This is a genomic window from Pseudomonas sp. LBUM1648 (assembly GCF_059716145.1).
Genome location: NZ_CP166808.1, coordinates 934692 through 992362, shown reverse-complemented (window position 1 = coordinate 992362; position 57671 = coordinate 934692). Strand labels below are relative to the sequence as shown.

The following is a 57671-nucleotide window of genomic DNA, read 5'->3' as shown; positions in this document are numbered from 1 at the left end:
CTTGAAGTTTTCCTGGAAGGTCTGCATCTGCGCAGGCGTTGCCTTGCGCGAATATTTGACCGTCATGATGCTTTTGGAGATGCCTTCGGCATCGACCACCGGACCAACGATAGTGTTCAGTGCAGCATAAAAGTCGTTCGGATCCTGCTTGTATTTCTCTTTATTGGCAGACAGATCAGCAAGCATCCGGGTGGTGGTGTCCTGAATCAGATCATGCGCTGACTGTGCCGCCACAGCGGTACCCATCAGTGGCAATGTCGCGAGCAACACCAACAGGCCACGTCGCAAGGTAGAGATCATTCAAAAGCTCCTCATTTGGCGTCTTTGCTAACGGTATTGAGCAGGAATTTACCGATCAGGTCTTCCAGTACCAGTGACGACTGTGTGTCGTGAATGGTTCCACCATCCTTCAGAGGGGTATCTTCCCCGCCTACGCTGATACCGATGTATTTCTCGCCCAGCAGACCAGCGGTCAGGATAGACGCTGTGGAGTCGGTCGGCAGGTTGTCGACCTTTTTATCCACTTGCAGGGTCACCCGACCGGTGAAGCTGTCGCGATCCAGATCGATTGCGGTGACCTTGCCGATGGTTACACCGGCCATGGTCACTTTGGCTCTGACCGTCAGACCAGCGATATTGTCGAAGTAGGCATAAAGTTTATAAGTTTCGGTGGTCGAAGTCGGAGACAGGCCACTGACCCGCAAAGCAAGCAGCAGCAAAGCCAGGATCCCTGCCAGCAGGAACAGGCCGACACCGATTTCCAGGGTGCGGTTTTGCATCAGAAATCTCCAAACATCAAAGCGGTCAGAATAAAGTCCAGGCCCAGTACTGCCAGCGAGGCAAATACTACGGTCTTGGTGGTGGCACGACTGATCCCCTCGGAAGTGGGCTCACAGTCATAGCCTTGGAATACGGCGATCCAGGTCACGACGAAGGCGAAAACGATACTTTTGACGACGCCGTTGAGCACGTCACTGGTGAAGTTCACGCTGTTCTGCATGTTTGCCCAATAAGACCCTTCATACACACCCAGCCAGTCGACAGCCACCCAAGAACCGCCCCAGATACCCACCACGCTGAAAATCATCGCCAGCACCGGCAGGGAAATGAATCCGGCCCACAGACGCGGGGCAATAATGTATTTGAGCGGGTCGACACCGATCATTTCCAGACTGGAAAGCTGCTCGGTGGACTTCATGTTGCCGATTTCCGCGGTCAGCGCCGAACCGGCACGTCCGGCGAACAGCAGCGCGGTCACCACAGGGCCGAGCTCACGCAGCAGCGTCAGCGCAACCATCTGCCCCACCGCCTGCTCCGAACCGTAGCTCGACAGAATGCTGAAACCCTGAAGTGCCAGCACCATGCCGATGAAAATCCCGGAGACCACAATGATCACCAGCGACATGACGCCGACCGAATGCAGCTGCTTGACCAGCAAGCCAAAACCGCCGCTGATACCGCCACGCCCTATCAAGGCGTGAAACAGGAACAGCGTTGCACGACCAAACACCGCAATGGCATCGATCGCCGCTTCGCCGAACCGACGCACGCGTTCTATTAATGAAATTCTGCGCATCAGCGCTTCCCCAGAAGATCTGCGCGGTAATCCGTCGCGGGAAAATGGTACGGCACCGGGCCATCGGGATTGCCGGTCATGAACTGGCGGATACGCGGTTCGTCCGAGTTCATCAGCTCATCGGGCGTGCCCTGCCCCAGTACCTGACCATCACCCACTACATAGATGTAGTCGGCGATGCTCGCGGTTTCGGCCAGATCGTGCGAAACCACGATACTGGTGATCCCCAACGCATCGTTGAGCAGACGAATCAGGCGTACCAGCACGCCCATGGCGATCGGGTCCTGTCCAACGAACGGTTCGTCGTACATGAGAATCTGCGGATCAAGCGCAATGGCCCGCGCCAGCGCTACGCGCCGCTTCATGCCACCGGACAGCTCATCGGGCATCAAGTCGATGGCACCGCGCAGCCCCACCGCCTGCAATTTGAGCAGGACGATGTCGCGGATCATTTCTTCCGGCAACTCGGTATGAACGCGCAGGGGAAAAGCGACGTTCTCGAAGACATCGAGATCGGTGAACAGAGCGCCGCTCTGAAACAGCACACCCATGTGCTTGCGTGCATCGAACAGATCACTGCGCGACAGCGCCGGCAGGTTCTGACCGTTGACCCAGACTTCGCCGCTGGCAGGACGCAACTGTGCGCCCATCAAACGCAGCAGCGTGGTCTTGCCACACCCGGAAGGTCCCATGATGCCGGTGACCTTGCCGCGCGGTATGCGAATATCGACGTTATTGAAAATGCTGCGCGCACCGCGCTTGAAGGAGACTCCCTTCAGCTCGACCGCGTAGGCGTTATCGGCACTCATCTAAACTCCTTGCGATGCAGCCTCTCACTCGGACGCCTGGCTTTATTTAAAAAGCACGTACATCCCGGGCAGGCCGAACTGGCGGCGAACTATATCACTGCAAAGGCCATGCGCCCAAGGCTTGTGCCAGCCTGTGTTCGGCGATATGGCAGGGCTGGCGGCTCTTTTCCCGGGTTTTGGTAACGAGGAATGACAAAGCACGACGAACTTGCGTGAGGCTTTGCAACATAACCGCTATAATCGCCGCCTTTTCATCGGGCTATACGATTTCTGACATGAGCCAATCCAGCGACCTGATTCAATCGGCACAACGCACCATCCGCCTCGAAGTGGAAGCCGTTCAAGGCTTGTTGCCCCATATCGACGCCGATTTCGTACGCGCTTGCGAGATGATTCTGGCCAGCAAAGGCCGTGTGGTGGTGGTCGGCATGGGCAAATCCGGGCACGTCGGCAACAAGATTGCCGCAACTCTGGCGAGCACCGGCACCCCGGCATTCTTTGTACACCCGGCTGAAGCCAGCCATGGCGACATGGGCATGATTACCCGTGATGACGTGATCCTGGCCCTGTCGAACTCCGGCTCGACCAACGAAATCGTCACCCTGCTGCCCTTGATCAAACGCCTGGGCATCCAGTTGATCAGCGTGACCGGCAACCCGGCCTCGCCGCTGGCGAAAGCCGCCGAAGTGAACCTCAATGTTCACGTCGAGCACGAAGCCTGCCCGCTGAACCTGGCCCCCACCTCTTCGACCACCGCCGCGCTGGTCATGGGCGATGCCCTGGCCGTAGCGTTGCTGGAAGCTCGCGGTTTTACCGCTGAAGACTTCGCCTTTTCCCACCCGGGTGGCGCCCTGGGCCGTCGCTTGTTGCTGAAAGTGGAAAACGTCATGCACGCCGGGCAGGAATTGCCGCAGGTGCAGCGGGGCACACTGCTCAAGGATGCGCTGATGGAAATGACCCGCAAGGGTCTGGGCATGACTGTCATCCTTGAAGCCGACGGCAAGCTCGCCGGGATTTTTACCGACGGCGATTTGCGCCGCACCCTGGATCGCAGCATCGACATCCGCAGCGCCACCATCGATCAGGTGATGACGGCCCACGGCAAAACCGCACGGCCCGAAATGCTCGCCGCCGAAGCCCTGAAAATCATGGAAGACCACCGAATCAACGCACTGGTCGTTGTCGATGAGGAAGATCGCCCGGTCGGCGCTTTCAACCTCTCCGATCTGTTGCGCGCAGGAGTGATGTAAATGAGCACCGATCTGTTACAACGCGGCAAAGCGATCAAACTGGCGGTTTTCGACGTCGACGGCGTCCTCACTGACGGTCGCCTGTACTTCCTTGAAGACGGCAGCGAATTCAAGACTTTCAACACCCTCGACGGCCAAGGCATCAAAATGCTCATGAACGCGGGTGTGCAGACCGCCATCATCAGTGGCCGCAAAACCCCCGTAGTCGAGCGCCGAGCGAAAAACCTCGGCATCCCGCACCTGTTTCAGGGGCGCGAAGACAAATTGGTGGTTCTGGACGGTCTACTTGAACAACTGGGCCTAAGCTATGAACAGGTCGCCTACCTCGGTGACGACCTGCCCGACCTGCCGGTGATCCGTCGCGTGGGACTGGGCATGGCCGTAGCCAACGCTGCCGACTTCGTCCGCGAACATGCCCACGGCGTAACCCGGGCACGTGGCGGCGAAGGTGCAGCCCGCGAATTCTGCGAATTGATCCTGCGCGCCCAGGGCCGCCTCGATGCGGCCAATGCCGCGTACTTGTGAGCCAAACCATGTTCAGCAAAAAATTTCGTAACTTCCTGCTGTTCGGTTGCATCGCCGCGATATTCGCTGCGGTCGGCTACTGGAACATCAGCCCGGAACGCTTCCTCGACAAGCCTGCGGTTTCCTCCGTAGAAACGCCTATCGACTGGTATGCGACCAACACCCACACCGTGCAATATCTTCCGGACGGCAAAGTGCAGTATGAAATGACCTCCGAGAAGGCCGAGCACGTCAAGGCGACCGACATCACGCTGGTCACCAAGCCTGACCTGAACATGTACCGCGGCACAGATTTCCCGTGGCACGTGACCAGCGAACGCGGCGAAGTGAACTCGGGCGGCACCGAAGTCGAGCTGATCGACTCAGTACGCATCAAGCGCACCGATGAAAAGAACCGCGCCACCCTGATCACGTCCACTCGCATGACGGTGTTCCCGCAGCAGGAATATGCGCAGACCGCGCAACCCGTTAGAATCGACGGCGCTGGCGGTGTATCGACTGGCGTAGGAATGAAAGCGTATCTGAAGGAAAGCAGGATACACCTGCAATCGAACGTAAGAGGACAGTATGAGGCTCGTTAAAACCCTCCCTATTTTGCTCAGTCTGGGCGCAGCACTGGGAAGCGTGAGCGCCTGGGCTCTGCCGAACGATCAAGAGCAGCCAATCCGCATTCAGGCCGACGATGCCCAGCTGGACGACAAGAATGGCGTTGCCACTTATAAAGGCGACGTGATCATCACCCAGGGTTCGATGAAGGTTACCGGCAACACCGTAACCATCACCCGTACCCCGACCGGTGACATCGACGTGGTGACATCGGTGGGCAACCTGGCCTACTTCGAGCAACTGCAAACCGCTGGCGATACCAAACCTGTTCAGGGCTGGGGCGTGACGATCCAGTACCACGCTGCGCAAAATCGCGTCGTGCTGATCGATAAAGCCAAGGTTGTCGACAAGGACAACAACACCACCCAGGGCGAGAAAATCGTCTACGACACCGTGAAGAAACTGGCCAGCGCCGGCCGCGCTACCGGCAGCAAAGTCACCGAAGCGCGTCCGCGCATCGACATGGTGATCCAGCCGAAGAAGAAAACCGAAGAGAAAACCCAGTAATGGCAACTCTGAAAGCTCAGCACCTGGCCAAGGCCTATAAAAGCCGACAGGTCGTGCGTGACGTCAGCCTGTCGATCGACAGTGGCCAGATCGTCGGCCTGCTCGGCCCCAACGGTGCCGGCAAGACCACGTGCTTCTACATGATCGTCGGCTTGGTACAGGCCGATCAAGGCCGTGTGCTGATCGATGATCTGGACGTCAGCCACCAGCCGATGCACGGTCGCGCCAAGGCGGGTATCGGCTATCTGCCGCAAGAAGCGTCGATCTTCCGCAAACTGTCGGTGGCCGACAACATCATGGCCATCCTCGAGACCCGTCAGGAACTCGACAAGGCCGGCCGTCGCAAGGAGCTGGAAAGCCTGCTGCAGGAATTCCACATCAGCCACATTCGCGACAACCTCGGCATGAGCCTGTCCGGTGGTGAACGCCGACGGGTGGAAATCGCCCGCGCCCTGGCGACAGCACCGAAATTCATCCTGCTCGACGAACCGTTCGCCGGTGTCGACCCGATCTCGGTCGGCGACATCAAGCAGATCATCCATCATCTCAAGGCCAAGGGCATCGGTGTTCTGATCACCGACCACAACGTCCGTGAGACGCTGGACATCTGCGAAACCGCCTATATCGTCAACGACGGTCAGTTGATTGCCGAAGGCGATGCAGAAACCATCCTGGCCAACGATCTGGTCAAGGAAGTGTATCTGGGCCATGAATTCCGCCTGTAAGCCTGTTAGTGCCGAGTGAGCCGCCCGGGCGCTGTATCGATTCAAGCAGAATTTAATACGCTTTAATTGTTACAGCGCTCTAGGCAAACACTTCAGTTTCAGGCATATAATTTGCTTAAGTTTGGCGCTCCGGCGCCCTGTAGTGGATGGCGCATAGCGCCGGCGAATAAGGTGTTAAGCCCCTGCCATGAAACCATCGCTAGTCTTGAGAATGGGCCAGCAGCTGACGATGACACCGCAGCTGCAACAGGCTATCCGCCTGCTCCAATTGTCGACCCTGGATCTGCAACAGGAAATCCAGGAGGCCCTGGAATCCAATCCGATGCTCGAACGCCAGGAAGAAGGCGACGACTTCGACAACTCCGATCCTCTGGCCGACAACGCTGAACAGAAGCCCAACACCGAGATCCAGGAACCCTCCTATCAGGAAACCGCCCCGACGGTGGATAACCTAGAGGAAGGCGACTGGAGCGAACGCATCCCCAACGAGCTTCCGGTCGATACGGCCTGGGAAGACGTCTACCAGACTAGCGCCAGCAGCCTGCCCAGCAGCGACGATGACGAGTGGGACTTCACCACCCGTACCTCCGCCGGCGAAAGCCTGCAAAGCCACCTTCTGTGGCAACTTAACCTCGCGCCGATGTCCGACACCGATCGACTGATCGCCGTCACCCTGATCGATTGCATCAACAATCAGGGCTATCTGGACGAAACCCTCGAAGAGATCCTCGAAGCGTTCGATCCGGAACTGGACATCGAGCTGGACGAAATCGAAGCCGTTCTGCACCGCATCCAGCAATTCGAGCCTGCCGGCATCGGCGCCCGCAATCTTGGCGAATGCCTGCTGCTGCAACTACGCCAGTTGCCGGCCAAGACGCCTTGGCTGGCCGAAGCGAAACGTCTGGTCACCGATTATATCGACCTGCTGGGCAGCCGCGATTACAGCCAGTTGATGCGGCGCATGAAGCTCAAGGAAGACGAGTTGCGTCAGGTCATCGAGCTGGTGCAGAGCCTCAACCCGCGCCCGGGCTCGCAGATCGAATCGACTGAAGCCGAGTACGTCGTACCGGACGTCATCGTGCGCAAGGACAACGAGCGCTGGCTGGTCGAGCTGAATCAGGAGTCGGTGCCTCGCCTACGGGTCAACGCCCAGTACGCCGGCTTCGTGCGACGCGCCGATACCAGCGCCGACAACACCTTCATGCGCAATCAGTTGCAGGAAGCGCGCTGGTTCATCAAGAGCCTGCAAAGCCGCAACGAAACCCTGATGAAAGTTGCCACCCAGATCGTTGAGCATCAGCGCGGGTTTCTGGAATACGGCGATGAAGCCATGAAGCCGCTGGTCCTGCATGACATCGCTGAAGCGGTCGGCATGCACGAGTCGACGATTTCCCGGGTGACCACGCAAAAATTCATGCATACACCGCGCGGTATCTATGAATTGAAATACTTTTTTTCCAGCCACGTCAGCACCTCCGAAGGCGGTGAATGCTCGTCCACGGCGATCCGCGCGATCATCAAAAAACTGGTTGCCGCGGAAAATCAGAAAAAGCCGTTGAGTGACAGCAAGATCGCTGGTTTACTGGAGGCACAAGGCATTCAGGTGGCTCGCCGCACCGTCGCCAAGTACCGCGAGTCCCTAGGGATCGCGCCTTCCAGCGAACGCAAGCGGTTGATGTAAGCCACGTTACAGCGTTCCAGTGGCAGGCTTTTCGGCCTGCCGCTTTATGCACTGGCAACGAAGGAGAAGCTGTATGCAAGTCAACATCAGTGGACACCAACTGGAAGTGACCGAACCTCTGCGCACCTACATCAACGAGAAACTCGAACGATTGGAGCGCCATTTCGACAAGATTACCAACGTGCAAGTCACGATGTGTGTCGAAAAGCTGAAGCAGAAAATCGAAGCCACCTTGCATATTCCCGGCAGTGAAGTGGTCGCCAACGCGGAACATACCGATATGTACGCCGCGATCGACGCCCTGACCGACAAGCTGGATAAACAACTCAAAAAGCATAAGGAAAAGACCCAGAGCCTGCTCCAGGGCGCGACCGGTCGATAACCCCCCACTCCATGATCCGACTTGAAAGTATCCTGACCCCCGGCCGTTCCCTCGTGAACGTGCCGGGCGGCAGTAAAAAGAAAGCCCTCGAACAGATTGCCAATCTGATCGCCCGCGAAGTGCCGGCTCTGGAGATGCAAGATGTCTTCGAGGCCCTGATCGCTCGTGAGAAACTCGGTTCCACCGGTTTCGGCAACGGCATCGCCATTCCTCACTGCCGCCTCAAGGGATGCCAATCGCCTATCAGCGCCTTGATGCACCTTGAAGCCCCAATCGATTTCGACGCCATCGACGGTGCTCCGGTTGACCTGCTGTTCGTATTGCTGGTGCCTGAAGCTGCGACCGATGCGCATCTGGAATTGCTGCGTCAGATCGCCAGCATGCTTGATCGCAAGGACGTTCGCGAAAAATTGCGTAGTGCTTCGAGCAACGAAGCCTTGTATCAGGTCGTCGTGGACGAACAAAGCGGGCTCTAATCATGCGCTTGATCATCGTCAGTGGCCGTTCCGGCTCGGGCAAAAGTACGGCGTTGAATGTCCTTGAGGACAACGGCTACTACTGCATCGACAATTTGCCGGCGGGCCTGCTGCCGGAACTCGCAGAGCGCGCACTCATTCATACTGAACTGGCACAACCGCTGGTGGCAGTGTCGATCGATGCGCGTAATCTGCCGAGTCATCTGTCACGCTTCCCCGAGTTGCTGGAAGAAGTCCGCAGCCGCCACATCCAGTGCGATGTGTTGTATCTGGACGCTGACGAAGAAACTCTGCTCAAACGTTTCTCGGAAACCCGTCGTCGGCACCCGCTGAGCACCGCCAATCGGTCACTGGCTGAAGCCATCAACGATGAGACCGCCCTGCTCGGCCCGATTGCCGATCTTGCCGACCTCAAGGTCAACACCACCAATCTGAACCTGTACCAGCTGCGCGATACCATCAAGCTTCGTTTGCTGAACCAGCCGGAGCCCGGTACGGCGTTTCTGGTCGAGTCATTCGGTTTCAAGCGCGGCATGCCAGTCGACGCCGATCTGGTGTTTGACGTGCGATGCCTGCCCAATCCGTACTGGAAGCCAGAGTTACGCGCGCAATCCGGTCTTGATGAGCCAGTGGCCGAGTACCTGGCGGCACAGCCGGAAGTCGAGGAAATGTTTCAGGACATTTTCGGCTACCTGCACAAATGGCTGCCGCGCTTCGCCGCGAGCAACCGCGCCTACGTCACCATTGCCATTGGCTGCACCGGCGGACATCACCGCTCCGTCTACCTGACCGAACGTCTGGGTCAGGCCCTGCAGAAAACCCTGAAGAACGTCCAGGTTCGCCACCGCGACCTCACTTAAAGGATTCACACCGCGATGCCTGCTCTGGAAATCGAAATCATCAATAAACTGGGTTTGCATGCCCGTGCGTCAGCCAAGTTTGTCGGGGTCGCCGGTCAGTATCCGGATTGCACGATCAGAGTGGGCCGGACACCAGAGTCCACCGTGGATGGCAAAAGCATCATGGCGATGATGATGCTGGCTGCGGGCAAAGGCACCAAAATCTATTTGAGTACCAAAGGACATCAGGAACGGGAAGCTCTGGATGCGCTGGTAGCGTTGATCAACAACTACTTCGATGAAGGCGGTTAATAGCCAAAGTCAAAAGATCGCAGCCTTCGGCAGCTCCTACATTGGAATGCTTTTCCTGTAGGAGCTGCCGAAGGCTGCGATCTTTTGATCTGCTTCAACCCAACGCCGTGTCCATCACCATCATCAGACAAAATCCGATCAAAAGCCCAAGGCTGGCCAGTTTGTCGTGACCATTGCGTCGCGACTCGGGGATCACTTCGTGGGTCACCACCAGCAACATCGCTCCCGCCGCCAGCGCCAGGCCCAAGGGCAACAGCACCTGCGCCAAGCTGACCAGCCACGCACAGAGCAGCGCAAACACCGGCTCGACCAGCCCTGACGCCGCACCGATCAAAAACGCTTTGACCCGCGACATCCCTGCACCGGCCAGCACCAGCGCGATCACCAGACCTTCCGGCACATCCTGCAACGCGATGCCCATGGCCAGACTGTCAGCATCGGGCATACCACCACCGGCCGACACGCCGACCGCCATGCCCTCCGGAATGTTATGGGCAATGATGGCGAACACAAACAGCCAGATCCGCGGTGGAATCACCGGGTGCTCGACTGTGCCGATGAGCATTTCGGGTGAGGCGCCAGAGACCCTGCGATCAACCAGGTACAGGCCGAATGCGCCGAGCATGATGCCGAAGCAGATCAGGCCGCTGGCTGCCCAAGGTGCCAAACCAAGGCTTTCGGCAGCGGCAATGCCCGGGACGATCAACGAAAAAGCCGTCGCTGCCAGCATCACCCCGGCACCGAAACCGAGCAACGTATCGCCTAGTGCCTGCGGCATGTTGCGAATCACCAGCACTGGCACAGCACCAAGTGCCGTTCCCAGGGCGCAGATCGCACCGCCCTGCAACGCCCTTGACAGCCGCGGCTCCAGGTTCAGCCATTCCAGTCCGTGGGCGACCAGCAAAGTCATACCCGCTAACAGCAACAGCGATCCCACTGCGTAACGAAACATACGCCCACTTCCGATCGCCAGTGTTTCAGTGCCCATAGTCAGCCTTGGATTGTTTTTATAGAAGACTTAAACCAGTGCGGCGTGATAACGCGCAGCAACTTGAGGCCAATTGATCACGTTGTAGAACGCATTGATGTATTCCGGGCGGCGGTTCTGGTAGCGCAGATAGTAGGCGTGTTCCCAGACATCCAGACCGAGAATCGGCGTGTTGCCACTCATCAGCGGGCTGTCTTGGTTGCCGCTGCTTTCCACAACCAGGGTCTTCTCCGGGGTAACGCTGAGCCACGCCCAACCGCTGCCGAAACGGGTCAGTGCAGCTTTGGTGAATGCCTCTTTGAAACTGTCGAGACCACCCAATTGTTCATCGATGGCCTTGGCCAGTGCACCGTCCGGCTTACCGCCGCCATTTGGCACCATGACTTCCCAGAACAGCGAATGGTTGGCGTGACCGCCGCCCTGATTGATTACCGCCGCACGGAGTTTTTCCGGCAATTGCTGGACGCTGGCCACCAGTTTTTCTATCGGCCACTCGGCATATTCGGTGCCTTCGACTGCCGCGTTCAGGTTGTTGATGTACGTCTGGTGATGCTTGGTGTAGTGGATTTCCATGGTCTGCGCATCAATGTGCGGTTCCAGGGCGTTGTAGGCGTAGGGCAAGGCAGGCAAGGTAAAAGCCATTTCAGTGGACTCCATGATGATGTGGGGCAGGCGCGCGGCGCGCATTGCCGGTATCCGGGTGCAGCAGGCGCTGAGTGCGCGGGTATTCGCCGTGCTCGCTGATGAAATTCAATAACTCGACGTAGGTCTTGCTGCTTTGGCGCAACGCCGCCTCACGCAAGGCCGGGCGCAAACGTTCGTCCTGCATGGTCTGCAACAGCCGCTGATGGATCGCGCAAAGATATTCGGCGCTCTCCTCCGGCTGATTCAGGCACAGGTGCAGATCCGCCAGGTTGTGATGGGAGATGACACAGGCCGCCACCGCTTCGTCGGCATCTGCCCAGCGTTCGAACAAGACTTGCGCCAGGGCCAGGGCTTGCAGGTAAGCCTCACGGGCGTCAATCAGCTCTCCCAGCATGAAGCAGCGATTGGCCCGTTCGATCGTGCGTTTCCAGTGCTCCATGGTGAACCTCCAAAGCGGTTGCGGTGATTACACGCCGCCGGCGGTGAGTTTCTCGGGGTTGAGCAACTCTTCCAGTTGGCTGCGCGACAGGTCGGTGTGTTCCAAGGCGACGTCGATCACCGGGCGACCCTGCTTGTAGGCCTGCTTGGCAATTTCGGCGGCTTTTTGATACCCGATGATCGGATTGAGCGCGGTGACCAGAATCGGGTTACGCGACAGCGCTTCCTTGAGCCGCGACTCATTGACCTTGAAGCTGGCGATAGCCTTGTCGCCCAGCAGGCGGCTGGAGTTGGCCAGCAGTTCGATGCTGCTCAGCAGGTTCTGAGCGATGATCGGCAGCATCACGTTGAGTTCGAAGTTGCCCGACTGGCCGGCGATGGTGATCACCGAATCGTTGCCGATCACTTGGGCTGCGACCATGGCGGTGGCTTCCGGGATCACCGGATTCACCTTGCCCGGCATGATCGAGGAGCCCGGTTGCAGAGCTTCAAGTTCGATTTCACCGAGGCCGGCGAGCGGGCCAGAGTTCATCCAGCGCAGATCGTTGGCAATTTTCATCAGCGACACAGCGGTCGCCTTGAGTTGCCCGGAGACGGCGACGGCGGTGTCCTGCGAGCCGATCAGCGCGAACAGGTCTTTGCCTTGGGTGAACTGCACGTTGGTGAGTTGGCTCAACTGGCGGCTGAAACGCGCGGCGAATTCAGGATGCGCATTGATGCCAGTGCCCACCGCCGTGCCGCCCTGCGCCAGGGATTGCAGGCTTGGCAACAGGTCTTGCAGATGGCCGATGTTGGCCTTGAGTTGTTGCGCCCAACCGTTGAGTACCTGGCTCATGCGCACAGGCATCGCGTCCATCAAATGCGTGCGCCCGGTTTTGACGTGGTGATGCACTTGCCCGGCTTTGTGCTCGATGACTTGCACCAGGTGCAGCAGCGCCGGCAGCAGTTGTTCGTGCAACGCTAGCGAGGCGCTGACGTGGATGGTGGTCGGGATGATGTCGTTGCTGCTCTGCCCGCAGTTGACGTGATCGTTCGGATTGACTCGCTCATCGAGAAGACGGCTGGCCAACGTGGCGATCACTTCGTTGGCGTTCATGTTGGAGCTGGTGCCGGACCCGGTCTGGAAGATATCCACAGGGAAATGCTTCATGAAGTCGCCTTCGAGCAGGCCTTGGGCGGCGTCGCTGATGGCTTTGCCCTGGGCGGCACTGATCTGGTTGAGTTCGACGTTGGCCCGGGCGGCGGCGGCTTTGGCCAAAATCAGCGCGCGGATGAATTGCGCCGGCATCGGCTTGCCGCTGATCGGGAAGTTATCCACTGCACGCTGGGTTTGCGCGCCGTAGAGAGCGTCCACCGGCACCTGCAGTTCGCCCATGCTGTCGCGCTCAATACGAGTCTTGGTCATCAGTAAATCCTTGCACCAGTTCAATGAGAGGAATCGAGGGTTGCAACTCGCAGGTCGCCAGTTGCCAGGTGTAACGCTGCCAGCGTTTGAGCCGGCAATTGCACAGCGACAGGCGCTCCATTTCACGCAACGGGCGCCAGGCTTGATCGAGGCAGAGGCTGCGCCAGTGCCACGGCAAGGCGATGTCGGTGGCCGTGTCGAGCAGCAGACGGAACGAGGTTTCAGCGATAGTCCACGGGGAACTTGCGGTACAGCAGGCCAGATACCGGCCTTCGGCCAGATAGTGTTCGATCAGGCGCGGTTCGTCGGGATCCATCGCGCAACGGATCTGGCGACTCATCCAGCGCCAGCTTTCGAGGTACGGCTGCTCATGCAAGGCAGAACTCATGATCCGGGACTCGTTCGGAGATGAGATTCATTATTAGATGATAATGAGAACCAAAACAAGAGTGCCTTTTTTAGGAGCCGTCGTTGTGGCAGGCATAAAAAAGGCGCGCCACCCGATCGGATGGCGCGCCTTTTGGAGTTACGGGACTGGGTTTAGCTGCCCGCAACCGTCATCCGTTCGATCAACACCGAACCGGTGCGGATATTGCTGCGCAACTCCAGATCATTGCCCACGGCGACAATCTGCTTGAACATGTCGCGCATATTGCCGGCGATGGTCACTTCCTGCACCGCGAACTGGATCTCGCCGTTCTCGACCCAGAAACCCGCCGCCCCGCGAGAATAGTCACCAGTGACCATGTTCAAACCATGGCCCATCAACTCAGTGACCAACAGCCCACGACCCATGCGACGCAGCAATGCAGCCTGGTCTTCATCGCCATGGGTGACAAACAGGTTGTGCACGCCGCCGGCGTTGGCGGTGCTAGGCATGCCGAGTTTGCGCCCGGAATAAGTGCCGAGGATGTACGACACCAGCTCACCTTTTTCGACGAACGGTTTGGCGTAAGTTGCCAGGCCATCACCGTCATAAGAAGCACTGCCCATGGCGCGCATCAGGTGCGGACGCTCGTCGATGGTCAGCCATTCCGGGAACAGTTTCTGCCCTAGCGTGCCTTCCAGGAAAGACGATTTGCGATAAAGACTTCCGCCGGAAACCGCCGACAGGAAGCTACCGAACAACCCACCCGCCAGTTCTGCAGAAAACAGCACCGGGACTTCGCAAGTCGGCACCGGACGTGCGCCCAGACGGCTCGCCGCCCGTTGCGCGGCACGTTGGCCAATGCTCACCGGGTCAGCGAGCAAAGTGCCCTGACGGTTCACGTCGTACCAGTAATCACGCTGCATCTGGCCATTAGCCTCGGCGATCATCACGCAGCTCAGGCTGTGCCGGGTCGACGCATAGCCACCAATAAAACCGTGGCTGTTGCCGTAAACGCGGCAACCCTGATGGGTGCTGAGCGTAGTGCCGTCGGCGTTCTTGATTCGTGCATCGGCATCAAACGCCGCTGCTTCGCAGAGCAATGCCTTCTCGATGGCCTGCTCCGGGGTGATATCCCATTCGTGGAACAGATCGAAATCCTGCTGATCCTTGGCCATCAGGGCGGCATCGGCCAGACCTGACGCTTCGTCTTCGGACGTGTGCTTGGCGATGGCCAGTGCAGCGGCGACCGTTTCGCGAATCGCATCAGGCCCGGTGGCGGACGTGCTGGCCGAGCCTTTGCGCTGGCCGACATACAGCGTGATGCCAAAGCCCTGATCGCGGTTGAACTCGACGGTTTCGACCTCGCGCTGACGTACCGATGTGGACAGCCCCTGCTCCAGCGACACCGCGACTTCGCAGGCACTGGCGCCCTGACGCTTGGCTTCGGCGATGATCTGCTCGACTTGTTCCTGCAGTGCCGGCAATGCCTGCGGGCCGACGCTTTGAACTGCACTCATGCTCATCTCCACTCAAATTCTGCTTTCGGCTGGGGTCATCGAGCGACCGGGCCGGACAAGCGGCCCCCGACTGGTTATCATGGCGGCGTTTCTTTGCGGACTGCCACCATGGTTGATTCTTACGACGACTCCCTCGATACGGGAGAAAAAAGCAAATCTCAGGTCAAACGCGAGCTGCATGCTCTGGTTGACCTCGGCGAGCGCCTTACAACACTCAAGCCTGACTTGATCGCAAAACTGCCGCTGACCGACGCGATGCGCCGTGCCTTGGCCGATGCGCCCAAGCACACCGCGAACATCGCGCGTAAACGGCACTTGCAGTTCATCGGCAAGCTGATGCGCGATCAGGACACTGACGCGATTCTGACGCTGCTCGATCAACTGGATGCCTCGACTCGCCAGTACAACGAGCGTTTCCACAATCTCGAACGCTGGCGTGATCGCCTGATCGCGGGCGACGATGCCGTGCTGGAGAAATTCGTCGTCGAGTACCCGGACGCCGATCGCCAGCAATTGCGTTCCCTGATCCGTCAGGCCCAGCATGAGGTTGCGCAAAACAAACCTCCTGCATCGAGCCGCAAGATCTTCAAGTACATCCGTGAGCTGGACGAGACTCAACGCGGTCTGCGTTGATATTCGTCATCGGGTGGTCGCCCTGTGCGCCACCCGCAGCTCCACCTCATCTTATGCGCCCGTGCCACCCACGGTGATCGCATCGATTTTCAGCGTCGGCTGGCCAACACCCACCGGCACCGACTGCCCATCCTTGCCACACGTCCCCACACCGCTGTCCAGCGCCAGATCGTTACCGACCATCGACACCCGGCTCATCGCCTCGGGACCGTTGCCGATCAACGTCGCGCCTTTGACCGGTGCGGTGATCTTGCCGTCCTCGATCAAATAAGCCTCACTGGTGGAGAACACGAACTTGCCGCTGGTGATGTCGACCTGACCGCCGCCAAGGTTGGCGCAGTAGATGCCTTTCTTCACCGAAGCGATGATTTCCGCCGGATCGCTTTCGCCGCCGAGCATGTAGGTGTTGGTCATCCGTGGCATCGGCAGATGCGCATAGGATTCACGACGACCGTTGCCGGTACGGGCGACGCCCATCAGGCGCGCGTTGAGCTTGTCCTGCATGTAGCCCTTGAGTACGCCGTTTTCGATCAGCGTGGTGCATTCGGTCGGGGTGCCTTCGTCGTCGACACTCAGCGATCCACGACGCCCGCTCAGGGTGCCGTCATCGACGATGGTGCAGAGTTTCGAGGCGACCATCTCGCCCATGCGCCCGCTGTAGGCCGAACTGCCCTTGCGGTTGAAGTCGCCTTCCAGACCGTGGCCGACTGCTTCGTGCAGCAGTACGCCAGACCAGCCCGAACCCAACACCACCGGCAAAGTACCGGCCGGTGCCGGAATGGCTTCCAGATTCACCAGCGCCTGACGCAGCGCTTCACGGGCATAGCCCATGGCACGGTCTTCAGCAAGGAAATAACGGTAGTCGGTACGCCCGCCGCCGCCATGGCCGCCGCGCTCGCGACGACCATTCTGCTCAACGATGACGCTGACGTTGAAGCGCACCAGTGGCCTGACATCCGCCGCCAGTCCGCCGTCGGTGGACGCCACCAGAATCCGCTCCCAGACCCCGGCCATGCTCACGCTGACTTGCTGGATGCGCGGATCGAGGGCGCGAGTGGCGACGTCGATGCGCTTGAGCAGTTCGACTTTCTCGGCGCGGGTCAGCACTTCCAGCGGATTGTCCGGCGCATACAGCTGGGCGACGTCTTGTGTGGAGAACGCCTGCACCGTGCCGTTTTGCCCGGCACGGGAAATCGAGCGTGCTGCACGCGCCGCAGCGCCGAGGGCTTCGAGAGTGATCGCGTTGCTGTAGGCGAAACCGGTTTTCTCACCGGACTGCGCACGCACGCCGACACCCTGATCGAGGTTGAAGCTGCCTTCCTTGACGATGCCGTCTTCCAGCGCCCAGGACTCGGAGATCTGGCCCTGGAAATACAGGTCGGCAGCATCGATGCCCGGGCCGGCCAGATCGCCGAGCACGCCTTGCAGGCTCTCGATCGTCACGCCGCCGGGCGCCAAAAGGTGATCACTGACTGAGGACAACAACTCGCTCATGGTTTAGGCCTTAAATTCATGTTCTGAAGCAGGTCGCTGTGCGCCCTGAGAGAAAAACCGCCGATGACGCGTCACCGGCATTCGCGCCCTGATGGACGCCTGTTCGTCGCTATCGCGTTCGGCCAACAGCACCGCTTCGCCTTGAGCCTGATGCGCCAGCACACGCCCCCACGGGTCGACGATCGCCGCATGCCCGAAGGTTTCCCGCGGTCCCGGATGGGTCCCGCCCTGTGCTGCCGCCAACACGTAACACTGAGTCTCGATGGCCCGCGCGCGAATCAGCACATCCCAATGCGCCGCGCCGGTCACCGCGGTAAAGGCTGAAGGTGCCGTAATCAACTCGGCACCGGCGGCACGCAATTCGCTGTACAGCTCCGGAAAGCGCAGGTCATAACACACGGTCAGACCGACTTTGCCGACCGGTGTATCCGCAACCACCACACCACCGCCATAAGCATAGTCATCGGATTCGCGGTAACGCCCGCGATTGTCTGCCACATCCACATCAAACAGGTGCAGCTTGTCATACCGCGCAACGGTTTCGCCCTGATCGTTGATCAGCAGCGAACATGCATGCGACTTGGCCGTCGGTTGATCGATGGGTGGTAGCGGCAACGTGCCGGCGACTATCCATAACCTGAGGTCGCGGGCCGTCTGTTTCAACCATGGCAGGATCGGACCTTCGCCCAATGCTTCAGCGCGACCGATGTCAGCGATGTCGCGACGGCCCATGGCAGCGAAGTTTTCCGGCAACACGGCCAGCTTCGCGCCACCGGCCGCAGCCTGTTCGAGCAAGCGCCGAGCCTGAGCCAGATTGGCCAGCACGTCACTCTGGCTGACCATTTGAATGACCGCTAAAGACATGGCGAACTCCGCAAGACATATGCGGCCATGCTACTCCATCGTCTCAAGGCCTGGCTGTTCAAAAAGGCTTGTCGAACGTGATTTTCGGTTCTTTCCACGGGCCTTTGACGGTGTATTTCACACTGGCAAAACGTGCCACACGGTCACCGATCAACTTGTCGATGAGGAACAGCGCACCGCCGACAGCCGGGGCACCGACGATCAGCGCGGCAATCGGCAGGTTATTGGTCACCGGCAAGGTCACCAGCAATTTGGCATCGACCTGATCACCGACCAGATCCAGCGTACCGTTCAGTTCGAGGTTGCTCGACGGCCCGGTCAGGCGAATCGGTTCCCGCGTGACATACACACCGTTGCTGGCAACCAGCAGTCCCTTGACCCGGTCGTAGCTCAAGCCTTTGCCGAACAGGTCGGAGAAATCCAGACGCAAGCGGCGGCCGATGGAGTTGAAGTTCAGCAGCCCAAACACCCGCAGTGCCTGCGCACCGCCCTCGACTTCGACAAACTGGCCCTTGTTCAGCGACGCATCGAGGGTGCCGGAGAAGCGTTTGGTCGCCAGCCATGCCGGCGAACCCGGCCAGCGGCCATCGACGTCCATATGGAACTCTTCACTGGTCACGCTCGGCGCAAAGCCCCAGCCCTTGAGCACGTCGGCCAGATTCTTGCCGCCAATCCGGCCCTTGAACCAACTGCTGGTCGACCCTGGCGCGCCTTCCCAGCCACCGTTGCCCTGCAACAGAATGCCTTTGAGGCCCATGTCGAGGTTGTTCAGGGCGATGCCTTTGGCGGTCGGGCGCACTTTGAGCGACCAGCCACCGACCAGATCCTGGCCGAGGAACAGTTGATTGATGGTGATATCCAGCGCCGGAATTTTCGATGGATCCACCGACGCCAACGGGTCTGGTGAATTTTCGTCGGCCTGTACCGTCGGATCCGGCGCCGGCAGTCGCACGTATTGCAGATTCACCGCAAGCGGTGTGCTTTTCGCGTCCGGAAGGCTGGCAGTGCCTTTGGCCTGTTGACTGTCGAGCGCCAGATTCCACGCCCCCGGTTTGCGATTGACCTGAACCGAGGCCTGATCCAGCGTGGTGCCGAACGCCGTGAGCTTGCCGATCTTGAAGTCAGCACTGCTCAACAGTTGCTTGGCACTGCCGCCCGGGTCCTGTCCGGCATATTTGTTGACCAGGTCCTGCCACGGCGCAACGTCCAGTTCCGACAGCACGCCGCGAATACGCAAGCCCTTGGCGCCCGGCAGCACAGCTTCGCCTGCACCGAGAAACAACTCGCCGCGCCCGTCAGCGAAATTCGTCGGTGGTGCGGCAAAGGTGAAATTGGCCAGTTGATCGTAATTGACCCAGTAACGCCGCTCCTGCCCTTGCAGAGTCATGCGGAAGACCGTGTCGCGACCGACATCGGCTGCCATACCGAACGGTGCGGGCAGGTCGACGGTCACCCCTTTGAGGTTGGAGCTGACCATCAACTGGCTGTCGGCGCCGTCGAGGTTCAGTTGCAGCTGATAGGGAATCGTCCCGGTCACCGGTAACGGCTGAGTCACGCCGAGCCAGTCAGTGAGTTTCTTGACCTCTACCTGTCCCGAAGCGGCCACTCGGGTTCTGAGCTTACCGGGGCTGCCATCGGCAAAGATTTGCGCGGTGACCGGTTTGTCGAACGCCCGAGCTGCGATGTTCTGCCCGCTGAGCCCCTTGGCGCTGTCGAAACGGAAGTCGCCCTTGAGTTGCGTCAGCTCCAGTTTCGGTTCGGCCAGTTTCAGCCGCGCATTGGCGGTTTTAAAGTCGACGAGAATTTTCGGCTGGTCTCCCTTGGCCAGCGGAATATCCAGTTTCAGCTTGCCTTGCAGATCGCCCGAGCCTTCCCAGCCGGCGAAGGTGTCGGCGGTGCCGATCGGTGCTTCCTGCAGGATCTTCAGCCCGTCACCCAGACCACCGGCAAATGCGCCGTCGAGAAACATATGGGTGTTCTGACCCGACGGAACATGGGGAATATTGACGAAAACATCACTGACCTGCGTATCGAGCAACTGGCCCTTGCTGGCCCAGATCCGCACGCCGCTGTCTTCGATGAACACGTCACCACTGACCTTGCTCACATGCGGCCAGCCCGGCTGGAAGGCCAGTTCGGCGTCATGCACCTTGAAGAACAGGCTGATGCTGCGGTCGGCCTCGCCGGCATTTTTGCTCAGCGAACCTTGGTACTGGAAGAAGCCCTGATCCACCGCGCCTTTGAGAATCGCGGTGCGCAGCCATTCGTCGAGCGCCGGGCTCAGCACTTCGGGCAAATACTTGGCGGTGTAGCGGCCGTCGCCATCGACAAGACCGACCCGCAAGTCCATGTAGTCTTCCTGGCTGTGATCGAAATGCAGGCGAATGAGGAAGTCGCCGGCAATCTTGCCCTCCTCGCCCAGTACCTTCAGGTAAGGCGCGATCAGGGTGAAGCCGTCTTTATCCAGTTTCCAGGTGAGCCGTGCGTTGGCCTGAATGTATTGCCAGGGCTTGGCGAAGATCGGATCGAGGTGCAGGACAAAATCCTTGCTGTCCATGCGCAACTCGCCACCATCGAGATTACCGCTGAGGCTGCCGCTGACATTTCGCGCCGCAGGGGCGCCGTGATAGGCATCAAAACCGACACGATCGAGGTTGGCGGCAAAGCCGAATTTCGTACCGTCAGTGGCGTTCGGGCGGAAATCCAGCAACACGTTGCGCAGCCCACCGGTCACTTTCAGGCGCTCGACCACCGTGGCGAAGCCTTGCGGCAACGGCCCCAACGCATTGAGTAACGGGGTGATCGGGGTGAGATCGAGACGATCTGCCTGCAAATGCCAGAGTTCGTCGACCTTGTCAGTGGCGCGCGTCTGCTGCACTTGCACGCGCGTCTCCCAACGGGTTTCGCCGAAGTTCATCGCCAGCGAATCTAGGGTGACGGTCGCGCCGTTGGCACTGTTTTTGTAGTAGGCGTTGAGCGCCAGATTGTTGATCTGGATCGGCTTGCGCTCGGCGTAGGCGCCAGTCACTTGCGGTGCGTTCAAACGCAGCGCCGCACTTTGCAGCGCGCCCTCGGCCCAGTTCACCCAGAGCTCGCCGCCGGCCTTGATCTCGGAGAAATTCCATTGTTGAGTGAGGCGCTCTGGCAGCCACTTCGACCAATCACTTTGCGGCAGGCTGGCATAGCCTTCTATCGCGCTGTCTTGCCATTGGCCGGGGCGGATTCGAGTTCGCAGGTTCAGTGCAACGGGTTGGCCATCAGGCAGGGTCAAACGTGCATCGATACGCTGACGACTGGCACCGGTTTTCAGGTTGAGGCCGACGTAGGTGAGGGTCATCGGCGCGTGATCCAGTGGCTGCAAGGTCACCTGACTGTCGAGCACCGACAGTTGCTGAATCATTTGCGAGCGCTTGAACAGTTGCTCGGGATCGAACGGTTGATCCTTCTGCACCGGCAAGCCTTCCAGCGCCCAGGTGCCGTCCTCGGATTCCTTGAGGCTGATTTTCAGGCCATTGAGTTCCAGATGAGCGATGCGCACTTCGCGGGCCAACAGACTGGCCCACAGATCGGGTACTGCACGCACTCGATCAAGACGCAGGGCATTGGCACCGTCGCCGACCATCACATCATGGGCCAGCAGGATCGGCGCGAACCCGCTCCAATTACCCTCCAGCTCGCCAATCTGCAACGACATGCCGAGGGCTGCACTGGCCTTGTCTTCGATGTCTGTGCGGTACTCGGCCACCAACGGGGTCAGCTCGCGACCAAGACTGACGTACAACGCCATCAACACCAGAACCAACGCGCACAGGCCCAGCCCCCAGCGGGTGAGTGCGGCCAAAATGCGTGTCAGACGGTCCATGTCAGTTGGCTCCCATGGCAAAAATACTGCGAAAAGCTGAGGCCAGCCGCTGTGGAAAAAAGATAACGCAGGGGTTCAGAGCAGCACCACGTCATATTGTTCCTGGGAATACATGGTTTCCACCTGGAAGCGAATGGTGCGCCCGATAAACCCTTCAAGCTCGGCAACGTTGCCGGACTCTTCGTCGAGCAGTCGGTCGACCACTTTCTGGTTCGCCAGCACGCGATAACCCTCGGCCTGATAGGCTCGGGCTTCACGAAGTATCTCGCGGAAAATCTCGTAACAGATGGTTTCCGCAGTCTTCAGCTTGCCGCGACCCTGACAACTGCTGCACGGTTCGCACAGCACTTGCTCCAAGCTTTCGCGGGTACGCTTGCGGGTCATCTGCACCAGGCCCAACTCGGTAATCCCGATGATGTTGGTCTTGGCGTGATCGCGCTCCAGCTGTTTCTCCAACGTACGCAACACCTGGCGCTGATGCTCTTCATCTTCCATGTCGATGAAGTCGATGATGATGATCCCGCCCAGATTGCGCAGACGCATCTGCCGGGCAATCGCAGTGGCCGCTTCGAGATTGGTCTTGAAGATGGTTTCTTCCAGATTGCGATGACCGACGAATGCCCCGGTATTGACGTCGATGGTGGTCATGGCTTCCGCCGGATCGACCACAAGATAGCCACCGGATTTCAGCGGTACCTTGCGCTCAAGCGCTTTCTGGATTTCGTCTTCGACGCCGTACAAATCGAAAATCGGCCGCTCGCCCGGGTAATGTTCCAGACGATCGGCGATTTCAGGCATCAGTTCGGCGACGAACTGCGTGGTTTTCTGGAAGGTTTCCCGGGAATCGATGCGGATTTTCTCGATCTTCGGATTGACCAAGTCACGTAGCGTGCGCAGGGCCAGACCGAGGTCTTCGTAGATCACACTCGGCGCAGATATGGTTTTGATCTGTTCGTTGATCTGATCCCACAGGCGCCGAAGATAGCGGATGTCCATAAGGATCTCATCGGCCCCGGCGCCTTCAGCGGCGGTACGCAGAATAAAGCCGCCAGCCTCCTTGATGCCTTCTTTGGCCACACAATCGGTGACCACCTGCTTAAGGCGATCGCGCTCGGCTTCGTCTTCGATTTTCAGCGAAATACCGACGTGGGCGGTACGCGGCATGTACACCAGGTAGCGCGACGGAATCGACAATTGCGTGGTCAACCGCGCGCCTTTGGAGCCTATCGGGTCTTTGGTGACCTGCACCACCAGGCTCTGACCTTCGTGCACCAGCGCGCTGATGCTTTCCACCGCTGGGCCTTCGCGCAGAGAAATCTCCGCAGCATGAATGAACGCCGCACGATCCAGACCGATGTCGACGAACGCTGCCTGCATACCCGGCAGCACCCGGACAATCTTGCCTTTATAGATGTTGCCGACGATCCCGCGTTTTTGCGTGCGCTCGACGTGGACTTCTTGCAGCACACCGTTTTCGACCACCGCCACGCGCGACTCCATCGGCGTGATGTTGATCAGAATCTCTTCACTCATGGCAGGATCTCGTTCAGGCATGTTCACGATAATGGCCGCATCTTGTTCGTACGACGCTTATTGCGCGTTCAGGTTTTGCCAACAGGGTATGCCGAAATGGCCCAACAGTTCTGCGGTTTCGCAAACAGGCAACCCGACCACCGCCGAATAACTGCCATTGAGCCCCGCGACAAATACCGCGCCGAGCCCCTGAATGCCGTATCCACCGGCCTTGTCCCGGGGCTCGCCGCTGGCCCAGTAGGCAGCGGCCTCTTCGCGGCTGATCGGCCGGAACCGCACCAGACTGCGTACCACCCGCGAGTCGCAGCGCTCACCTTCGAGCACGGCAATCGCCGTCAGCACTTCATGCTCCTTGCCGGACAACATCATCAGCATGGCGCATGCATCGGCTTCGTCCACCGGTTTGCCAAGAATTTTGCCGTCCAGCACCACCGCGGTGTCGGCACCCAACACGCAGAATGCCTGGCCGGACACGACCGTGCGCCGGCCGGCCTCAGCCTTGCCGCGCGCAAGGCGCTCGACATAGGCCGATGGCGATTCTTCGGGCAACGGGGTTTCATCGATATCCGCGCTGATGGCGGAGAACGGAACGCCGATCTGCGTGAGCAACTCACGCCGACGCGGCGATCCAGAGGCGAGGTAAAGCGGCTTCATCAAAACGTCTCCCTGTTCAGTGCCCTGCTTCACCGGATCAATTGATTTTGTAGCGGCGGCGCAATCCACGCAGGGCGAAACTGATCCAGGGCCAGAGCAAGGCGCTGACCAGTGCCGGCAAGACCAGCGCCAGAGTCGGCTGACGGTTGCCGGTCAATGCACTGAGCCACAACTGCACCAGTTGTGCGAGGCCGAAGATCACCAGGATCACCAGGCACTGTTGCCACATCGGGAACATTCGCAAGCGTTGTTGCAGTGACAGCACCAGGAAAGTGATCAGCGAGAGGACGAGCGCGTTCTGCCCGAACAGATCACCCTGCAGCACGTCTTCGGCCAGACCCAGGCAGAACGCCGTGACCATGCCGACCGTCTGCGGCATGTACAGCGCCCAGAACGTCAGGAGCAACGCCAGCCACAGCGGACGCAGTATTTCCATGAAGATCGGCAACGGCGAGACACTGAGCAACAAGCCGATAACAAACGTCAGCCAGACCATCCAGCCATTTCGAGAGGCTTTTACACCGACCATTATTCTCGTCCCCCAGCGGTGACTGGCGCCGTCGCCGGCGGTTTGGCGGGCGGTTTGCTGGCTGCTGGCGCAGAAGCCGGTGGCTTTGTCGCCGTCGGAGCAGTCGCCGGCGGCTTGCTCGCGCCAGGCTTGACCGGCGTCGCGGCGGGCACTGTGGCGGCGGGTGCCTGTTCGGCGGTTGGCGTTGCGGCAGGCGCCGGCATGACCAGCGGTCGCGAAACGTTGGCCGGCTGCATAGGACCGCCGCCATGGGCATCCAGAGCTTCCTGAGCCTGCGCGGCGTCGTTGGCGCGCTCCTCGGCGGTACGCGAGTCACTGAACACCAGCAGCAGGTAGCGACTACGGTTCAACGCAGCAGTCGGCACGGCGCGAACGATTGCGAACGGTTGACCGGAATCGTGGATCACTTCCTTGACCGTCGCCACCGGGTAACCCGCCGGAAAACGCTGACCGAGGCCAGAGCTGACCAGCAAATCGCCTTCCTTGATATCCGCCGTGTCGGCGACGTGGCGTAGTTCCAGACGTTCCGGGTTGCCGGTACCGCTGGCGATCGCCCGCAAACCGTTACGGTTCACTTGCACAGGAATGCTGTGAGTTGAGTCGGTCAGCAGCAATACACGGGAGGTGTACGGCATCAACTCGACCACCTGCCCCATCAGACCGCGTGCATCGAGCACCGGCTGACCGAGGACCACGCCGTCGCGCTCACCTTTGTTGATGATGATGCGGTGGGTGAAGGGGTTGGGGTCCATGCCGATCAACTCGGCTACTTCAACCTTTTCGTTGACCAGCGCTGAAGAGTTGAGCAACTCGCGCAGCCGAACATTCTGCTCGGTCAGTGCGGCAAGCTTCTGCATGCGGCCCTGATACAGCAGGTTTTCGGTCTTGAGTTTTTCGTTTTCGGCGATGAGTTCGGTGCGACTGCCGAACTGGCTGGCGATACCGTCCCACAGCCGTCCGGGCAGGTCGGTGATCCAGTAGGCATCCATCAGCACGAGCGACGCTTGTTTGCGCGCAGGCTTGAGCAGATCAAAGCGGGCATCGACCACCATCAGCGCAACCGACAACACGGCCAGCACCAACAGGCGGACGCCCAGTGAAGGGCCCTTGGCGAAAAGCGGTTTAATAAGCCGCTCCTCCCAGGCAAATGTTCTGTTTATTCATACGGCATCAAACCGGCCTGGATGAAGACTGACAGAAGATAAACGCCAACAGGCAGCACTGCAAAGTGCTGCCTGCGCGCTCACCCACGTATTGCACTCGGCGACTTATTCGCTCGAGAGCAGATCCATGGTGTGCTTATCCATCATTTCCAATGCACGGCCACCGCCGCGAGCAACGCAAGTCAGCGGATCTTCGGCAACGATCACCGGCAGACCGGTTTCCTGAGCCAGCAACTTGTCGAGGTCACGCAGCAGCGCGCCACCACCGGTCAGCACCAGGCCACGCTCGGCGATGTCGGAAGCCAGTTCCGGCGGCGACTGCTCCAGGGCGCTTTTCACGGCCTGAACGATGGTGGCCAGGGACTCTTGCAGAGCTTCCAGCACTTCGTTGGAGTTCAGGGTGAATGCGCGTGGAACGCCTTCAGCCAGATTGCGACCGCGAACGTCGACTTCGCGAACTTCGCCACCCGGGTAGGCCGTACCGATTTCCTGCTTGATGCGCTCGGCGGTGGATTCGCCGATCAGGCTGCCGTAGTTGCGGCGCACATAAGTGATGATCGCTTCATCGAAACGGTCGCCGCCAACGCGGACGGATTCGGCGTAAACCACACCGTTCAGGGAGATCAGCGCGATTTCGGTAGTACCACCACCGATATCGACGACCATCGAACCGCGCGCTTCTTCTACCGGCAGGCCGGCACCGATCGCAGCAGCCATTGGCTCTTCGATCAGGAACACTTCACGCGCACCGGCACCAAGAGCCGATTCACGGATGGCACGACGCTCAACCTGGGTGGATTTGCATGGAACGCAGATCAGCACACGAGGGCTAGGCTGCAGAAAGCTGTTTTCGTGAACCTTGTTGATGAAGTATTGCAGCATCTTTTCGCAGACGCTGAAGTCGGCGATCACGCCGTCCTTCATCGGACGAATGGCAGCAATGTTGCCCGGCGTACGGCCGAGCATGCGCTTGGCCTCGGTGCCGACAGCAACGACACTTTTCTGATTACCGTGTGTCCGAATGGCCACAACCGATGGCTCATTCAGGACGATACCGCGCTCGCGCACGTAAATAAGGGTGTTGGCAGTGCCCAGGTCAATGGAAAGATCGCTGGAAAACATGCCACGCAGTTTCTTGAACATGGGAAAGGGACCCTAGGCAACGCGTGGGTAAAAAAGTGCGGCAAACTCTAACAACGACAGGGATTTTGGGCAAGGCGCCAATATGTTAAATTGGCCGCTTTTCTGTGCACCAAGCCCCACAATCGCGGCCTTATGACCGTAGAAGTGCGGTAGTGTTCCGACAATCTAACACACGGACGCCGTCCGTTCTGTTTTCCACTGGAGAATCCCGATGGCGCTAGAACGCTCCGACGTGGAAAAAATCGCTCATTTGGCCTGCCTTGGCCTCAATGATGCCGATCTTCCGCACATTACTTCCGCCCTCAACAGCATTCTCGGGCTGGTCGACGAAATGCAGGCTGTTAATACCGACGGTATCGAGCCTCTGGCCCACCCGCTGGAAGCCAGTCAGCGCCTGCGCGCCGACGTCGTGACCGAGACCAATCATCGCGAGGCCTATCAGTCCATCGCACCAGCGGTCGAAAACGGCCTGTATCTGGTTCCGAAAGTCATCGACTAAAGGGAAAGAGCCTGCAATGCATCAAATGACTCTGGCCGAGATCGCCCGCGGTCTCGCCGATAAAAAGTTTTCCTCCGAAGAGCTGACCAAAGTCCTGCTGGCGCGTATCACCCAGCTCGACCCGCAGCTCAACAGTTTCATCAGCCTCACCGAAGAGCTGGCCATCGAGCAGGCGAAAGCCGCCGACGTACGCCGGGCCAACGGTGAGAGCGGCGCGCTGCTTGGTGCGCCGATCGCCCACAAAGACCTGTTCTGCACCCAGGGCATCCGCACCAGTTGCGGCTCGAAGATGCTCGACAACTTCAAGGCCCCGTATGACGCCACCGTGGTCGCGAAACTGGCCGCAGCCGGTGCCGTGACCCTGGGCAAGACCAACATGGACGAATTCGCCATGGGTTCGGCCAACGAGTCGAGCTGGTACGGCGCAGTGAAAAACCCGTGGAACCTGGAACACGTGCCTGGCGGTTCGTCCGGTGGTTCGGCGGCGGCCGTTGCCGCTCGTCTGTTGCCTGCGGCCACTGCCACCGACACCGGTGGTTCGATCCGTCAGCCGGCCGCGTTCACCAACCTCACTGGCCTGAAACCGACCTACGGTCGCGTTTCGCGCTGGGGCATGATTGCTTACGCTTCCAGCCTCGATCAGGGCGGCCCGTTGGCGCGCACTGCCGAAGACTGCGCAATTTTGTTGCAAGGTATGGCCGGCTTCGATCAGAACGACTCCACCAGCATCGATGAGCCCGTGCCGGATTACTCCGCCAGCCTCAACACGTCGCTGCAAGGCCTGCGCATCGGTGTGCCGAAGGAATACTTCAGCGCCGGTCTCGACCCGCGTATCGCCGAGCTGATCCAGAACAGCATCAAAGAGCTGCAGAAGCTCGGAGCCGTGATCAAGGAAATCAGCCTGCCGAACATGCAGCACGCGATTCCTGCGTACTACGTGATCGCCCCGGCCGAAGCTTCTTCGAACCTCTCGCGTTTCGACGGCGTGCGTTTCGGCCACCGTTGCGAGCACCCGAAAGACTTGATCGACCTGTACAAGCGCTCACGTGGCGAAGGCTTCGGGCCTGAAGTACAGCGCCGGATCATGGTCGGTGCCTATGCGCTGTCCGCCGGTTACTACGACGCCTACTACCTGAAGGCGCAGAAAATCCGTCGTCTGGTGAAGAACGACTTCATGGCTGCCTTTAATGAAGTCGACATCATCCTCGGCCCGACCACGCCGAACCCGGCCTGGAAACTCGGCGCCAAGAACAGCGACCCGGTCGCTGCCTATCTGGAAGACGTCTACACCATCACCGCCAACCTCGCGGGCCTGCCGGGCCTGTCGATGCCGGCCGGTTTTGTCGACGGTCTGCCGGTTGGCGTGCAACTGCTCGCTCCGTATTTCCAGGAAGGCCGTTTGCTCAACGTTGCGCATCAGTATCAGTTGAACACTGACTGGCACACCCGCACCCCAACCGGCTTCTGAGGAGACACACATGCAATGGGAAGTCGTGATCGGGCTGGAGATTCATACCCAGCTCACCACCCGGTCGAAAATCTTTTCCGGTAGTTCGACCACGTTCGGCTCCGAGCCGAATACTCAGGCGAGTCTGATCGACCTGGGCATGCCCGGCGTTTTGCCGGTGCTGAACCAGGAAGCAGTGCGCATGGCGGTGATGTTCGGTCTGGCGATTGACGCCGAGATCGGTCAGCACAACGTGTTCGCCCGTAAAAACTACTTTTACCCGGACCTGCCGAAGGGCTACCAGATCAGCCAGATGGAATTGCCGATCGTCGGCAAGGGACACCTGGACATCGCGCTGGAAGACGGCACGGTCAAACGTGTCGGCATCACCCGTGCGCACCTGGAAGAAGACGCCGGCAAGAGCCTGCACGAGGAATTCAACGGTGCTACCGGCATCGACCTGAACCGTGCCGGCACGCCGCTGCTGGAAATCGTCTCCGAGCCGGACATGCGCAGCGCCAAGGAAGCCGTGGCTTACGTCAAGGCGATCCACGCGCTGGTGCGTTACCTGGGCATCTGCGATGGCAACATGGCCGAAGGTTCGCTGCGTTGCGACTGCAACGTGTCGATCCGTCCGAAAGGTCAGGAAGCCTTCGGCACGCGCTGCGAGATCAAGAACGTCAACTCGTTCCGTTTCATCGAGAAGGCGATCAACTCCGAGATCCAGCGTCAGATCGAGCTGATCGAAGACGGCGGCAAAGTGATCCAGCAGACCCGTCTGTACGATCCGAACAAGGACGAAACCCGTCCGATGCGCTCCAAAGAGGAAGCCAACGACTACCGTTACTTCCCCGATCCGGACCTGCTGCCCGTGGTCATCGAAGAGTCGTTCCTGGGCGAGGTGCGCGCCACCCTGCCGGAACTGCCTCCGCAGAAACGCGAGCGCTTCCAGGAGCAATTCGGTCTGTCGGTCTACGACGCTAGCGTGCTGGCCACCAGCCGCGAACAAGCCGACTACTTCGAGAAAGTTGCAGCCATCGGCGGCGACGCCAAACTGGCGGCGAACTGGGTGATGGTCGAGTTGGGCAGCCTGCTCAACAAGCAAGGCCTGGACATCGACGAGTCGCCGGTTTCCGCTGAACTGCTGGGCGGCATGCTGCAGCGCATCAAGGACAACACCATCTCCGGCAAGATCGCCAAGGTTGTGTTCGAAGCGATGGCCAACGGCGAAGGCAGCGCGGACGAGATCATCGAAAAACGCGGTCTCAAGCAAGTCACCGACAGCGGCGCGATCTCGGCGGTGCTGGACGAAATGCTCGCGGCCAATGCCGAGCAGGTCGAGCAATACCGCGCGGCAGACGAAGCCAAACGCGGCAAGATGTTCGGCTTCTTCGTCGGACAGGCCATGAAAGCCTCCAAAGGCAAGGCCAACCCGCAGCAAGTGAACGAACTGCTGAAAAGCAAGCTCGAAGGCTGACCACAATGGAGCCAGATCCACATCCTGGCTCCACCCCTTGTGGGAGTAACCTGTGGCGAGGGGATTTATCCCCGTTGGGCCGCGAAGCGGCCCCAATTGCTGAGCTTGATTTGCACCAGATAAACCGAGTTCTCAGATTTTGGGACTGCTGCGCAGTCCAACGGGGATAAATCCCCTCGCCACAGGTCGCTCCCACATTTGTTTCGGGAAACCTTTGAATGAAGCGTCTGTTAGTCAGCTGCGCCCTGCTCTCTTTACTGGCCGGATGCGCCAGCACCGACACCATCGACCCGCACGGTTACGACCAGACCGGCGTCGCCTCCTATTACGGAGCCAAACACCACGGTAAACGCACCGCCAGCGGCGAAGCGTTCAACCAGCATGGCCTGACCGCCGCCCATCGCCAGTTGCCGTTCGGCACCCGGGTAAAGGTCACCAATCTGAAGAATGACGAATCCGTCGTGGTGCGTATCAACGACCGCGGCCCCCATACCCGTGGCCGACTGATCGACCTGTCCCGCGAGGCCGCAAACCAGATCGGCATGCTGCGCGCCGGTACTGCGCGGGTCCGCATTCAGGCCCTCGACTGATGGAGCGCCGACCATTTTCGGACTGACCGATTTACCGCTGATCAGCGTGATCGAATTGCTCGCCGGGCTATGCCTGCTGATCTTCGGTGCCGAACTGATGGTGCGCGCAGCGGTGCGCCTCGCCGCGCGACTGAATGTACGGCCACTGATCATCGGCCTGACCATCGTCGCCCTAGGCAGCAGCGCCCCGCAGATGGCGGTCAGTCTGCAAGCCGCACTGGCGCACAATCCCGACATCGCCGTCGGTAGCGTGGTCGGCAGCAGCATCTTCAACATCCTCGTGACCCTCGGCTTGTCGGCGCTGATCATTCCGCTGCGCGTGTCGCGGCAACTGGTGCGCCTCGATATTCCGCTGATGATCGGTGCCTGCCTGCTGGTGTTCGTTCTGGCGTGGAATGAGGAAATCGGTCGCATCGACGGCATCCTCTTACTGGGCGCACTGGCGCTATACCTTGGTTTGCTGCTGCGCCAGTCACGGCACTCGACACGACCGCATTCGGAGCATCCCGAAGCAGCGCAGACGTCCTGGATCGGTTGTTCGCTGATGATCATTGTCGGTCTGGCGATGTTGGTCTTCGCCGGACATCTGCTGTTGGGCGCTGCCGTTGTGGTGGCGACCGATCTTGGATTTTCCGAGCGCGTCATCGGCCTGACCGTGGTGGCCGTCGGCACCTCGCTGCCGGAACTCGCGACCTCGCTGATCGCCGCATTGCGCGGGCAACGGGACATTGCGGTAGGCAACGTGATCGGTGCCAATCTTTTCAACTTGCTCGGGGTACTCGGCATCACCGCGTTGATCGCGCCGACACCGCTGTCGGTGTCGCCCAATGCGCTGGATTTCGACTTGCCGGTGATGCTCGGTGTCGCAGCGCTGTGTCTGCCGGTGTTCTATTCCGGCTACCGCGTGACCCGCGCCGAAGGTCTGCTGCTGCTTGGTTTGTATCTGGCGTACGGGCTGCATGTGGTGTCGTTCACCACCGGCATGCCGCTGGCCGGCAAGCTTGAGCGGCTGATGTTGTTTTACGTCTTGCCGACGCTGCTGACGTTTTTGCTGATCACGTCAGTCATCGCCTGGCGCCGCCAACACCACAAAAAGGATATGCCATGACCGAGTCGAAGAAGTCCGGGGTTGAAGTCCGCCGCCAGGTAATGGGCGATGCGTTTGTTGATCGGGCGCTGGGCAACGCCACGGAATTCACCCAGCCGCTGCAGGATTTCGTCAATGAGCATGCCTGGGGTGGCGTGTGGAACCGCGAAGGCCTGCCGTTGAAGACCCGCAGTTTGATCACGCTTGCTGCGCTGACTGCCTTGAAATGTCCGCAAGAGCTGAAAGGTCATGTGCGCGGAGCGCTGAACAATGGCTGCACAGTGGATGAGATTCGCGAGGCGCTGCTGCATTGTGCGGTATATGCCGGTGTGCCGGCGGCGATCGATGCGTTTCGGGCAGCGCAGGAAGTGATCGACAGTTACCAGAAGAGCTAAAAGATCGCAGCCTTCGGCAGCTCCTACAGGGGAACGCAATCCTGTGAGCTGCCGCAGGCTGCGATCTTTTGATCTTGCCGGTCAGATCCACCCGCCCCACTGCAAAAAGAAGATCCCGACATTGGTGGTGATCGCCGCCATCAGAGTGGTCAGCACAATGATCGCCGCCGCCAGCTCGTGATTGCCCTGCGCCGCCCGGGCCATGACAAAACTGGCTGCCGCCGTCGGGCTGCCGAAGTACAGAAACAGAATCCCCAGTTCAGCCCCGCGAAAACCGCATAGCCATGCGCCGAACGTCGCCAGCACCGGCAGGCCGATCATCTTCACCAGACTGGAACTGAGCGCCATGTTGCCGCTCTTGCGCAGCGCCGCCAGCGACAAAGTGCCGCCGATGCAGATCAGCGCCAGCGGCAAAGTGGTCTGCGCCAGATACTGGCCGGAGGTTTCCAGCCACCCCGGCAGACCGATCTTGAAATAGGCAAACGGCGCCGCCGCGATCACGCTGATGATCAGCGGATTGCTGAAAACGCTTTTGCAGATGCTCCACGGATCGGACTTGATCACCGGGCTGTACACCGCCAGCACGATGGTCGACAGCGTGTTGTAAAACAGGATCACCAGCGCCGCGAGAATCGCCCCGAGGGAAATCCCGTACTCGCCGTACATGCTCGCGGCCAGTGCCAGGCCGATCACACCGTTGTTGCCGCGAAACGCGCCTTGGGTATAGATGCCGCGATCTTCACGCCGACAGCGCAAAATCGCCCAGCCCCAGGCCACAGCAAAACTCACCAGCGTGGCAATGGAGAAATAGATCAGCAGTGCCGGTTGCAACGCGGCGTGCAAGTCGGCATGCAGGATGCCAAGGAACAGCAACGCCGGCATGGTGACGTTGAACACCAGCGACGAGGCCGTGTGGATGAAGTTGTCGTTGATCCAGTCGATGCGCTTGAGCAGCACACCGAGAAACAGCATGGCAAACACCGGCGCGGTGATGTTCAGGGTTTCGAGGAAGATTGCCAGCATGCCGGGGAGCCTTGGGTGAGCGTCGTTAGGGGGCTAATGATAAGCCAAAAGCTTCAAGAGCCCCTCACCCTAACCCTCTCCCGGAGGGAGAGGGGACTGACCGAGGTGTCTTTCGCTATACATCGACCTGAAAGTGCGAGTCGATTATGGATTCAGCCAAGCACTTTCAGGTCGATGTACTTCTAAAATATTCCCGAATCGGCCCCCTCTCCCTCCGGGAGAGGGCTGGGGTGAGGGTAAGCTTTTGACCTCCCCCCAAAACTCAGGTAATCGGCGCCGGATTGAACAACGTAATGTCGTTATGCAGCTTGTGCTTCTCCGCCCAGGTCTGCTGCTTGCCGCTCGCCACGGCCAGGTAGTAGTGGAACAACTCCCAGCCCAACTCCTCGATCGTCGCGCGCCCGGTGGCAATCCGCCCGGCGTCGATGTCGATCAAGTCAGGCCAACGCTGCGCCAGTTCAGTACGCGTCGAGACCTTCACCACCGGCGCCATCGCCAAGCCATACGGCGTGCCGCGCCCCGTGGTGAAGACATGCAGGTTCATCCCTGCCGCCAACTGCAACGTGCCGCAGACAAAATCACTGGCCGGGGTCGCACAGAAAATCAGCCCCTTCTGCTTGAAGCGCTCGCCCGGGCCAAGCACGCCGTTGATCGCGCTGCTGCCGGATTTGACGATCGAGCCCAATGACTTCTCGACAATGTTCGACAACCCGCCCTTCTTGTTGCCCGGCGTGGTGTTGGCGCTGCGATCCGCTTCGCCCTTGGCCAGATAACGGTCGTACCAGTCCATCTCGCGCACCAGTTCCTCGGCGACAGCCTTGGTCTGGGCGCGAGAAGTCAGTAGATAAATCGCATCACGCACTTCGGTGACTTCGGAAAACATCACCGTCGCCCCCGCGCGCAGCAGCAAGTCCGAGGCGTATCCCAGCGCCGGGTTGGCGGTGATGCCGGAGAACGCGTCGCTGCCGCCGCACTGCATGCCGAGGATCAGCTCGGACGCTGGTACGGTTTCGCGGCGACGCTGGTCGAGCTTCTTCAAGCGGACTTCAGCCAGTTCCATGATCTGCTCGATCATCTCGGTAAAACCGTGACTGGAATCCTGCAAGCGATACAGCCACGGCTCGCTGAGATCCACCGAAGCATCGTCCTCGTGCATCACCTGCGCGGCCTGCAATTTCTCGCAGCCCAGACCGATCACCAACGCCTCGCCACCCAGGTTCGGGTTGCGTGCCAGATTGCGCACGGTGCGAATCGGGATGTAGGCATCGGTGGCCGTGATCGCCACGCCGCAGCCGTAACTGTGGGTCAATGCGACTACGTCATCGACGTGCGGGTACTTCGGCAGCAGTTCTTCCTTGATGCGTTTCACCGCGTGATCGAGCACGCCAGTCACGCATTGCACGGTGGTGGTGATGCCGAGGATGTTGCGCGTGCCGACCGTGCCGTCGGCGTTGCGATACCCCTCGAAGGTGAAGCCTTCCAGTGGTGCCTGAGCGTCCGGCACCTCGGTCGACAGCGGCAGGCTGTTCAGCGGCGGCGCGGTCGGCATGCGCAGTTGATCTTCCTTGACCCAACTGCCACGGCGGATCGGCTGCAAGGCATAACCGATGATCTGGCCGTAGCGAATCACCTGGCCGCCCTCGGGAATGTCCTCCAGAGTGACCTTGTGGCTTTGCGGCACAAAATCCAGCGTCACCAGGCCATCGGCGAATTCAGTGCCGGCCGGTACGCCCTGGTCATTGACCACAACCACGACGTTGTCCCGCTCGTGCAGGCGGATGTAGCGCGGCGAGTCGGAATGTTCAATCAACTGCATGACGCCGCTCCTCAGGAATGCGCTTGAGACAATTTGCCGGTGGCTTCAGTACCACCTTGGGTTGGCGGCTCTTTCAACACGACACGCTTGATCGGGCCAACGATCACCAGATAGCTGAACACCGCGACCAGTGCGTTGGCACCGACGAACACCAGCGCCCACTTGAACGAACCGGTGGAGCTGATGATGTAGCCAATCACGATCGGCGTGGTGATCGAAGCGATGTTGCCGAAGGTGTTGAACAGGCCACCGCTCAGACCGGCAATCTGTTTCGGCGAGGTGTCGGAAACCACTGCCCAACCCAGTGCGCCAACGCCTTTGCCGAAGAATGCCAGGGCCATGAAGCCGACCACCATCCACTCAACATCGACATAGTTGCAAGCCACGATGCTGCTGGACACCAGGAGGCCGGCGATGATCGGCGCCTTGCGGGCGAAGGTCAGAGAATGACCCTTACGCAGCAGGTAATCGGAAATCACCCCGCCGAGCACACCACCGATGAAACCGCAGATCGCCGGCAAGGACGCAATGAAACCCGCCTTGAGAATGGTCATGCCACGCTCTTGCACCAGATAAACCGGGAACCAGGTCAGGAAGAAGTAAGTGATGCCGTTGATGCAGTATTGGCCCAGGTATACGCCGAGCATCATGCGATTGGTCAGCAACTGACGAATGTAATCCCACTTCGGGCCGTCGGATTTTTTGCCGCGCTGGTCCATGTCGACCATGCCGCCGTTTTCGGCGATGTGTTTGAACTCGGCATCATTGATGCGCGGGTGTTCGCGCGGGCTGTAGATCACTTTCAGCCAGATCAGCGAGAAGACGATCCCGAGAATACCCATGACGATGAACACGTGCTCCCAGCCAAAGCTGTAAACGATCCAGCCCATCAGTGGGGCGAACAACACGGTGGCAAAGTATTGCGCCGAGTTGAAAATCGCCGAGGCGGTACCGCGTTCAGCAGTTGGAAACCAGGCAGCGACAATGCGTGCGTTACCGGGGAAGGACGGCGCTTCAGCCAGGCCGACCAAGAAGCGCAGCATGAACAGCGCAACAATCGCCGTGGACATGCCGAATTCACCGACAAAGCCTTGCAGCACGGTGAACAGCGACCAGGTGAAAATGCTCAGGGCATAGACTTTTTTCGAGCCGAAGCGATCGAGCAACCAGCCACCGGGGATTTGCCCGGCCACGTAGGCCCAACCGAATGCGGAGAAGATGTAACCGAGGGTGACCGCGTCGATACCGAGGTCTTTTTGCAGGCTGGAACCGGCGATCGCGATGGTGGCGCGGTCGGCGTAGTTGATCGTGGTCACCAGAAACAGCATGAGCAGGATCAAATAGCGGACGTGAGTCGGCTTGGACGATTGCATGTAGATGTACTCCCACTGATTATTTTTATGCGCGGGTGAATCTTCTTTGGTCTGGCTTTTATTCCCTGTAGGAGCTGCCGAAGGCTGCGATCTTTTGATCTTGTTTTTAAGATCAGGATCAAAAGATCGCAGCCTGCGGCAGCTCCTACAGGGATTGCGGTGTCAGGGTCGACACCGCGTGCTCCATTCAGGAGCCGATGTAGCTGGTCTTCACGACCGTGTAGAACTCTTGCGCATAGCGGCCTTGCTCACGTGATCCATAGGATGAACCCTTACGCCCACCGAATGGAACGTGGTAATCCACGCCCGCCGTCGGCAGGTTGACCATCACCATCCCGGCCTGCGAGTGGCGCTTGAAGTGGTTGGCGTACTTCAGCGACGTGGTGGCAATGCCCGCCGACAAACCGAATTCGGTGTCGTTGGCCATGGCCAGTGCGGCGTCGTAATCGGCGACGCGGACGATGTTCGCCACTGGGCCGAAAATCTCTTCGCGGCTGATCCGCATCGAGGCTTCGCTGTCGGCAAACAGGGTCGGCGCGAGGAAGTAGCCCTCGGTGTCGCAGGTCACCAGACCACCGCCGCTGACCAGACGTGCACCTTCGGACTGGCCGATGTCGATGTACTTCATGTCCTGCTCAAGCTGCGCTTGCGAAACCACTGGACCGATATCGGTGCCGGATTTCAACGCGTGACCGACCTTGATCGACTTCATGCGTTCGGCCATGGCTTCAACGAATTTGTCGTGAATCCCGGCGGTAACGATCAAGCGGCTCGACGCGGTGCAACGCTGACCGGTGGAGTAGAACGCGCTCTGCACCGACAGTTCGACCGCTTGCTTGAGGTCGGCGTCGTCGAGAATGATCTGCGGGTTCTTGCCGCCCATTTCCAACTGAACCTTGGCCTGACGCGACACACAGTTGACCGCGATCTGCCGACCGACGCCGACCGAACCGGTGAAGCTGATGCCATCGATTTTCGGGCTGTTGACCAGCGCCTCACCGACGACACGACCGCTGCCCATCACCAGGTTGAACACGCCGGCCGGGAAGCCTGCGCGCGAGATGATTTCGGCCAACGCCCAGGCGCAGCCCGGGACCAGATCGGCAGGTTTGAGCACTACGCAGTTGCCGTAAGCCAGGGCCGGGGCGATCTTCCACGATGGAATGGCAATCGGGAAATTCCACGGGGTGATCAGGCCGACCACGCCGAGTGCTTCGCGGGTCACTTCGACGTTGACGCCCGGGCGCACCGACGGCACGTAGTCGCCGGACAGACGCAGGCATTCACCGGCGAAGAATTTGAAAATGTTGCCGGCGCGGGTCACTTCGCCGATGGCTTCGGGCAGGGTTTTGCCCTCTTCCCGAGCCAGCAAAGTGCCGAGTTCTTCGCGGCGGGCGAGGATTTCCGTGCCGACTTTATCCAGCGAATCGTGACGGGCCTGAATGCCCGAAGTCGACCACGCCGGGAACGCCGCGCGGGCGGCGTCGATGGCGGCGTTAACCTGAGTCAGGTCAGCCTTGGCGTAATCGCCAATGGTGTCGCTCAACTCGGACGGGTTGATGTTGGCCGAGTAATCGGCAGCGGCGACCCATTCACCGTTGATGTAGTTGTCGTAACGTTTTGCATTTGCCACGGGACAGCCCTCGAAACTAAAAGCCTTCACGCAAAAAGCCGCTGATTGCTCAGCGGCCTCGGTTTGTCGTGTGTTACTGCGCACCTTGCTTGTCGATCAGTGCGGCGAGCATTTCGTACTCTTCGCCGGTCAGGTCGGTCAGCGGTGCCCGCACCGGGCCTGCGTCATAGCCGGCGATTTTTGCGCCCGCCTTGACGATGCTCACGGCGTAACCGGCTTTGCGGTTGCGGATGTCCAGGTACGGCAGGAAGAAGTCATCGATGATCTTGCCGACGGTGGCGTGATCTTCACGGGCAATCGCGTGGTAGAAATCCATCGCGGTTTTCGGAATGAAGTTGAACACTGCCGACGAGTAAACCGGCACGCCCAGCGCCTTATAGGCAGCGGCGTAGACTTCGGCGGTCGGCAGACCACCCAGGTAGCTGAAGCGATCACCGAGGCGGCGACGGATCGACACCATCAACTCGATGTCGCCCAGACCGTCCTTGTAACCGATCAGGTTCGGGCAGCGCTCGGCCAGACGTTCCAGCAGCGGCGCGGTCAGGCGGCAGACGTTGCGGTTGTAGACGACCACGCCGATCTTGACCGATTTGCACACGGCTTCAACGTGGGCGGCAACGCCGTCCTGGCTGGCTTCGGTCAGGTAGTGCGGCAGCAGCAACAGGCCTTTGGCGCCCAGACGTTCGGCTTCTTGAGCGTATTCGATGGCCTGACGGGTCGAACCGCCAACGCCAGCGAGGATCGGCACGCTGGTTTCACAGGTGTCGACGGCAGTCTTGATGATTTCCGAGTATTCGCTGGCGGCCAGGGAGAAGAACTCACCCGTGCCACCGGCTGCGAACAAGGCCGAAGCGCCATACGGGGCCAGCCATTCCAGACGCTTGATATAGCCCGCGCGGTTGAAATCGCCCTGCGCGTTGAAATCAGTGACCGGGAAAGACAGCAGGCCGGCAGAGAGGATGGACTTCAGTTCTTGTGGATTCATTATTCGAACACCCTGGGTAGCAATATTGTTGTGAGTAAACCTTTCAGCGCTCGCTGAAGTTGTAGGTCATCGTACAACTTAAAAGATAACCGTCAACTGCATTTCATCGTTGGCGGGCACTTTTTGTCGGACAAGATCGTTTCTTGACGTAGGAAATTTCTCGGCTAAGGTTTGTTTAGCTGTATATACATACAGCTAAACATAAACCTTCCGATGACATATCAAGGAGAAAGAAATGTCCGGTCTACACCCGAAACCTCAGGAAAAACCCAAGCCGATCATTGCCCGTTTTGATGATCTGTTCACTGAATCCGGCATCGGCTTTGACGCCGAAAATCCGCATCTGGTGCTGCACATCGCCGATGCCCACAGCGATGTCGAACCGGTCACTGCCCTCCCCGCAAACGCCTTTAAAGGCAGGCCGCAGGCACGCTTCGAAGGTGGCGAACACACGGCCATCGGCGACAACACGCTGCTGCGCTTTGTCGAAAATGCCGAACCGGTGCTCGCGCAAAACGTGCAACTGCACCTGCCGAACGGCTCAGCCTTCACTTACGGCCAGGTTCTGGCGTTGGGGGGTGATTTCTACGGCATCCCGGATCGCCCGATCAGCGAAGGCGCTACGCCGGTGGATCGCCTGCAACGTTTCAACGCCGCTTTCGACTCTCTTGCGGTGTTGCCCGCCGCACGGGCCGAAGCCACGCAGATTCTTGCGGTAATGCAAAAAGAGATCGACGCGGTTAAACAGGCCATCAAGGACGGGAAACAACCGCACGAAGCCTACGACGCGCTAGGAGATACGTTGTCCGAAGAGTGGAACAAAATCACCGGTGGCGGCAGTTTTGTCTCGGCGCTGTTCCCGCTTGGTCGTTACTTGAAACTGGCAGCAAATAACGCAGACCACTTTGGCGAATGGGCAAAACTGGCCTATATCGCCGGCCACACCGCCGCGCTGCAAACCGCCATTGCTGCCCGCGCCAATCAGGATGAGCTGCAACTGGAACGGGCTTACGCGATGAACGCGTTTGCCGACCACTTCCTCACCGACCTGTTTTCCTCCGGCCACCTGCGGGTGCCACGCAAGGAGCTGGCGGCAGTGGTGACACCGAGCGATCTGGGTTCGTTGATCACCCGTTTTATGCACGATGAGGACAGCAAATTCGGCCTCAAGGTACAAAACAGTCGTGGTGATCAGTGGCGGGCATACGGTGACAAGCGCTACTTCGAGGCCACCGACGCCGACAACCGCCAACAGGTCAATCAAGCGGTGCAAACCTCGGCAGATGAAGTGTTCGCGGCTTACCTCAGCGGCAACCTCCCCGCGCCTTCCGCGTTCGCCGCGCTCAAACGCCTGCCGGACCTGACGGCGGTACTGAATCTGGCGAACAACTTCTCGCCACTGTTCCGCACCGAAGGCGGCAAAGTGTTGCGGCGCAAGGACGTCAACAACCTCAACGACACCGCGACCGTCGACGACTGGTGGGGCTGGAGCACTTACCTGCTGCTCAAGGATTACCACCCGACCGGCAACGTCAATTAATCAAGGAGAACCGCCATGACGATCACATTGAAACTGGAACTGGCCTCGGGCGAATCGCTCAAGGGTGCGCCGCTGGAGTTGTTGGCCAAAGGCCTGCCGATCGCCCGGGCGACGGTAGATGCCCAAGGTTACGCAACCTTTGATGCCAAACCCGTTGCCGGCCTGCTCGCCGTAAGAGTTGACCGGTCAATTCTGCCCCTTCACTGACGCAACCCTCCCCTGTAGGAGCTGCCGCAGGCTGCGATCTGTTGATCTTGCTTTTTAAAATCAAAGTCAAAAGATCGCAGCCTGCGGCAGCTCCTACAGGGGGCTTTGAAATGACTGGAAATGAACGGTTTAAAACACCTTCCGCGAGAGTCTTTTACCGTGCAGAACCGCCGTGAATGGATCACGGCGCACTACGCATGGAGAGCGACCCTCATGACTTTAGCCTCACCCACACTCCCGCAATTTTTGCCTCATTCATCTGAAACGGTAACCGTGAACTTGTCGGAACTGAGCGATCACCTGATCGTTGAGGTCCCGGACTCCAGCGACTTTGCAGCCAATTGGAGCGTCTACGCCATTCTTGGCGACGATCCCGAAGAGCCCGAATGGGCAGGCGAAGAAGTCGATACCGGCGCCTGGGATGACGCCGAGGACGAGATGGAAAAACTCACGGGCATCGAATTGCAGATTCCGAAGGAAGTGCTGAAGACGTACGTGAGTTGCGAAATTGAACTGCGCTACAAGTTTCAGGACGAATCGAGCATGGAGCCGTTTTCGGCCCCGCTGATGCTGCGTATCGAAGCCTAAGCCGTTACCCCCGCTGCGCCTGCGCCTCTTCATGGGCCTGGCGCAGTCTTTCGCGGCTGTTGGTCAGGTGCAGACGCATGGCCGCACGGGCCGCATCGGAATCCTGGCGGGCGATGGCCTCGTAGATTTCCTCGTGCTCACGGCTCAGGCGATTCATGTAGTGCTGCTGATCGTCATGGGCCAGTCGCGCCGAATTCAGCCGGGTACGCGGAATGATGCTGGTGCCCAGGTGGGTCATGATGTCGGTGAAATAGCGGTTGCCCGTGGACAGGGCGATTTCCAGGTGAAACGCGAAGTCAGAAGCCACGGCGTCGCTGGCATGGGCGACACTGTCGTTCAGCGCATCGAGGGCGGCACGCATGGTTGCCAGTTGCTCGGGGCTGCGGCGTTGCGCGGCGAGGCCGGCGGACTCCACTTCGAGGCTGATGCGAAGTTCAAGAATGGCCAACACGTCACGCAGGGTAACGACGGTGGCCGGGTCGATACGAAAACCGCTCGGGCTCGGTGTGTCGAGCACGAAGGTACCGATGCCGTGGCGGGTTTCCACTTGGCCGGCGGCCTGCAAACGGGAAATCGCCTCGCGCACCACCGTACGGCTGACGCCATGGGCTTCCATGATCGCCGACTCAGTGGGCAATTTGTCGCCGCGCTTGAGCAGGCCATCGCGGATCTGCTCGCTCAGCACCGTCACCAGTTCCTGAGCCAGACTGCGGCGCTTGCGCGGCAGGCGCGGGGTTTCGATCGCGTTTTCCATAGTCTGTATCTTGTCTCGAAAATTCGGCTTGGGGGCATCATAGCTCAAGCGGGTTGTACGATCACTGATCGGCTCACATCGCTTCTCTGTAGGAGTGGAGGTGATCAGGCGTTCACGGTCTGCTCAACCAAATGACCGCTGTCGATCCGCACATGCCGTGGGTGGAAGCGTTTGAGGCTGCTGCGATGACCAACGCTGACGATGCTCAACCCCGGCAACTGATCGATCAGCGCCTGATACAGCGTCGCTTCGTCCTCTTCATCCATCGCCGAGGTCGCTTCGTCCATGTACAGCCATTGCGGCGCATAGAGCAGCGCGCGGGCGAAAGCCAGACGTTGCTGCTCACCCGGCGACAGCATGCGCTGCCAGTGATTGGCTTCATCTACACGGGCGACCAGATGCGGTAAACGACAGGTTTCCAGCACCTCGGCGTAGCGTTCCGACGAATACGTATCACCCGGTTGTGGATAACTCAGCGCGTCTCGCAGAGTGCCGATCGGCAGATAGGGTTTCTGCGGCAGGAACAGATAACGCGCCGCCGGCAGTCGAATGCTGCCGTGGCCTGCCGGCCACAAATGGCCCATCGCCCGCAGCAACGTCGACTTGCCGCTGCCGGAGCGGCCACTGAGCATCAGGCGCTCACCCGGTTCGACGGTCATATCGGCGTTGGTCAGCAGATGACGACCATCGGCCAGATCCAGTCCGAGGTCATGCACCTTCAATTCGCGGCCCTGATTCTGTACATCGATGGCCGGAGGACGCTCTTCGTTGTCGGTCATCGCCTGGCGGAAACTCAGCAGACGATCACAGGTGGCACGCCAGGAAGCGAGGCTCTGGTACGCGTTGATAAACCAGCTGAAGCTCTCTTGAACGTTGCCGAATGCCGAGCTGATCTGCATCAGCTCGCCAAGTTCGATCTTACCGGCGAGGTAACGCGGCGAAGCAACGATGAACGGAAAGATGATGGCGGCCTGGCTGTAACCGGCGGTGAAAAACGTCAGGCGCTTGGACACTTTCATGATGTCCCAGAAGTTATGCCAGACCATCCCGAAACGGTTACTCAGCCGGCGGTTCTCATTCGGCTCACCGTTGTACAACGCGATACTCTCGGCGTTCTCACGTATCCGCACCATAGAGAAACGCAGGTCAGCTTCGAAACGTTGTTGCTTGTTGTTCAGACCGATCAAGCGACGACCGATCAAATGCGTCAGCCAGCTACCCACCACGGCGTAAACCAGCACGCACCAGAACATGTAGCCGGGAATGGTGATGCCATAGATTTCGATGCTGCCCGACACACCCCACAAAATGATCGAGAACGACACCAGACTGACGATGTTGCGCAACAGCCCGATACCCAGTTCAAGGGTGTTGGAGGTAAAGCTGTTGAGGTCTTCGGAAATCCGCTGATCCGGGTTATCGGTGTAACCGCCCTGCTCCAGCTGGTAATAATTCTTGTCGGCGAGCCAGCGGGAGAAATGCTTTTCGGTCAGCCACGCCCGCCAGCGGATCGTCAGCATCTGCGTCAGATATTGTCTGTATACGGCACCGACAATCGCCACCGCTGCGATTGCACAAAAGTAGAGAATCAGATTCCAGAACGCCGCTTCATCCTTCTTTTGCAGCGCGTTGTAAAAATCCTTGTACCAGGTGTTGAACCACACCGAGATGCCCACGCTGACCAGCGAGAGTGCGATCACTGCAATCAGCAGCGTCCAGGCCTTGACCTTCTCCTCACTGCGCCAGTAAGGCGTGATCATCGCCCACACTTTGCGAAAAAACTGCCCGCGCACAGCATCGTTGACCGCGGAATATTCAGCGTTCTGATTCATGGAAAAGGCTCGATATAGAAAAGAACAGACACGCACCGATCATAGATGATCGGTGCGTTTTATCGCGAGGGCTGGCGATAGTCGTTCAGCGCAGGTTCAGCGACGAACAGGACGTTTCTGCAGTTTGCGCTGCAGCGTGCGGCGGTGCATGCCCAGGGCGCGGGCAGTGGCGGAGATGTTGCCTTCGTGCTCGGTGAGCACGCGCTGGATGTGTTCCCATTGCAGGCGGTCGACCGACATCGGGTTTTCCGGCACCAGCGTGTCGAGGTCGGCGTGCTCGGAGAGCAGCGCGGCCAGTACGTCGTCGGCATCGGCGGGTTTGCACAGGTAGTTGCAGGCGCCACGCTTGATCGCCTCGACCGCAGTGGCAATGCTCGAATAGCCGGTGAGGATCACCACGCGCATTTCCGGGTCGAGTTCGAGCAACTTCGGCAGCAACACCAGGCCGGAGTCGCCGTCCATCTTCAGGTCCAGCGCGGCGTAGTCAGGCAGATCGGCCTGGGCGATGGTCAGGCCTTCCTCGGCAGAACCGGCGGTGCTGACGCGAAAGCCACGGCGGGCCATGGCGCGGGCCATGACTCGGGTAAAGGTCGCGTCGTCGTCGACCAGCAGCAAATGCGGCAGTTCTTCGCCTTCAACTTGGATTTCGTCACTCATGTTGGTCTCCTCGGGCGCCGTGGGGCAGGCGCAGCTCGGTGAGCGTGCCGCCTTCCTCATGACTATAGAGTTTCACTGAGCCGCCGGCGCGTGTCACGCTGGCCTTGCTCAAAAACAGGCCCAGGCCGAAACCTTTGCCCTTGGTGGTAAAAAACGGTTTGCCGATCTGTTCGGCGATGGCCAGCGGCACACCGGCGCCGTGGTCGCGAATGCTGATGGTCAGGTTTTCCGCGTCCCAGTCCAGCGTCACCTTGAGATTTTCCGGGCAGGCGTCGGCTGCGTTGTTGAGCAGATTCAACAGGGCCTGGGTCAGATCCGGCGGCGGCGCCATGCGCGGCACCGTGCCCTGGCCAAGACGATGGAAGCGATAACTGGCTTCCGGACGCATCAGGTGCCAGCGGTTCAGCGCTTCGTCGAGCCACACCGTAACGTCCTGCATCTCCACCGCCAGTCGACGATTGGCTTCGGCGGCGCGCACCAGTTGCTGCAAGGTTTCTTTGCACAGTTTGACCTGATCCTGCAGCACTTTCAGATCGTCCTGCAACAGCGGGTCAGGGTGATCCTGCTGCATCTCTTTAAGCAGCACACTCATGGTTGCCAGCGGCGTACCCAGCTCATGGGCGGCGCCGGCGGCTTGGGTGGCGACGGCGAGCAACTGCTGATCGCGCAGGCCTTCTTCACGGCGGATCGCACGCAATTCTTCCTGACGGCGCAACTCTTCGGCCATGCGCGCGGCGAAGAAAGTGATCACCGCAGCGGCCAGGGCGAAACTCAGCCACATGCCGTAGATCTGCAGGTTTTCGCGGGCGACCGGCAGAGTTTCCAGCGGGTAAAACCGCGTCAGCATCAAGGTGTACAACGCCAGCGCGATGCCGGACAGGATCACCGAATAACGCCACGGCAGCGTCACCGCCGCAATGGTCAGCGGCACCAGATAATAGGAAACGAAGGGGTTGGTTGAACCGCCGGAGAAATACAGCAGCGCACTGTGGATAACCAGATCGCAGGCCAGCTGCAGCGCGTATTCGAGTTCGGTCACCGGCCACGACGTGCGCAAACGCACGGCGGTGAACACGCAGAGCAGTGTCGAACAGCCGAGCGTCATCGCCAGTTGCACCCACGGCAACGGCAGCAGTTGCAGCCAATAGGCCAGCCCCACAGAGCCGGCCTGCGCGGCGAGCACCAGGGTGCGGATGAAAGTCAGTCGCCAAAGGTTCTGGCGAGTGGCGGAAGTCAGTTGAACGGGGGCGAGCATGAGCTCTCCTGATGAGCGCTCCAGGCGGATCGCACGGAGTATAACCAAGCCGCGCCCTTGAGAGGCGAAAGTGCGGCAAACGACCACATGGCGTTGCCTGAAAACTGGGCTATGCCGAACAAGGTTCTGAAGGTATTCGGGATCAATGTGGCGAGGGGATTTATCCCCGATGGGCTGCGAAGCGGCCCCAAATCTTGTAATCCGGTTCAGTCAGGCATACCGCATGCGCTGAATGGCGACTGCTGCGCAGCCGATCGGGGATAAATCCCCTCGCCACAGAAGCACTCCCCACTGCGCGCTGCCATCTGTATAGAAGTTGTAACTGGGCGAACCGGATCATAAAAGCTAGAGTCTGATGGTTCACGCAGGCCAGAACTGAAAAAACCTGCGCCCCCATCAAGGAGCTTTCATGCACACATTTCGCCGCAGCGCCGCCCTTCTCGCCCTCACCATCGGCAGCGTCGCCAGCCTTCCGGCCCTGGCCGCCGATGAGCTGCACTACAACCAGATTGCCCTGCGCGCCGAAGTCAGCCAGGAAGTGGCCCGCGACCTGATGATCGTGACCCTCTACACCGAAGAGCAAAACACCGACCCGGCCAAACTCGCCGCCGACGTCAGCACCACCATGAACAAGGCACTGGCCCAGGCCAAGCAAGTCAAAGACATCACCCTGCGCCAAGGCAGCCGTAACAGCTACCCGATCTACGACACCAAGGGTCAGAAGATCACTGGCTGGCGTGAACGCGCCGAACTGCGCCTGGAAAGCGCCGACTTCGCCGCCCTGTCCAAACTCACCGGCGAACTGCTGACCGACCTGAAAATGGGCGGAATGGACTTCGCCATCGCCGACCCGACCCGCAAGGCCAGCGAAGACCAGTTGCTCAAAGAAGCCGTCACCGCCTTCAAGGCCCGCGCCCAACTGGCCACCGACGCACTCGGCGGCAAGAGCTACAAAATCGTCAACCTGAACCTCAACAGCAACGGCTACCCCCAACCGTACCTGCGCGCCCCGATGATGATGAAAGCCGCCGGCATGGATTCAGCGCCAGTGACGCCGGAAGTTGAAGCAGGCACCAGCCAGGTCAGCATGACCGCTGATGGCTCGATTGAAGTGTTGATGCAGTGATGTGATATGGGCTGAATAAAAAACCGGCGATCAGAGCATGATCGCCGGTTTTTTTGTGCCTGGGATTTGTGGTGCTTGAGCTGTCGCCATCGCGAGCAGGCTCGCTCCCACAGTTGGAATGCGTACTCCTGTGGGAGCGAGCCTGCTCGCGAAGAACGATGACGCGGTAACCCTGGGGATCAGGTTTGCGGATCAACCCGATCCAGCGCCCGGTTCACCGCCAGCTCGGCCAGCATGATGATCTGCTGAATCCCCAGCACCGTATTGCGCTGCGTGCCACCCAACTCGTTGGCGAAGTTGCTGGCCGCTGCGCTGGCAGAGGCCAGTGATTCACAGGCGTGGGCGAGCAGGCTTTCAGTGTCGACGTTGGGACAGACCATGAACATCGTGCTCGGTTGGCGCGGTTTTCTGGTTTCGGGGATGAGGTAGAAATCGAGGGCGCGTTTGATGGCTTCGCGGTTTCGGGCGAGGTCTTCGGCGCGGAGGGCTTCTTCGAGGGGGGTTTCGAGGGGTGGGTCGGGGACCAATTTATCCATGGAACATTTCCTTACGAATGACGCCATTCATTTCCGATCTCACTCGAGAAACGAGGTGGCAACTATGTACGGAGTGAGATTACCGGTAAGGAAACCAACCCGGCCGAACCGAAGTCCGCCCGTACATAGCCGCCATAAAGAACTGCCGACAGCATGAGCTGGCGGCGATTATGGAGCGGCTTTCGCAGGTTTCCAAATTCAATAACCGGGAATCTCACCTCCCGATCGCAGAGTCTTCTGCGACAACCCAAGCCTAGAGATCGCACGTCCGACGGACAACCTGAAAACCTTGTGGGAAGGTTCTGGTAATTCGACAGCTCTTTAAACAGCCAAAAGCGAACCCTCACCCTAGCCCTCTCCCGGAGGGAGAGGGGACTGACCGAGGTGTTTGGGAGAGGTACGCCGACGTGGGATACCGAGTCGAACTCAGGTTTGAAAAGCCCACAAATCGGCTCCCTCGCCCTCGGGAGAGCGCTGGGCTGGCGGCGTCCTGATGAGGGCCAAACCCAACACAACCCAAAAGCCGACCGCACGCTTTTCCACCACTCAACAGGATGAGCGTTAGCTCGGCTGCAGCTTTTGATCTTGATCCACGGGCGACGTCGGAAGGCTGAGTGGAGGGACTGATCCGGGGGTGGGAGCGCAGCGACCGTTTGGCGAAGCCAAACACAGCGAAAGGAGGTGCAGCGAAGCAAACCGGAGACGCTGCGCCCGGATCGATCCCGGAGCGAAGGAACCCGAGCCACGGCGAGGGCCGAACGTCAGGGCAAAGCCTTTTTGGTTACTTTTTCGGCGTCTGGAAAAAGTGACCCGCCGTAAGGGCGGAACCCCAAGCAGCCATAACCGCAACAACGGATATACACACAACCCGCCAGATATACCGAGATAGACACTCCCCCAAGAAAAACGATATTTCCGAAACCCCACAATTCCCCGCTAATCTCAACCCAAAACCACCTCCATACCCCCGGGGACTCCATGCCAAGATCCACCCTCAAACCGCTCTTGATCTCCCTGGCCCTGGCCACAACTGCCCCCCTGGCAAACGCAGCCACAACATTGGTCTACTGCTCCGAAGCCAGCCCCGCAGGCTTCGACCCCAGCCAATACACCAGCGGTACCGACTTCGACGCCTCCGCCGAAACCGTCTTCAACCGCCTCACCCAATTCAAACGCGGCGGCACCGACATAGAACCCGGCCTGGCCACAAAATGGGACGTCTCAACGGATGGCCTGCAGTACACCTTCCACCTGCGCCAGAGCGTGAAATTCCACAAAACGGAATACTTCACCCCAACCCGCGACTTCAACGCCGACGACGTCCTCTTCACCTTCCAACGCCTGCTCGACCCGGAAAACGCCTTCCGCAAGGCCTACCCCGCCGAGTCCCCGTATTTCACCGACATGGGCCTCAACACCACCATCAAATCGGTCGAAAAACTCGACACGCAAACCGTGCGCTTCAACCTCAACAACGTCGACGCCGCCTTCGTGCAAAACCTCGCCATGAGCTTCGCCTCGGTGCAATCCGCTGAATACGCCGCGCAACTGCTGAAGGAAGGCAAAGCCGCCGACCTCAACCAGAAACCGATCGGCACCGGCCCGTTCGTGTTCAAGCGCTATCAAAAAGATTCGCAAATCCGCTACGTCGCGAACACGGCCTACTGGAAAACCGAAGATGTAAAGATCGACAACCTGATTTTCTCGATCACCCCGGACGCCGCCGTACGCCTGCAAAAACTCAAAACCGGTGAATGCCAGGTCAGCGGTTACCCGCGCCCCGCCGACATCGAAGTGATGGAAAAAGACCCAAACCTGCGCGTGCTGAAACAGGCCGGTTTCAACCTTGGCTTCCTCGCCTACAACACCACTCACCCGCCGCTGGACCAGCTCAAGGTACGTCAGGCCCTGGACATGGCCATCGACAAACCGGCGATCATCAAAGCCGTTTACCAGAGTGCCGGCCAGTTGGCCCAGAACGCTTTGCCGCCGGCGCAATGGTCGTTCGATCCGAACATCAAGGACGCGCCGCACGATCCGGCAAAGGCCAAGGCGCTACTTAAAGAAGCAGGGGTTGCACCGGGTACAACCATCAACCTTTGGGCAATGACCGTGCAGCGCGCCTCGAACCCGAATGCGCGGATGTCGGCGCAGATGATCCAGCAGGACTGGGAGAAGATCGGCATCAAGGCCAACATCGTCAGCTATGAATGGGGCGAGTACATCAAGCGCGCCAAGAACGGCGAACATGACGCGATGATCTACGGCTGGACCGGCGACAACGGCGATCCGGACAACTGGCTCGGCGTGCTGTACAGCTGCGCGGCGGTGAAAGGCAGCAACTACGCCAAATGGTGCGACCCGGCCTACGACAAACTGGTGCAACAGGCCAAGGTGTCCACTGACAAAGCGCAGCGGGTAAAACTGTATCAACAGGCGCAACTGATCCTTAAACAGCAGGTGCCGATCACCCCGATCGCCAACTCCACAGTGTTCCAACCACTGCGTAAAGAAGTCACTGATTTCCGTATCAGCCCTTTTGGTCTAACCCCCTTTTACGGCGTGGGTATAAATAAGTAACACCGAGCCCCAAGGCGGCGCGCACAGCCTGAACCGCGCACCATTTTGGGGCTTCATTTGCACCGTAAAAACCACCCGCAAACGGTCAAATGCGTCAAAAGTTATACAGATGCGACATTAAGGTACGTTCGTGCCACCGTTTGAGGCCGCCGACCGCTCTGGATCTTGCATTGGGTATGGCGCCTGCATAAGTATCCGCAGGCACGACTCACGAGGTCGTACCTCAAATCAAAAAATGACAACAAATCATGAGGCCAACATGCTTAAACACGCGGTCATTCCGTTTTTAGTCGGCGCAGGCTTGTTAGCCTCCGCACCTTTCGCATCCGCTGCGACTAACCTGGTGTTTTGCTCCGAAGGGAGCCCGGCCGGTTTTGATCCGGGCCAGTACACCACCGGAACCGACTTCGACGCCTCAGCCGAAACCATGTTCAACCGTCTGACCCAGTTCGAACGCGGCGGCACCGCCGTGATTCCTGGTCTGGCGACCAAGTGGGACATTTCCGATGACGGCCTGACTTACACCTTCCACCTGCGTGAAGGCGTCAAGTTCCACACCACCCCGTATTTCAAGCCGACTCGTGAGTTCAACGCCGACGACGTGCTGTTCACCTTTAATCGCATGATTAACAAGGATGACCCGTTCCGTAAGGCGTACCCGACCGAATTCCCGTACTTCACCGACATGGGGATGGACACCAACATCACCAAGATCGATAAAGTCGACGACCACACCGTCAAGTTCACCCTTAAAGAAGTTGATGCTGCGTTCATCCAGAACATGGCCATGAGCTTCGCGTCCGTTCAGTCCGCCGAGTACGCTGCCCAGCTGCTCAAGGAAGGCAAGCCTGCCGACATCAACCAGAAGCCGATCGGCACTGGTCCGTTCGTGTTCAAGAGCTACCAGAAAGACTCCAACATCCGCTACACCGGGAACAAGGACTACTGGAAGCCTGAAGACGTGAAGATCGACAACCTGATCTTCGCTATCACCACCGACCCGTCGGTACGCATTCAGAAGCTGAAAAAGAACGAGTGCCAGGTCACCCTGTTCCCGCGTCCAGCCGACCTGAAAGCGCTGAAAGAAGACAAGTCGCTGAAGATGCCTGACCAGGCTGGTTTCAACCTGGGCTACATCGCCTACAACGTGATGGACAAGGTCAAGGGCAGCAACGAAGCGAACCCGCTGGCCGACCTGCGCGTGCGTCAGGCACTGGACATGGCTGTCAACAAGCCTCAGATCATCGACTCGGTTTACCAGGGCGCTGGCCAATTGGCCGTCAACGCCATGCCGCCGACCCAGTGGTCTTACGACACCACCATCAAGGATGCCAAGTACGACCCTGAGAAAGCCAAGCAGCTGCTCAAGGAAGCCGGCGTCAAGGAAGGTACCGAGATCGTTCTGTGGGCGATGCCGGTGCAGCGTCCGTACAACCCGAACGCCAAGCTGATGGCTGAAATGCTCCAGTCCGACTGGGCCAAGATCGGCTTGAAAGTGAAGATCACCAGCTACGAATGGGGCGAGTACATCAAGCGTTCCAAAGGTGGCGAGAACCAGGCCATGATCATTGGCTGGAGCGGTGACAACGGTGATCCGGACAACTGGCTCAACGTTCTGTTTGGCTGCGATTCGCTGAGCGGCAACAACTTCTCCAAATGGTGCGACAAGAAGTTCGACGGCCTCGTCAAAGAAGCCAAGCGCACCACCGACCAGGGCAAGCGCACCGAACTGTACAAACAGGCGCAACACGTCCTCAAAGATGCTGTTCCAATGACACCTATCGCTCACTCGACGGTGTATCAACCCATGCGCGCCAACGTGCAGGACTTCAAGATCAGCCCATTTGGCTTGAACTCCTTCTACGGCGTCAGCGTCAGCAAATAAAAAGACACAGCGGCGACGTTTCCAGCGTCGCCGCTGTTTTTTTCTGCCGATTGTCTAGGAATTTGCCTACATCCGTTTCCGCCCTGCCTTAACAGAGTGGTACAGGATGTGTTGCCTTTTCCTACGAGTCTTTAGGACTCAACGCATTTACTGCCAGATCCACGGCCCCTACCGTCGGGTTCTGACCAGTGGCTGTGTGGGCTAACGGTTTTGCTGTCCGTACTGGTTTGAGCTTGATGCAGCCACAACATCCCCGGACGGGATCGCGGCGCATCGAACAACACTAAAAAAGAGGGAGCGTCATGCGCCATACCTTGGTTTTTTCCGCATTGCTGGGTGCCGGTCTGTTGACCGTCTCGTCAGCCAGTTTCGCCGCACCCAAAAGCCTGGTTTTCTGCTCCGAAGGCAGCCCGGCGGGTTTTGATACCGCGCAATACACGACGGCCACCGATAACGATGCCGCCGAGCCGCTGTACAACCGTTTGGTCGAGTTCGAAAAAGGCGCGACCAATGTCGTCCCTGGCCTGGCGACCAAGTGGGATATTTCCGAGGATGGTCTCAAGTACACCTTTCACCTACGTGAAGGTGTGAAATTTCATACAACGCCGTACTTCAAGCCGACCCGCGATTTAAACGCCGACGACGTGCTGTTTACGTTCAATCGCATGCTTGATGCACAGCAGCCTTTCCGTAAGGCTTATCCGACCGAATTCCCGTATTTCAACGGGATGAGCCTGAACAAGAACATCGCCAAGGTCGAAAAGACCGGGCCGCTGACCGTAGAGTTCACGCTCAACAGCGTCGACGCCGCGTTCATCCAGAACATCGCCATGAGCTTCGCCGCCATCCTGTCTGCCGAATACGCCGACAAACTGCTGGCCGAAGGCAAGCCGAGCGACATCAACCAGAAGCCGATCGGCACTGGGCCGTTCGTATTCAAGAGCTACCAGAAAGACTCGAACATCCGTTACACAGCTAATAAACATTACTGGGATCCGAGCCGGGTAAAACTCGACAACCTGATCTTCGCGATCAACACCGACGCTTCGGTGCGCGTGCAGAAGCTCAAGGCTGGTGAATGCCAGGTCACCTTGCATCCGCGCCCTGCCGATGTTGAAGCGCTGAAGACCGATCCAAAGCTGCAACTGATCTCCAAGCCCGGCTTCAACCTCGGCTACATCGCCTACAACGTTCGGCACAAACCGTTTGACCAGCTCGAAGTGCGTCAGGCGCTGGACATGGCTGTGAATAAACAGGGGATTCTCAACGCTGTTTATCAAGGCGCCGGCCAACTGGCCGTCAACGCCATGCCACCGACCCAATGGTCTTACGACGACACGATCAAAGACGCAGCCTACAACCCGGAAAAAGCCAAAGAGCTGCTCAAGGCTGCCGGCGTCAAAGAAGGCACCGAGATCACCCTGTGGGCAATGCCGGTACAGCGTCCGTACAACCCGAACGCCAAACTGATGGCCGAAATGCTCCAGGCTGACTGGGCGAAAATCGGTCTGAAAGTGAAGATCGTCAGCTATGAATGGGGCGAGTACATCAAGCGCACCAAGAACGGCGAGCACGACATCAGCCTGATCGGCTGGACCGGTGACAACGGTGACCCGGACAACTGGCTCGGCACGCTTTACAGCTGCGACGCCATTGGCGGCAACAACTACTCCATGTGGTGCGATCCGGCTTACGACAAGCTGATCAAAGAGGCCAAGGTCGTCACCGACCGCGACCAGCGCACCACGCTCTATAAACAGGCCCAGCAGTTGCTCAAGCAGCAAGTGCCGATCACGCCTGTCGCCCACTCGACGGTCAACCAGCCGTTAAGCACTCGGGTCGAAGGGTTCAAGGTGAGCCCCTTCGGGCGCAACGTGTTCTCGGGTGTCAGTATCGATTAACCCAACCGATTAGCCGCAATACTGAGGGGGGCCGTCTATCCCCCTCACGCAAGCGCTTTGCCAAAATTCGCCAATCCGGCATTTTGCAAACGTTTGCGGTGTGTGAATAAGTTCTAAACCAATAACCGGCCAACCCAAAAAAGCCGGCATAAAAAGAAAGTAAAGGAGCTTCACCCATGAAACTGAGCAGCACCGCGATACTGGCCCTGGCCATCAGCAGCATCACCGCCACGGCGTACGCAGAACCTGTAAGTCAGGAGTTCGTCCCTACCACATTGGCCGGCAGTAGCGCCCAAAGCGAGGCCAAGGGTTTTATCGATGGACAAAGCCTGGGCGGCACAACCCGTAACTGGTACGCCAACGAACTGAAGCGTCGTGATGACACCTTCAGCTACGTGAAGAACAGCGACAAGAACACTTCGCCATTGGTCAAGACACCGACCCAGCGTCGTATCAACTGGGTGCAAGGCACCATCGTCAACTACACCTCGGGCTTCACCCAAGGCACCGTTGGCGTCAGCACTGAAGTGGCGGCGTACAACGCCATCGTTCTGGACGGTGATCGCAAGAACATCGCTGGCGGCTCCAACCGTACCCTGGCGGACTCCGACGGCGACGCCGTAGACCAGTGGAGCAAACTGGGTCTGGCCAACGTCAAGTTCCGTGTGTCCAACACCACGCTGACCGCGGGCCGCCAGAACTTCAGCACGCCGATCGTCGACGTCATCGGTAACCGTCCGCTGCCTTCGAGCTTCGAAGGTATCAGCCTGCACAGCGAAGAGCTCAACAACCTGTCGTTCGACCTGGCAGGTTTTGACCGCGTCTCGCCACGTACTGAACAAAGCTTGTCGAAATTCCGCTCCGAGTACTCCGCCACTGGCGTTGAGACCGACAAGGTCTACACCGCCGGCGTGAACTACCAGCCGCTGAAGAGCCTGAAAACCAGCCTGTACGTCGCCAACGTCGAAGACTTCTGGAACCAGTACTACTTCGGCGGCACCCACGAACTGGGTGATAGCCAGGTGCTGAGCCTGACCACCGGTCTGAACTACTACAAGACCGTCGACGAAGGCAAAAAGTTGATGGGCAACATCGACAACGACACCTACTCGCTGTCGTTGGGTCTGACTCACCAGGCCCACAGCCTGACCTTCTCGTACCAGGAAGTTAACGGTAACGAGTACTTCGACTACCTGCACGAAACCAACGGCATCTACCTGGCCAACTCCCTGCTGTCGGACTTCAACGGCCCGAACGAGAAATCCTTCCAGATCGCCTACGGCATCAACATGGCCGAGTACGGCGTACCAGGCCTGAAGTTCAACATCTACCAGGCACGCGGCTGGGGCATCGACGGTACTCACTACCGCGGCACTGCCTACACCGATCCGGGAGCCAAGCGAGGCGACCTGAGCCTGATGGATGGTGAGACCCATTACGAATACGGCGTCGGGGCTTCCTACGCAGTACAAAGCGGTCCACTCAAGGCCACCGCCATTCGTGCGACATACACCACTCACCGCGCCAGCGAAAACCAGGCTGATGGCAACATCAACGAGTTCCGTCTCGTGACCACGATTCCATTCAACATCCTGTAAAAAACGCCAACCGACGGCTGACTCATGATGAGTCGGCCGTTCGGTTTTTTGTCTTCAACCGATTGCAGAGGGTTATCGATGAAAATGCTTCCCCTACGTGCGGCCGTCGCTGCCGCGTTGTTGAGCGCCGCCATCGGCGTCTCGGCCAAACCCTTGGTGGTCTGCACCGAAGCCAGTCCGGAAGGCTTCGACATGGTCCAGCACACAACTGCAGTCACAGCCGATGCGGTGGCCGAAACCATCTTCAATCGACTGGTGGACTTCAAGCCTGGCACCACCGAAGTGGTCCCTGCGCTGGCCGACTCCTGGGAAATCAGCGATGACGGTCTGACGTACACGTTCCACCTGCGAAAAGGCGTCAAGTTCCACACCACCGAATACTTCAAGCCGACCCGCGACATGAATGCCGACGACGTGCTCTGGAGCTTCCAGCGTCAGCTGGACCCGAATCACCCGTGGCACAAACTGTCGAGCGTGGGCTTCCCGTACTTTGAAAGCATGGGCTTCAAGGAACTGCTCAAGAACGTGGAAAAGGTCGACGACTACACGGTCAAGTTCACCCTGACCCGTCGCGAAGCGCCGTTCCTGGCCGACGTGGCCATGCCGTTCACCGCGATCTACTCCGCCGAATACGCCGACCAGTTGCTCAAGGCCAACAAGACCGCCGACCTGAACAACAAGCCCGTCGGCACCGGCCCGTTCATCTTCCAGCGTTACGCCAAGGATGCCCAGGTACGCTTCAAGGCCAACCCGGAATATTTCCGTGGCAAGCCACCGGCCGACGCGTTGATTCTGGCAATCGCCACCGACAACAACGTGCGCCTGCAAAAGCTCAAGGCCAACGAGTGCCAGATCGCGCTGTATCCGAAACCGGATGACATCCCGAGCATCAAGAAAGACAGCAATCTGAAGGTCGATGAACTGAACGCGATGACCGTTTCGTACATCGCCATGAACACCCAACACAAATACATGAGCGACGTGCGCGTGCGTAAGGCGATCGATATCGCCTTCGACAAAGCCGCTTACGTCAATGCACTGTTCGGCAAGGGCAACGCGACCGTCGCGGTCAACCCGTACCCGGATACCCTGCTCGGTTACAACAACGAACTGAAGAATCCGCCACGCGACCTCGACAAGGCTCGCGCCCTGCTCAAGGAAGCCGGGGTTCCAGAAGGCACCACGTTTACCCTGTTTACCCGCAACGGCGGTGGTCCGACCAATCCGAACCCGATGCTCGGCGCACAAATGATGCAGGCTGACCTGGCGAAAGTCGGGATCAAGATCGACATCCGTGTGATGGAATGGGGCGAGATGCTTAAACGCGCCAAGGCCGGCGAGCACGACATGGTCTCGGCCGGATGGGCGGGCGACAACGGCGACCCGGATAACTTCCTGACGCCTATGCTCAGTTGCGAAGCGGCCAAGAACGGCGAAAACTACGCGCGCTGGTGCAGCGAGAAGTTCCAGGCGCTGATCGACGAAGCACGAGCTAAAGTAGATCCGGCCGAACGCGCCAAGCTGTATGAACAAGCCCAGGTGATCTTTAACCAGGATCAACCATGGATCAGCATGGCCCACACGCGGATGTTTACTGCAATGCGCAACAACGTAGAGGGCTATCACATCAGCCCCCTGACAACTAATAACTTCGCCACTACCCAGGTGAAGTAGATAAGAAACTCCCGGCCTCCCTGACCCCAGGGAAGCCGGGCACGCCTAACCGGCTGATGAGGTACCACACAAGATGTTTAGTTTTATTGCCCGCCGACTGGGGTTGTTGATCCCCACGTTTTTCGGCATCACCTTGCTGACTTTCGCGTTGATTCGCATGATTCCGGGCGACCCCGTGGAAGTGATGATGGGCGAACGTCGGGTCGACCCCGAAATGCACGCTCAGGCAATGGAACGCCTAGGTCTGAACAAACCGTTGTATGCCCAGTATCTGGACTACATCGGCA

The 57671-nt window shown here is 59.2% G+C and carries 55 protein-coding genes (2 of these 55 cut by a window edge); 27 read left to right on the top strand and 28 right to left on the bottom strand.

The window, feature by feature from the left end:
- The 4 genes in view from ACA043_RS04315 to ACA043_RS04300 are tightly spaced (at most 11 nt apart) and all read right to left on the bottom strand, a layout consistent with a single transcriptional unit that may run on beyond the window.
- Positions 1 to 300, bottom strand: the start of a protein-coding gene (locus ACA043_RS04315; protein ID WP_187676788.1) for an MlaC/ttg2D family ABC transporter substrate-binding protein. The gene continues 342 nt to the left of window position 1, outside the view; 300 of the gene's 642 nt are visible here — the first part of the coding sequence; the start codon lies at positions 298 to 300; the stop codon falls past the left edge of the window.
- Between the two features lie 11 nt (positions 301 to 311).
- Positions 312 to 779, bottom strand: a complete 468-nt coding sequence (mlaD, locus tag ACA043_RS04310; RefSeq protein WP_187676787.1) for an outer membrane lipid asymmetry maintenance protein MlaD — start codon at positions 777 to 779, stop codon at positions 312 to 314.
- Positions 779 to 1576, bottom strand: a complete 798-nt coding sequence (mlaE, locus tag ACA043_RS04305) for a lipid asymmetry maintenance ABC transporter permease subunit MlaE (protein WP_401271489.1) — start codon at positions 1574 to 1576, stop codon at positions 779 to 781. The genes mlaD and mlaE overlap by 1 nt, the downstream gene beginning before the upstream one ends.
- A complete protein-coding gene (locus ACA043_RS04300; RefSeq protein WP_187676785.1) occupies positions 1576 to 2385 on the bottom strand; it encodes an ATP-binding cassette domain-containing protein in 810 nt (269 codons plus the stop codon). Before ACA043_RS04300 ends, mlaE begins: the two co-directional genes overlap by 1 nt.
- Positions 2386 to 2660: 275 nt before the next feature.
- On the opposite strand from ACA043_RS04300, the gene ACA043_RS04295 reads away from it, so the two are divergent.
- The 10 genes from ACA043_RS04295 (at position 2661) to ACA043_RS04250 (ending at position 9688) form a co-directional block, all read left to right on the top strand.
- Positions 2661 to 3635, top strand: a complete 975-nt coding sequence (locus ACA043_RS04295; RefSeq protein WP_047299779.1) for a KpsF/GutQ family sugar-phosphate isomerase — start codon at positions 2661 to 2663, stop codon at positions 3633 to 3635.
- Entirely contained in the window at positions 3636 to 4160 is a 525-nt protein-coding gene (locus tag ACA043_RS04290) for a KdsC family phosphatase (RefSeq protein ID WP_042557670.1), read from the top strand. It abuts the gene before it with no gap.
- Positions 4161 to 4168: 8 nt separating this feature from the next.
- Complete coding sequence (gene lptC, locus ACA043_RS04285) at positions 4169 to 4741, top strand: LPS export ABC transporter periplasmic protein LptC (RefSeq protein ID WP_187676783.1); 573 nt, start codon at positions 4169 to 4171, stop codon at positions 4739 to 4741.
- Positions 4728 to 5273 (top strand): lipopolysaccharide transport periplasmic protein LptA, encoded by a 546-nt coding sequence (gene lptA, locus ACA043_RS04280; RefSeq protein WP_008085067.1) that lies wholly within the window; start codon positions 4728 to 4730, stop codon positions 5271 to 5273. The genes lptC and lptA overlap by 14 nt, the downstream gene beginning before the upstream one ends.
- Complete coding sequence (gene lptB, locus ACA043_RS04275; RefSeq protein WP_008085069.1) at positions 5273 to 5998, top strand: LPS export ABC transporter ATP-binding protein; 726 nt, start codon at positions 5273 to 5275, stop codon at positions 5996 to 5998. The genes lptA and lptB overlap by 1 nt, the downstream gene beginning before the upstream one ends.
- Before the next feature lie 187 nt (positions 5999 to 6185).
- Positions 6186 to 7679 carry an RNA polymerase factor sigma-54 gene (locus tag ACA043_RS04270; RefSeq protein ID WP_489879229.1) on the top strand — a complete coding sequence of 498 codons (1494 nt, stop codon included), beginning with the start codon at positions 6186 to 6188 and terminating at the stop codon, positions 7677 to 7679.
- Between the two features lie 73 nt (positions 7680 to 7752).
- Entirely contained in the window at positions 7753 to 8061 is a 309-nt protein-coding gene (gene hpf / locus ACA043_RS04265) for a ribosome hibernation-promoting factor, HPF/YfiA family (protein WP_187676780.1), read from the top strand.
- A gap of 11 nt (positions 8062 to 8072) precedes the next feature.
- On the top strand, positions 8073 to 8537 hold the full coding sequence (ptsN, locus tag ACA043_RS04260) for a PTS IIA-like nitrogen regulatory protein PtsN (RefSeq protein WP_497658670.1): 465 nt from the start codon (positions 8073 to 8075) through the stop codon (positions 8535 to 8537).
- A 2-nt stretch (positions 8538 to 8539) separates the two neighbouring features.
- A complete protein-coding gene (gene rapZ / locus ACA043_RS04255) occupies positions 8540 to 9397 on the top strand; it encodes an RNase adapter RapZ (RefSeq protein WP_401271477.1) in 858 nt (285 codons plus the stop codon).
- Between the two features lie 15 nt (positions 9398 to 9412).
- The gene (locus ACA043_RS04250) at positions 9413 to 9688 is read left to right on the top strand and encodes an HPr family phosphocarrier protein (protein WP_497616454.1); all 276 of its coding nucleotides are present in this window, start codon (positions 9413 to 9415) and stop codon (positions 9686 to 9688) included.
- Between the two features lie 94 nt (positions 9689 to 9782).
- Here ACA043_RS04250 and ACA043_RS04245 read toward each other — a convergent pair whose 3' ends face one another.
- The 6 genes from ACA043_RS04245 to pmbA form a co-directional block, all read right to left on the bottom strand.
- The gene (locus ACA043_RS04245; protein WP_497658669.1) at positions 9783 to 10676 is read right to left on the bottom strand and encodes a ZIP family metal transporter; all 894 of its coding nucleotides are present in this window, start codon (positions 10674 to 10676) and stop codon (positions 9783 to 9785) included.
- 30 nt (positions 10677 to 10706) lie between these two features.
- Positions 10707 to 11318 (bottom strand): superoxide dismutase, encoded by a 612-nt coding sequence (locus tag ACA043_RS04240; protein WP_489879280.1) that lies wholly within the window; start codon positions 11316 to 11318, stop codon positions 10707 to 10709.
- A gap of 1 nt (position 11319) precedes the next feature.
- Positions 11320 to 11760, bottom strand: a complete 441-nt coding sequence (locus ACA043_RS04235; RefSeq protein ID WP_497658668.1) for a DUF2753 family protein — start codon at positions 11758 to 11760, stop codon at positions 11320 to 11322.
- A gap of 27 nt (positions 11761 to 11787) precedes the next feature.
- Positions 11788 to 13164 (bottom strand): class II fumarate hydratase, encoded by a 1377-nt coding sequence (locus ACA043_RS04230; protein ID WP_497658667.1) that lies wholly within the window; start codon positions 13162 to 13164, stop codon positions 11788 to 11790.
- Positions 13145 to 13552: a FagA protein gene (locus tag ACA043_RS04225; protein ID WP_497658666.1), complete on the bottom strand. Its 408-nt coding sequence runs from the start codon at positions 13550 to 13552 to the stop codon at positions 13145 to 13147. Before ACA043_RS04225 ends, ACA043_RS04230 begins: the two co-directional genes overlap by 20 nt.
- 152 nt (positions 13553 to 13704) lie before the next feature.
- Positions 13705 to 15057 carry a metalloprotease PmbA gene (gene pmbA, locus ACA043_RS04220; RefSeq protein ID WP_187676772.1) on the bottom strand — a complete coding sequence of 451 codons (1353 nt, stop codon included), beginning with the start codon at positions 15055 to 15057 and terminating at the stop codon, positions 13705 to 13707.
- A gap of 102 nt (positions 15058 to 15159) precedes the next feature.
- Between pmbA and yjgA the strand changes: the two genes are divergently transcribed.
- Positions 15160 to 15684 carry a ribosome biogenesis factor YjgA gene (yjgA, locus tag ACA043_RS04215; protein WP_007915377.1) on the top strand — a complete coding sequence of 175 codons (525 nt, stop codon included), beginning with the start codon at positions 15160 to 15162 and terminating at the stop codon, positions 15682 to 15684.
- A 51-nt stretch (positions 15685 to 15735) separates the two neighbouring features.
- Here the strand turns inward: yjgA and tldD are convergent, their stop codons facing one another.
- The 8 genes from tldD to mreB all read right to left on the bottom strand — a co-directional run bounded on the left by tldD (position 15736) and on the right by mreB (position 26926).
- Complete coding sequence (gene tldD / locus ACA043_RS04210) at positions 15736 to 17178, bottom strand: metalloprotease TldD (RefSeq protein ID WP_064387936.1); 1443 nt, start codon at positions 17176 to 17178, stop codon at positions 15736 to 15738.
- Between the two features lie 3 nt (positions 17179 to 17181).
- On the bottom strand, positions 17182 to 18042 hold the full coding sequence (locus tag ACA043_RS04205; protein ID WP_497658665.1) for a carbon-nitrogen hydrolase family protein: 861 nt from the start codon (positions 18040 to 18042) through the stop codon (positions 17182 to 17184).
- A gap of 58 nt (positions 18043 to 18100) precedes the next feature.
- Positions 18101 to 21904 carry a YhdP family protein gene (locus tag ACA043_RS04200; protein WP_497658664.1) on the bottom strand — a complete coding sequence of 1268 codons (3804 nt, stop codon included), beginning with the start codon at positions 21902 to 21904 and terminating at the stop codon, positions 18101 to 18103.
- 75 nt (positions 21905 to 21979) lie between these two features.
- On the bottom strand, positions 21980 to 23437 hold the full coding sequence (gene rng, locus ACA043_RS04195; protein ID WP_305441406.1) for a ribonuclease G: 1458 nt from the start codon (positions 23435 to 23437) through the stop codon (positions 21980 to 21982).
- A 57-nt stretch (positions 23438 to 23494) separates the two neighbouring features.
- Positions 23495 to 24091 (bottom strand): Maf family protein, encoded by a 597-nt coding sequence (locus tag ACA043_RS04190; RefSeq protein ID WP_401271457.1) that lies wholly within the window; start codon positions 24089 to 24091, stop codon positions 23495 to 23497.
- 37 nt (positions 24092 to 24128) lie between these two features.
- Entirely contained in the window at positions 24129 to 24620 is a 492-nt protein-coding gene (gene mreD / locus ACA043_RS04185; RefSeq protein ID WP_187676767.1) for a rod shape-determining protein MreD, read from the bottom strand.
- On the bottom strand, positions 24620 to 25747 hold the full coding sequence (mreC, locus tag ACA043_RS04180; RefSeq protein WP_497659618.1) for a rod shape-determining protein MreC: 1128 nt from the start codon (positions 25745 to 25747) through the stop codon (positions 24620 to 24622). Before mreC ends, mreD begins: the two co-directional genes overlap by 1 nt.
- Before the next feature lie 141 nt (positions 25748 to 25888).
- Complete coding sequence (gene mreB / locus ACA043_RS04175) at positions 25889 to 26926, bottom strand: rod shape-determining protein MreB (protein ID WP_002555108.1); 1038 nt, start codon at positions 26924 to 26926, stop codon at positions 25889 to 25891.
- Between the two features lie 211 nt (positions 26927 to 27137).
- On the opposite strand from mreB, the gene gatC reads away from it, so the two are divergent.
- The 6 genes from gatC (at position 27138) to ACA043_RS04145 (ending at position 32421) form a co-directional block, all read left to right on the top strand.
- Positions 27138 to 27425 (top strand): Asp-tRNA(Asn)/Glu-tRNA(Gln) amidotransferase subunit GatC, encoded by a 288-nt coding sequence (gatC, locus tag ACA043_RS04170; RefSeq protein ID WP_007901429.1) that lies wholly within the window; start codon positions 27138 to 27140, stop codon positions 27423 to 27425.
- Positions 27426 to 27441: 16 nt separating this feature from the next.
- Positions 27442 to 28893 carry an Asp-tRNA(Asn)/Glu-tRNA(Gln) amidotransferase subunit GatA gene (gene gatA / locus ACA043_RS04165; protein ID WP_401271916.1) on the top strand — a complete coding sequence of 484 codons (1452 nt, stop codon included), beginning with the start codon at positions 27442 to 27444 and terminating at the stop codon, positions 28891 to 28893.
- 10 nt (positions 28894 to 28903) lie between these two features.
- Complete coding sequence (gatB, locus tag ACA043_RS04160; RefSeq protein WP_489879234.1) at positions 28904 to 30349, top strand: Asp-tRNA(Asn)/Glu-tRNA(Gln) amidotransferase subunit GatB; 1446 nt, start codon at positions 28904 to 28906, stop codon at positions 30347 to 30349.
- A gap of 218 nt (positions 30350 to 30567) precedes the next feature.
- Positions 30568 to 30939, top strand: coding sequence for a septal ring lytic transglycosylase RlpA family protein (locus tag ACA043_RS04155; RefSeq protein WP_187676764.1), 372 nt, complete (start codon positions 30568 to 30570; stop codon positions 30937 to 30939).
- A 46-nt stretch (positions 30940 to 30985) separates the two neighbouring features.
- A complete protein-coding gene (locus ACA043_RS04150; protein WP_489879235.1) occupies positions 30986 to 32047 on the top strand; it encodes a calcium/sodium antiporter in 1062 nt (353 codons plus the stop codon).
- On the top strand, positions 32044 to 32421 hold the full coding sequence (locus ACA043_RS04145) for a carboxymuconolactone decarboxylase family protein (RefSeq protein ID WP_489879236.1): 378 nt from the start codon (positions 32044 to 32046) through the stop codon (positions 32419 to 32421). The genes ACA043_RS04150 and ACA043_RS04145 overlap by 4 nt, the downstream gene beginning before the upstream one ends.
- 81 nt (positions 32422 to 32502) lie before the next feature.
- Here the strand turns inward: ACA043_RS04145 and ACA043_RS04140 are convergent, their stop codons facing one another.
- The 5 genes from ACA043_RS04140 to kdgD form a co-directional block, all read right to left on the bottom strand.
- Positions 32503 to 33444, bottom strand: coding sequence for an AEC family transporter (locus tag ACA043_RS04140; RefSeq protein WP_497658663.1), 942 nt, complete (start codon positions 33442 to 33444; stop codon positions 32503 to 32505).
- Between the two features lie 262 nt (positions 33445 to 33706).
- Positions 33707 to 35260 carry a galactarate dehydratase gene (gene garD / locus ACA043_RS04135; protein WP_497658662.1) on the bottom strand — a complete coding sequence of 518 codons (1554 nt, stop codon included), beginning with the start codon at positions 35258 to 35260 and terminating at the stop codon, positions 33707 to 33709.
- Positions 35261 to 35271: 11 nt separating this feature from the next.
- Positions 35272 to 36732, bottom strand: a complete 1461-nt coding sequence (locus ACA043_RS04130) for an MFS transporter (RefSeq protein WP_497618193.1) — start codon at positions 36730 to 36732, stop codon at positions 35272 to 35274.
- Positions 36733 to 36820: 88 nt separating this feature from the next.
- A complete protein-coding gene (locus ACA043_RS04125; protein WP_401271921.1) occupies positions 36821 to 38266 on the bottom strand; it encodes an aldehyde dehydrogenase family protein in 1446 nt (481 codons plus the stop codon).
- A gap of 73 nt (positions 38267 to 38339) precedes the next feature.
- The gene (gene kdgD, locus ACA043_RS04120; protein WP_042557640.1) at positions 38340 to 39251 is read right to left on the bottom strand and encodes a 5-dehydro-4-deoxyglucarate dehydratase; all 912 of its coding nucleotides are present in this window, start codon (positions 39249 to 39251) and stop codon (positions 38340 to 38342) included.
- Positions 39252 to 39486: 235 nt separating this feature from the next.
- On the opposite strand from kdgD, the gene ACA043_RS04115 reads away from it, so the two are divergent.
- The 3 genes from ACA043_RS04115 to ACA043_RS04105 all read left to right on the top strand — a co-directional run bounded on the left by ACA043_RS04115 (position 39487) and on the right by ACA043_RS04105 (position 41586).
- Positions 39487 to 40791: a phospholipase gene (locus ACA043_RS04115; protein WP_497658661.1), complete on the top strand. Its 1305-nt coding sequence runs from the start codon at positions 39487 to 39489 to the stop codon at positions 40789 to 40791.
- A gap of 15 nt (positions 40792 to 40806) precedes the next feature.
- Positions 40807 to 40998 (top strand): hypothetical protein, encoded by a 192-nt coding sequence (locus ACA043_RS04110; protein WP_497658660.1) that lies wholly within the window; start codon positions 40807 to 40809, stop codon positions 40996 to 40998.
- A 273-nt stretch (positions 40999 to 41271) separates the two neighbouring features.
- Positions 41272 to 41586 carry a hypothetical protein gene (locus ACA043_RS04105; protein WP_489879241.1) on the top strand — a complete coding sequence of 105 codons (315 nt, stop codon included), beginning with the start codon at positions 41272 to 41274 and terminating at the stop codon, positions 41584 to 41586.
- A 4-nt stretch (positions 41587 to 41590) separates the two neighbouring features.
- Here the strand turns inward: ACA043_RS04105 and ACA043_RS04100 are convergent, their stop codons facing one another.
- The 4 genes from ACA043_RS04100 to ACA043_RS04085 all read right to left on the bottom strand — a co-directional run bounded on the left by ACA043_RS04100 (position 41591) and on the right by ACA043_RS04085 (position 46084).
- Positions 41591 to 42340, bottom strand: coding sequence for a FadR/GntR family transcriptional regulator (locus tag ACA043_RS04100; RefSeq protein ID WP_187676755.1), 750 nt, complete (start codon positions 42338 to 42340; stop codon positions 41591 to 41593).
- A gap of 104 nt (positions 42341 to 42444) precedes the next feature.
- Positions 42445 to 44172: an ABC transporter ATP-binding protein/permease gene (locus ACA043_RS04095; protein ID WP_497658659.1), complete on the bottom strand. Its 1728-nt coding sequence runs from the start codon at positions 44170 to 44172 to the stop codon at positions 42445 to 42447.
- Between the two features lie 96 nt (positions 44173 to 44268).
- Positions 44269 to 44829: a response regulator transcription factor gene (locus ACA043_RS04090; RefSeq protein ID WP_007942792.1), complete on the bottom strand. Its 561-nt coding sequence runs from the start codon at positions 44827 to 44829 to the stop codon at positions 44269 to 44271.
- Complete coding sequence (locus ACA043_RS04085) at positions 44822 to 46084, bottom strand: ATP-binding protein (protein WP_497658658.1); 1263 nt, start codon at positions 46082 to 46084, stop codon at positions 44822 to 44824. Before ACA043_RS04085 ends, ACA043_RS04090 begins: the two co-directional genes overlap by 8 nt.
- Positions 46085 to 46493: 409 nt before the next feature.
- On the opposite strand from ACA043_RS04085, the gene ACA043_RS04080 reads away from it, so the two are divergent.
- The gene (locus ACA043_RS04080; protein ID WP_187676752.1) at positions 46494 to 47210 is read left to right on the top strand and encodes an SIMPL domain-containing protein; all 717 of its coding nucleotides are present in this window, start codon (positions 46494 to 46496) and stop codon (positions 47208 to 47210) included.
- A gap of 179 nt (positions 47211 to 47389) precedes the next feature.
- Here the strand turns inward: ACA043_RS04080 and ACA043_RS04075 are convergent, their stop codons facing one another.
- A complete protein-coding gene (locus ACA043_RS04075; RefSeq protein ID WP_497658657.1) occupies positions 47390 to 47746 on the bottom strand; it encodes a DUF6124 family protein in 357 nt (118 codons plus the stop codon).
- A 978-nt stretch (positions 47747 to 48724) separates the two neighbouring features.
- Between ACA043_RS04075 and ACA043_RS04070 the strand changes: the two genes are divergently transcribed.
- The 6 genes from ACA043_RS04070 to ACA043_RS04045 form a co-directional block, all read left to right on the top strand.
- Entirely contained in the window at positions 48725 to 50326 is a 1602-nt protein-coding gene (locus ACA043_RS04070) for an ABC transporter substrate-binding protein (RefSeq protein ID WP_497658656.1), read from the top strand.
- A 259-nt stretch (positions 50327 to 50585) separates the two neighbouring features.
- Positions 50586 to 52211 carry an ABC transporter substrate-binding protein gene (locus ACA043_RS04065; protein WP_497616422.1) on the top strand — a complete coding sequence of 542 codons (1626 nt, stop codon included), beginning with the start codon at positions 50586 to 50588 and terminating at the stop codon, positions 52209 to 52211.
- Positions 52212 to 52513: 302 nt separating this feature from the next.
- Positions 52514 to 54112, top strand: a complete 1599-nt coding sequence (locus tag ACA043_RS04060) for an ABC transporter substrate-binding protein (protein WP_401268833.1) — start codon at positions 52514 to 52516, stop codon at positions 54110 to 54112.
- Between the two features lie 176 nt (positions 54113 to 54288).
- Complete coding sequence (locus ACA043_RS04055; RefSeq protein WP_187676747.1) at positions 54289 to 55710, top strand: OprD family porin; 1422 nt, start codon at positions 54289 to 54291, stop codon at positions 55708 to 55710.
- A 78-nt stretch (positions 55711 to 55788) separates the two neighbouring features.
- Complete coding sequence (locus ACA043_RS04050; RefSeq protein ID WP_497658655.1) at positions 55789 to 57384, top strand: ABC transporter substrate-binding protein; 1596 nt, start codon at positions 55789 to 55791, stop codon at positions 57382 to 57384.
- Positions 57385 to 57457: 73 nt separating this feature from the next.
- Positions 57458 to 57671 carry the start of an ABC transporter permease subunit gene (locus ACA043_RS04045; RefSeq protein WP_008085273.1) on the top strand. 797 nt of this gene lie beyond the right edge of the window, so only the first 214 of its 1011 coding nucleotides appear in the window; its start codon is at positions 57458 to 57460; the stop codon falls past the right edge of the window.

Coding starts and splice junctions, on each gene's coding strand:
- mlaD (WP_187676787.1), bottom strand. CDS start 779: ATGCAAAACCGCACCCTGGAAATCGGTGTCGGCCTGTTCCTGCTGGCA.
- mlaE (WP_401271489.1), bottom strand. CDS start 1,576: ATGCGCAGAATTTCATTAATAGAACGCGTGCGTCGGTTCGGCGAAGCG.
- ACA043_RS04300 (WP_187676785.1), bottom strand. CDS start 2,385: ATGAGTGCCGATAACGCCTACGCGGTCGAGCTGAAGGGAGTCTCCTTC.
- ACA043_RS04295 (WP_047299779.1), top strand. CDS start 2,661: ATGAGCCAATCCAGCGACCTGATTCAATCGGCACAACGCACCATCCGC.
- ACA043_RS04290 (WP_042557670.1), top strand. CDS start 3,636: ATGAGCACCGATCTGTTACAACGCGGCAAAGCGATCAAACTGGCGGTT.
- lptC (WP_187676783.1), top strand. CDS start 4,169: ATGTTCAGCAAAAAATTTCGTAACTTCCTGCTGTTCGGTTGCATCGCC.
- lptA (WP_008085067.1), top strand. CDS start 4,728: ATGAGGCTCGTTAAAACCCTCCCTATTTTGCTCAGTCTGGGCGCAGCA.
- lptB (WP_008085069.1), top strand. CDS start 5,273: ATGGCAACTCTGAAAGCTCAGCACCTGGCCAAGGCCTATAAAAGCCGA.
- ACA043_RS04270 (WP_489879229.1), top strand. CDS start 6,186: ATGAAACCATCGCTAGTCTTGAGAATGGGCCAGCAGCTGACGATGACA.
- hpf (WP_187676780.1), top strand. CDS start 7,753: ATGCAAGTCAACATCAGTGGACACCAACTGGAAGTGACCGAACCTCTG.
- ptsN (WP_497658670.1), top strand. CDS start 8,073: ATGATCCGACTTGAAAGTATCCTGACCCCCGGCCGTTCCCTCGTGAAC.
- rapZ (WP_401271477.1), top strand. CDS start 8,540: ATGCGCTTGATCATCGTCAGTGGCCGTTCCGGCTCGGGCAAAAGTACG.
- ACA043_RS04250 (WP_497616454.1), top strand. CDS start 9,413: ATGCCTGCTCTGGAAATCGAAATCATCAATAAACTGGGTTTGCATGCC.
- ACA043_RS04245 (WP_497658669.1), bottom strand. CDS start 10,676: ATGGGCACTGAAACACTGGCGATCGGAAGTGGGCGTATGTTTCGTTAC.
- ACA043_RS04240 (WP_489879280.1), bottom strand. CDS start 11,318: ATGGCTTTTACCTTGCCTGCCTTGCCCTACGCCTACAACGCCCTGGAA.
- ACA043_RS04235 (WP_497658668.1), bottom strand. CDS start 11,760: ATGGAGCACTGGAAACGCACGATCGAACGGGCCAATCGCTGCTTCATG.
- ACA043_RS04230 (WP_497658667.1), bottom strand. CDS start 13,164: ATGACCAAGACTCGTATTGAGCGCGACAGCATGGGCGAACTGCAGGTG.
- ACA043_RS04225 (WP_497658666.1), bottom strand. CDS start 13,552: ATGAGTTCTGCCTTGCATGAGCAGCCGTACCTCGAAAGCTGGCGCTGG.
- pmbA (WP_187676772.1), bottom strand. CDS start 15,057: ATGAGCATGAGTGCAGTTCAAAGCGTCGGCCCGCAGGCATTGCCGGCA.
- yjgA (WP_007915377.1), top strand. CDS start 15,160: ATGGTTGATTCTTACGACGACTCCCTCGATACGGGAGAAAAAAGCAAA.
- tldD (WP_064387936.1), bottom strand. CDS start 17,178: ATGAGCGAGTTGTTGTCCTCAGTCAGTGATCACCTTTTGGCGCCCGGC.
- ACA043_RS04205 (WP_497658665.1), bottom strand. CDS start 18,042: ATGTCTTTAGCGGTCATTCAAATGGTCAGCCAGAGTGACGTGCTGGCC.
- ACA043_RS04200 (WP_497658664.1), bottom strand. CDS start 21,904: ATGGACCGTCTGACACGCATTTTGGCCGCACTCACCCGCTGGGGGCTG.
- rng (WP_305441406.1), bottom strand. CDS start 23,437: ATGAGTGAAGAGATTCTGATCAACATCACGCCGATGGAGTCGCGCGTG.
- ACA043_RS04190 (WP_401271457.1), bottom strand. CDS start 24,091: ATGAAGCCGCTTTACCTCGCCTCTGGATCGCCGCGTCGGCGTGAGTTG.
- mreD (WP_187676767.1), bottom strand. CDS start 24,620: ATGGTCGGTGTAAAAGCCTCTCGAAATGGCTGGATGGTCTGGCTGACG.
- mreB (WP_002555108.1), bottom strand. CDS start 26,926: ATGTTCAAGAAACTGCGTGGCATGTTTTCCAGCGATCTTTCCATTGAC.
- gatC (WP_007901429.1), top strand. CDS start 27,138: ATGGCGCTAGAACGCTCCGACGTGGAAAAAATCGCTCATTTGGCCTGC.
- gatA (WP_401271916.1), top strand. CDS start 27,442: ATGCATCAAATGACTCTGGCCGAGATCGCCCGCGGTCTCGCCGATAAA.
- gatB (WP_489879234.1), top strand. CDS start 28,904: ATGCAATGGGAAGTCGTGATCGGGCTGGAGATTCATACCCAGCTCACC.
- ACA043_RS04155 (WP_187676764.1), top strand. CDS start 30,568: ATGAAGCGTCTGTTAGTCAGCTGCGCCCTGCTCTCTTTACTGGCCGGA.
- ACA043_RS04145 (WP_489879236.1), top strand. CDS start 32,044: ATGACCGAGTCGAAGAAGTCCGGGGTTGAAGTCCGCCGCCAGGTAATG.
- ACA043_RS04140 (WP_497658663.1), bottom strand. CDS start 33,444: ATGCTGGCAATCTTCCTCGAAACCCTGAACATCACCGCGCCGGTGTTT.
- garD (WP_497658662.1), bottom strand. CDS start 35,260: ATGCAGTTGATTGAACATTCCGACTCGCCGCGCTACATCCGCCTGCAC.
- kdgD (WP_042557640.1), bottom strand. CDS start 39,251: ATGAATCCACAAGAACTGAAGTCCATCCTCTCTGCCGGCCTGCTGTCT.
- ACA043_RS04115 (WP_497658661.1), top strand. CDS start 39,487: ATGTCCGGTCTACACCCGAAACCTCAGGAAAAACCCAAGCCGATCATT.
- ACA043_RS04110 (WP_497658660.1), top strand. CDS start 40,807: ATGACGATCACATTGAAACTGGAACTGGCCTCGGGCGAATCGCTCAAG.
- ACA043_RS04100 (WP_187676755.1), bottom strand. CDS start 42,340: ATGGAAAACGCGATCGAAACCCCGCGCCTGCCGCGCAAGCGCCGCAGT.
- ACA043_RS04095 (WP_497658659.1), bottom strand. CDS start 44,172: ATGAATCAGAACGCTGAATATTCCGCGGTCAACGATGCTGTGCGCGGG.
- ACA043_RS04090 (WP_007942792.1), bottom strand. CDS start 44,829: ATGAGTGACGAAATCCAAGTTGAAGGCGAAGAACTGCCGCATTTGCTG.
- ACA043_RS04085 (WP_497658658.1), bottom strand. CDS start 46,084: ATGCTCGCCCCCGTTCAACTGACTTCCGCCACTCGCCAGAACCTTTGG.
- ACA043_RS04080 (WP_187676752.1), top strand. CDS start 46,494: ATGCACACATTTCGCCGCAGCGCCGCCCTTCTCGCCCTCACCATCGGC.
- ACA043_RS04075 (WP_497658657.1), bottom strand. CDS start 47,746: ATGGATAAATTGGTCCCCGACCCACCCCTCGAAACCCCCCTCGAAGAA.
- ACA043_RS04070 (WP_497658656.1), top strand. CDS start 48,725: ATGCCAAGATCCACCCTCAAACCGCTCTTGATCTCCCTGGCCCTGGCC.
- ACA043_RS04065 (WP_497616422.1), top strand. CDS start 50,586: ATGCTTAAACACGCGGTCATTCCGTTTTTAGTCGGCGCAGGCTTGTTA.
- ACA043_RS04060 (WP_401268833.1), top strand. CDS start 52,514: ATGCGCCATACCTTGGTTTTTTCCGCATTGCTGGGTGCCGGTCTGTTG.
- ACA043_RS04055 (WP_187676747.1), top strand. CDS start 54,289: ATGAAACTGAGCAGCACCGCGATACTGGCCCTGGCCATCAGCAGCATC.
- ACA043_RS04050 (WP_497658655.1), top strand. CDS start 55,789: ATGAAAATGCTTCCCCTACGTGCGGCCGTCGCTGCCGCGTTGTTGAGC.